The 52,423-nt window shown below is 43.8% G+C and carries 40 protein-coding genes, 1 other RNA gene and 1 pseudogene; 11 read left to right on the top strand and 31 right to left on the bottom strand.

Going from position 1 to position 52,423, the window contains the following annotated elements:
- Positions 1–128: 128 nt before the first annotated feature.
- From AAFP14_RS18295 to AAFP14_RS18240, 12 genes and pseudogenes are all read right to left on the bottom strand, one after another.
- Positions 129–335: pseudogene (locus AAFP14_RS18295) on the bottom strand (zinc ribbon domain-containing protein); the annotation flags it as partial.
- A gap of 380 nt (positions 336–715) precedes the next feature.
- The gene (locus AAFP14_RS18290) at positions 716–2,911 is read right to left on the bottom strand and encodes a sensor domain-containing diguanylate cyclase (RefSeq protein ID WP_341733657.1); all 2,196 of its coding nucleotides are present in this window, start codon (positions 2,909–2,911) and stop codon (positions 716–718) included.
- Positions 2,908–3,516, bottom strand: a complete 609-nt coding sequence (locus tag AAFP14_RS18285; RefSeq protein WP_341733656.1) for a chemotaxis protein CheC — start codon at positions 3,514–3,516, stop codon at positions 2,908–2,910. Before AAFP14_RS18285 ends, AAFP14_RS18290 begins: the two co-directional genes overlap by 4 nt.
- Positions 3,513–3,890: a response regulator gene (locus AAFP14_RS18280; protein ID WP_341733655.1), complete on the bottom strand. Its 378-nt coding sequence runs from the start codon at positions 3,888–3,890 to the stop codon at positions 3,513–3,515. The genes AAFP14_RS18285 and AAFP14_RS18280 overlap by 4 nt, the downstream gene beginning before the upstream one ends.
- A gap of 614 nt (positions 3,891–4,504) precedes the next feature.
- Complete coding sequence (locus tag AAFP14_RS18275; RefSeq protein WP_341733654.1) at positions 4,505–5,035, bottom strand: tetratricopeptide repeat protein; 531 nt, start codon at positions 5,033–5,035, stop codon at positions 4,505–4,507.
- A 271-nt stretch (positions 5,036–5,306) separates the two neighbouring features.
- On the bottom strand, positions 5,307–5,663 hold the full coding sequence (gene rplT, locus AAFP14_RS18270; protein ID WP_341733653.1) for a 50S ribosomal protein L20: 357 nt from the start codon (positions 5,661–5,663) through the stop codon (positions 5,307–5,309).
- 19 nt (positions 5,664–5,682) lie between these two features.
- Positions 5,683–5,880: a 50S ribosomal protein L35 gene (gene rpmI, locus AAFP14_RS18265; protein WP_340520190.1), complete on the bottom strand. Its 198-nt coding sequence runs from the start codon at positions 5,878–5,880 to the stop codon at positions 5,683–5,685.
- 217 nt (positions 5,881–6,097) lie between these two features.
- The gene (locus AAFP14_RS18260; RefSeq protein WP_341733652.1) at positions 6,098–6,880 is read right to left on the bottom strand and encodes a glutathione S-transferase family protein; all 783 of its coding nucleotides are present in this window, start codon (positions 6,878–6,880) and stop codon (positions 6,098–6,100) included.
- A 120-nt stretch (positions 6,881–7,000) separates the two neighbouring features.
- Positions 7,001–7,426 (bottom strand): acyl-CoA thioesterase, encoded by a 426-nt coding sequence (locus tag AAFP14_RS18255; protein WP_341733651.1) that lies wholly within the window; start codon positions 7,424–7,426, stop codon positions 7,001–7,003.
- A 141-nt stretch (positions 7,427–7,567) separates the two neighbouring features.
- A complete protein-coding gene (locus AAFP14_RS18250) occupies positions 7,568–8,155 on the bottom strand; it encodes a TetR/AcrR family transcriptional regulator (protein WP_341733650.1) in 588 nt (195 codons plus the stop codon).
- Positions 8,156–8,334: 179 nt separating this feature from the next.
- Positions 8,335–8,522, bottom strand: a non-coding RNA gene (gene ssrS / locus AAFP14_RS18245) — 6S RNA.
- Between the two features lie 51 nt (positions 8,523–8,573).
- Positions 8,574–9,746: a 5-(carboxyamino)imidazole ribonucleotide synthase gene (locus tag AAFP14_RS18240; RefSeq protein ID WP_341733649.1), complete on the bottom strand. Its 1,173-nt coding sequence runs from the start codon at positions 9,744–9,746 to the stop codon at positions 8,574–8,576.
- A 590-nt stretch (positions 9,747–10,336) separates the two neighbouring features.
- On the opposite strand from AAFP14_RS18240, the gene purD reads away from it, so the two are divergent.
- Both purD and AAFP14_RS18230 read left to right on the top strand, forming a co-directional pair.
- Positions 10,337–11,620 (top strand): phosphoribosylamine--glycine ligase, encoded by a 1,284-nt coding sequence (gene purD, locus AAFP14_RS18235; RefSeq protein WP_341733648.1) that lies wholly within the window; start codon positions 10,337–10,339, stop codon positions 11,618–11,620.
- 162 nt (positions 11,621–11,782) lie between these two features.
- On the top strand, positions 11,783–13,954 hold the full coding sequence (locus AAFP14_RS18230; protein ID WP_341733647.1) for an ATP-binding protein: 2,172 nt from the start codon (positions 11,783–11,785) through the stop codon (positions 13,952–13,954).
- 16 nt (positions 13,955–13,970) lie between these two features.
- On the opposite strand, the gene AAFP14_RS18225 is transcribed toward AAFP14_RS18230, so the two are convergent.
- Positions 13,971–15,116 (bottom strand): O-antigen ligase family protein, encoded by a 1,146-nt coding sequence (locus tag AAFP14_RS18225; protein ID WP_341733646.1) that lies wholly within the window; start codon positions 15,114–15,116, stop codon positions 13,971–13,973.
- 243 nt (positions 15,117–15,359) lie between these two features.
- Here AAFP14_RS18225 and AAFP14_RS18220 point away from each other — a divergent pair, with 243 nt between their 5' ends.
- Both AAFP14_RS18220 and AAFP14_RS18215 read left to right on the top strand, forming a co-directional pair.
- Positions 15,360–16,040, top strand: a complete 681-nt coding sequence (locus AAFP14_RS18220; protein WP_341733645.1) for a polysaccharide biosynthesis/export family protein — start codon at positions 15,360–15,362, stop codon at positions 16,038–16,040.
- A gap of 117 nt (positions 16,041–16,157) precedes the next feature.
- Positions 16,158–18,395: a GumC family protein gene (locus tag AAFP14_RS18215; protein WP_341733644.1), complete on the top strand. Its 2,238-nt coding sequence runs from the start codon at positions 16,158–16,160 to the stop codon at positions 18,393–18,395.
- A 503-nt stretch (positions 18,396–18,898) separates the two neighbouring features.
- Here the strand turns inward: AAFP14_RS18215 and AAFP14_RS18210 are convergent.
- From AAFP14_RS18210 to AAFP14_RS18190, 5 genes are all read right to left on the bottom strand, one after another.
- Positions 18,899–19,252, bottom strand: coding sequence for a DUF1257 domain-containing protein (locus AAFP14_RS18210; protein WP_341733643.1), 354 nt, complete (start codon positions 19,250–19,252; stop codon positions 18,899–18,901).
- 130 nt (positions 19,253–19,382) lie between these two features.
- A complete protein-coding gene (gene ycf46, locus AAFP14_RS18205; protein ID WP_341733661.1) occupies positions 19,383–20,903 on the bottom strand; it encodes a stress-responsive protein Ycf46 in 1,521 nt (506 codons plus the stop codon).
- Positions 20,904–21,009: 106 nt separating this feature from the next.
- Positions 21,010–21,360 carry a slr0373 family blue light stress response protein gene (locus AAFP14_RS18200; RefSeq protein WP_341733642.1) on the bottom strand — a complete coding sequence of 117 codons (351 nt, stop codon included), beginning with the start codon at positions 21,358–21,360 and terminating at the stop codon, positions 21,010–21,012.
- 169 nt (positions 21,361–21,529) lie between these two features.
- Complete coding sequence (locus AAFP14_RS18195; protein WP_341733641.1) at positions 21,530–22,204, bottom strand: response regulator transcription factor; 675 nt, start codon at positions 22,202–22,204, stop codon at positions 21,530–21,532.
- 359 nt (positions 22,205–22,563) lie between these two features.
- Positions 22,564–23,772, bottom strand: a complete 1,209-nt coding sequence (locus tag AAFP14_RS18190; RefSeq protein WP_341733640.1) for a sensor histidine kinase — start codon at positions 23,770–23,772, stop codon at positions 22,564–22,566.
- A 368-nt stretch (positions 23,773–24,140) separates the two neighbouring features.
- Here AAFP14_RS18190 and AAFP14_RS18185 point away from each other — a divergent pair, with 368 nt between their 5' ends.
- Entirely contained in the window at positions 24,141–25,487 is a 1,347-nt protein-coding gene (locus AAFP14_RS18185; protein WP_341733639.1) for a calcium-binding protein, read from the top strand.
- A gap of 175 nt (positions 25,488–25,662) precedes the next feature.
- Here AAFP14_RS18185 and AAFP14_RS18180 read toward each other — a convergent pair whose 3' ends face one another.
- Together AAFP14_RS18180 and AAFP14_RS18175 are read right to left on the bottom strand one after the other, a co-directional pair.
- Positions 25,663–26,562, bottom strand: coding sequence for a UTP--glucose-1-phosphate uridylyltransferase (locus tag AAFP14_RS18180; RefSeq protein ID WP_341733638.1), 900 nt, complete (start codon positions 26,560–26,562; stop codon positions 25,663–25,665).
- A 202-nt stretch (positions 26,563–26,764) separates the two neighbouring features.
- Positions 26,765–27,832 (bottom strand): mevalonate kinase family protein, encoded by a 1,068-nt coding sequence (locus tag AAFP14_RS18175; protein ID WP_341733637.1) that lies wholly within the window; start codon positions 27,830–27,832, stop codon positions 26,765–26,767.
- A 142-nt stretch (positions 27,833–27,974) separates the two neighbouring features.
- Here AAFP14_RS18175 and AAFP14_RS18170 point away from each other — a divergent pair, with 142 nt between their 5' ends.
- Positions 27,975–28,514 carry a Dps family protein gene (locus tag AAFP14_RS18170; RefSeq protein ID WP_341733636.1) on the top strand — a complete coding sequence of 180 codons (540 nt, stop codon included), beginning with the start codon at positions 27,975–27,977 and terminating at the stop codon, positions 28,512–28,514.
- 116 nt (positions 28,515–28,630) lie between these two features.
- Here the strand turns inward: AAFP14_RS18170 and AAFP14_RS18165 are convergent, their stop codons facing one another.
- Positions 28,631–29,734 (bottom strand): glycosyltransferase family 2 protein, encoded by a 1,104-nt coding sequence (locus AAFP14_RS18165; protein ID WP_341733635.1) that lies wholly within the window; start codon positions 29,732–29,734, stop codon positions 28,631–28,633.
- Between the two features lie 489 nt (positions 29,735–30,223).
- Between AAFP14_RS18165 and AAFP14_RS18160 the strand changes: the two genes are divergently transcribed.
- Together AAFP14_RS18160 and AAFP14_RS18155 are read left to right on the top strand one after the other, a co-directional pair.
- Positions 30,224–31,273, top strand: a complete 1,050-nt coding sequence (locus AAFP14_RS18160) for a glycosyltransferase family 2 protein (RefSeq protein ID WP_341733634.1) — start codon at positions 30,224–30,226, stop codon at positions 31,271–31,273.
- Positions 31,274–31,390: 117 nt separating this feature from the next.
- Positions 31,391–32,845 carry an NAD(P)/FAD-dependent oxidoreductase gene (locus AAFP14_RS18155; protein WP_341733633.1) on the top strand — a complete coding sequence of 485 codons (1,455 nt, stop codon included), beginning with the start codon at positions 31,391–31,393 and terminating at the stop codon, positions 32,843–32,845.
- 364 nt (positions 32,846–33,209) lie between these two features.
- On the opposite strand, the gene AAFP14_RS18150 is transcribed toward AAFP14_RS18155, so the two are convergent.
- A complete protein-coding gene (locus tag AAFP14_RS18150; RefSeq protein ID WP_341733632.1) occupies positions 33,210–33,704 on the bottom strand; it encodes a GAF domain-containing protein in 495 nt (164 codons plus the stop codon).
- Between the two features lie 692 nt (positions 33,705–34,396).
- Here AAFP14_RS18150 and AAFP14_RS18145 point away from each other — a divergent pair.
- Complete coding sequence (locus tag AAFP14_RS18145; protein WP_341733631.1) at positions 34,397–39,883, top strand: response regulator; 5,487 nt, start codon at positions 34,397–34,399, stop codon at positions 39,881–39,883.
- A gap of 67 nt (positions 39,884–39,950) precedes the next feature.
- Here AAFP14_RS18145 and AAFP14_RS18140 read toward each other — a convergent pair whose 3' ends face one another.
- Entirely contained in the window at positions 39,951–40,658 is a 708-nt protein-coding gene (locus AAFP14_RS18140) for an ABC transporter ATP-binding protein (RefSeq protein WP_340522994.1), read from the bottom strand.
- 313 nt (positions 40,659–40,971) lie between these two features.
- Between AAFP14_RS18140 and AAFP14_RS18135 the strand changes: the two genes are divergently transcribed.
- The gene (locus AAFP14_RS18135) at positions 40,972–41,835 is read left to right on the top strand and encodes a PEP-CTERM sorting domain-containing protein (RefSeq protein ID WP_341733630.1); all 864 of its coding nucleotides are present in this window, start codon (positions 40,972–40,974) and stop codon (positions 41,833–41,835) included.
- A gap of 124 nt (positions 41,836–41,959) precedes the next feature.
- Here the strand turns inward: AAFP14_RS18135 and AAFP14_RS18130 are convergent, their stop codons facing one another.
- The 5 genes from AAFP14_RS18130 to AAFP14_RS18110 form a co-directional block, all read right to left on the bottom strand.
- Positions 41,960–42,739 carry an ABC transporter ATP-binding protein gene (locus tag AAFP14_RS18130; RefSeq protein ID WP_341733629.1) on the bottom strand — a complete coding sequence of 260 codons (780 nt, stop codon included), beginning with the start codon at positions 42,737–42,739 and terminating at the stop codon, positions 41,960–41,962.
- 91 nt (positions 42,740–42,830) lie between these two features.
- Positions 42,831–43,391, bottom strand: a complete 561-nt coding sequence (locus AAFP14_RS18125) for a hypothetical protein (RefSeq protein ID WP_341733628.1) — start codon at positions 43,389–43,391, stop codon at positions 42,831–42,833.
- Entirely contained in the window at positions 43,388–44,176 is a 789-nt protein-coding gene (locus AAFP14_RS18120; RefSeq protein WP_341733627.1) for a hypothetical protein, read from the bottom strand. Before AAFP14_RS18120 ends, AAFP14_RS18125 begins: the two co-directional genes overlap by 4 nt.
- A gap of 205 nt (positions 44,177–44,381) precedes the next feature.
- Positions 44,382–45,221 (bottom strand): class I SAM-dependent methyltransferase, encoded by an 840-nt coding sequence (locus AAFP14_RS18115; RefSeq protein WP_341733626.1) that lies wholly within the window; start codon positions 45,219–45,221, stop codon positions 44,382–44,384.
- Between the two features lie 68 nt (positions 45,222–45,289).
- Complete coding sequence (locus AAFP14_RS18110) at positions 45,290–46,855, bottom strand: branched-chain amino acid ABC transporter permease (RefSeq protein ID WP_341733625.1); 1,566 nt, start codon at positions 46,853–46,855, stop codon at positions 45,290–45,292.
- 260 nt (positions 46,856–47,115) lie between these two features.
- On the opposite strand from AAFP14_RS18110, the gene AAFP14_RS18105 reads away from it, so the two are divergent.
- Positions 47,116–47,736 (top strand): Uma2 family endonuclease, encoded by a 621-nt coding sequence (locus AAFP14_RS18105; protein ID WP_341733660.1) that lies wholly within the window; start codon positions 47,116–47,118, stop codon positions 47,734–47,736.
- Between the two features lie 252 nt (positions 47,737–47,988).
- Here AAFP14_RS18105 and AAFP14_RS18100 read toward each other — a convergent pair whose 3' ends face one another.
- The 3 genes from AAFP14_RS18100 to AAFP14_RS18090 all read right to left on the bottom strand — a co-directional run bounded on the left by AAFP14_RS18100 (position 47,989) and on the right by AAFP14_RS18090 (position 52,245).
- The gene (locus tag AAFP14_RS18100) at positions 47,989–49,065 is read right to left on the bottom strand and encodes a branched-chain amino acid ABC transporter permease (protein ID WP_341733624.1); all 1,077 of its coding nucleotides are present in this window, start codon (positions 49,063–49,065) and stop codon (positions 47,989–47,991) included.
- 218 nt (positions 49,066–49,283) lie between these two features.
- Positions 49,284–50,645, bottom strand: a complete 1,362-nt coding sequence (locus tag AAFP14_RS18095) for a branched-chain amino acid ABC transporter substrate-binding protein (RefSeq protein WP_341733623.1) — start codon at positions 50,643–50,645, stop codon at positions 49,284–49,286.
- 526 nt (positions 50,646–51,171) lie between these two features.
- Complete coding sequence (locus tag AAFP14_RS18090; protein ID WP_341733622.1) at positions 51,172–52,245, bottom strand: radical SAM protein; 1,074 nt, start codon at positions 52,243–52,245, stop codon at positions 51,172–51,174.
- Positions 52,246–52,423: the final 178 nt, after the last annotated feature.

Genomic DNA, 52,423 nt, shown 5'->3' with positions numbered 1-52,423 from the left:
CTCGACGCAAAAAGTCTTCAAAATTAGTTGTTTAATCTCCTCTCTTTTGATTTTTTGAGCAATAACTTGCCTTCTGTTGAAAGGCAGCTACTTTTAGATGCGATCGTTTTTTAGTCTAAACTCCAGTTACAAATATGAGTTCTTGTGGATAGAGCTTTTTTCACAATTTCACCGCAGCTAGAGCATTCAGAGCTGGTATATGCTGGGTTGACAGCCACCGTAACTCTCTCAAATAGTTGACCAAAATATTCAAGCCAGACACGGAACTGATACCAAGAAGCGTCGTTAATCGACTTAGCTAGACATTGATTTTTTACCATATTTTTAATTTTCATGAATGGCTGCCGATCGCCATCTGGAATAATTTCGCGCCTCTTCAGAGTAAAAAAAATCATAAACTCGCACTGATTTATCCGCCTCATACTAAACAGTTAAGGACATTTAAGGGAATCTAATTCTGAACCATTTCCCCAAAGGAGTGTTTATTTAAGTAGGTTTATCCTAGCTCAAAGATTGAATTAAAATTGCAATCAAAAGGTCAATTGAAACTATTTAGAAATATTTGCGGTGAGCAGAGTTACGATTAAAAACATTAACATTCAATCTCCCCTTCTGCTTGAGATCTGAGATTTTTAAATTGAGAATTCTCCCCTTCGGATGGTTAGTGAGCCTGGGTGTTGCCATCCATCAGCAGCTAGACCACATTTCTGGCTTCTCAAGCGCTGGTGGGAGAAGGTAAATTATTATTGGATATAGAAAAATCTACAGGGATGATGGGAGTGGTTGTCCCGTTAGGCTTGCCAGAAGCAGGGTCTGGTTGGTAGAGTTGGATGCGATCGCGCCCAAGTCTTTTTGCTTGGTAGAGGGCTTGATCCGAGGCGGCAATCAAAATTTCCGCTCCCGCTTCCGATGCCGGAACCATACTTGCTACGCCCAAACTGACGGTGACGTACTGGCTCACCTGGGAACCAGCGTGAGGAAGCTTTAGGGCTGCGATTTTAATCCTGATGTGTTCGGCGACTTTGACAGCGCCTTGAATGTGGGTATTGGGCAAAATAACGGCAAATTCTTCGCCACCATAGCGAGCCACTAAATCGGCGGGGCGATCGACTGCATGGCTAATGGCACCAGCTACTTGTCGCAAACATTCGTCTCCCCCTGGATGACCATAGGTGTCGTTATAACTTTTAAAAGAATCAATATCACACAGAATTAGGGACAGCGGCGTCTGTTCCCGCGAGTGTCTGCGCCACTCCACTTCCAGATATTGATCGAATCGGCGGCGGTTTGCTAGCTGGGTGAGGGCGTCCAAAGTGGCTAAGCGTTCTAATTTTTGGTTGGCCTCTTGCAATTGCTGATAAAGTTCTGCTTGCTTGATGGCGATCGCCAACTGGGCCGCCAGAGAAGACAGTAACTCGACTTCCAACTGCATCCACTGTCGGGGGCTGCACTGGTGGGCCATCAGCAGCCCCCACAAATCATCCCCTTGCACCAGTGGTACGACTAGATAAGCTCTGACATCAAATTGTGCGAGCAAATCAATTTGATATTGTGGTAAATCGGCGGCGCAGATATCGGCGATTGGTCGGATCGCCCGATGTTGGTACGCTTCCAAATAAAACTCGTCAAAACAAAAATTTTCCAGGGTTTCCCCCAGCATCGGCTGGCAGTTAGGAGCTACAGATTCCACTGTCACCGCCCCCGTTGCCGGGGTGGCGCAGGCATTGCCGGTACAGGGATTAAACCGGACGATCATCACTCGATCGGCCTGCAAAAACTGGCGCACTTCGTTGACAGTCGTATGCAGCACTTCGTCCAAATCCAAAGACTGGCGAATGTGCTGAGTAATTGTTGCCATCAACAGTTCCCGTTCGTTCTGCTGTCGCAGCGCTGCTTCTGCCCGCTTGTACTCCGTGATATCTTGAGCAGTACCAAAAATTTGTTTGGGTTGGCCCTCGGTGGTGCGCGCAAAAACTTGGTCCCGACACCGAAACCAGCGCCATTGGCCCGATCGATGTTGAAGCCGATACTCCAATTCCAAAATGCTGCCATCCTGGGCTGAGGGAAATTGTTCTAGGTGCTCTTGCAGTGTCCGCAAATCCTCTGGGTAAACGAGACAGAAACAGAAAGCGGTTTCCATCTCTAAAATTTCTTGGGGAGTGTAGCCCAGCAATTTCAATGCCTGACCGTTGACGTAAACGTTGCGCTGTTCGGTCAGGTCATAGATATATAGTAAATAAGGTGCCACGTCAGCAATCTGCTGGATGAAGTGCTGGCTCGATCGCAATTCTTCCTCCACCCGCTGACGTACTTTCACTTCTTCCAAAGCCTGATCCCGCATCGCCCGATAACCTTGAATCCGATGAGTGAGCTCCGTGACGTCCTGAATCACCAACAGGGCGTAGAACGATTGGGAATTTGTTGGTGGCCATGTCAGTGAAGCCAGAGGGGACGGAGAGTTATCTAACAAAACATTGTTTCCAGTGGCTTGGAGTTCGATCGTACCTTCTGCTTCCCACTCAACATTTGGGACAACCAACTTTCCCATCTCCAATTCTGCGATGCCATCCTCTTGGGCCGGCACAGCCGTCACAGTAGTTTGCTGGATGCGCTGCTGGCCGTCTTGCCAAGTTGCCGGAATCAGGTGTTTGTGAATTTGAGAAGAAAAAATTGTTGGTGGGCCTCCTGCAAAGATTTGCTGAAAGCGAGTTGCGTACTTTAGCTGGTTTAAATGAGGAAAATGCGTCGTAATTTTTGTACCCAACATTTGACTCCGGGGAATTTTCGTCCACTCTTCCAAACAGGTATTCCAAAACAGAACCACAAAATCATCTCGCAGCAGGCAAGCACCGACTGGTACGCTGTCGAGAACCCCAAACTTTTGCTCAATAGTTTTGCTCTCCTGGCTCATAGACCCCCGGCAAGTTGATTGATAGCAGCCAACAAGGTATCAAAAGAACTGACATTGAAAATGAGGATAATATCTCCTTCAATGTGAAGCTTTTCAATAATGAAACGAGTCTGGGCCAATAAAACTACTGTATCAGCGGCCAAGCCGCCAGATACTAGCAAAGTGGCGATCGTCCCTTCGGTGTAATTGGGAATTGAGTAGTTCAAGCGCTGCTGAAGTACATTGCTGATAGCACCCATAACCCCGTTGATTACAATATTTCCCACTTCACTTAGCGTACCAATTTTCACCGAATCTAGGTCGTGAGTTCCGGCTTCTTCCCCTGTTAGCATCGTCACGAGGGTGGCGGCGCTGTTGGTAGGAAATACTAGCTGAGCAATACCTCCAAAAGAGCCTGTGAATTTTAGCTGCACGGCGGCGATTTGCTCGCCGTTGAGGTGTTGCTCTAACTGTACTTGTACATCGTTGGGAGTCAGGATTTGGAGGTAGGGGATTTGCAAGCGAATGGGGGAGTCAATCATGTCGTTCAAGATCCCTGCTGCTTGACCAATCCCGATGTTGACGAGTTCCTGCAAAGCATCGAGCTGTCGAGCGGTCAATTTCATGGGGCGCTCTCCTCGCTGGCACTGAGAGCTTTTTTGATCCACCCAACCAGTTCGTCGGAGTTGGGCATTTTGTGAATAACTGCCATGGCTCCTAGTTCCATGCACTCGGAGCGGGTGGTTGATTGAATATCTGCGGTAATTACGATCACAGGAACTTTAATTCCTTTCTCCCGCATAGCTTGCAAGACTTCCCTACCTTCCATGTCTGGCATGAGGAGATCCAAAAGCATACAGTTTGGGGTCTGAGTATCTAGCAGTTCCAGAGCTTCTGGGCCACTCGATGCTTCCCAAGTCTCGTATCCTTCTGCTCGCAGGATTTTGCAGATTACCCTGCGAGTCAACCACGAATCTTCGACAACGAGAATTGATGTCACTACGTTTTCCTCCTTCAATTGTTGATGACTAACCAGCTTGGCAGGTACTGCTTTTATTTTGACAGTATTTTATGCAGGGGCGTCGCGATCGCGAGGCCCCTGCATAGCTCAAAAACTCTCTCTACATTAGTAGACCAGGCAGGCTAACAGGAATAAATATATCCATCATATAGTGAGGGGTTCTCCACCCATCGAGCTATTGGGAAGCTTAGGCGTTGAGATTTGAGAACCGGATGACTGCCGGCTCTGTTCTTGATATTTATCCCTGTATTACGATCGCGGTTTAGACTAAAACCACATCTACAATTATCTTGCTTAATTTGACAATCTCCCGAATTCCCTAGGCTAAATTCGGGAGATTCTTAAGAATCCAAATACAAATTCTCTGGTTCCTATAGCAATGCTGAACCCATCCTCAGTAAAGTTTAACCACTTTCTAGCAAAGGACAGGGCAAACATTCCCAAATTGCGGTATTTACCTAATTGTGCTGTGCAAACCTTGTTTTATGACTCCCAGTTTTAGGTAGCGGCAATATTATCAAACAAATAACAAAAAACCCGGTTTCTTGATGAAGCCCGGTTTACACGATGTATGTTGCTGCTGAAAGCTTGGGTTAACTATAGCTGACCAACCGTTTGCGAAGAGCTTCTACTCGTCGTTTTGCCGTCGCATTTTCTGGCTCGTATTTTAGGACTTCTTCGTACATTTCTAAAGCTTGAGATTCTAATTTCTTACGCTCGTAGGAGTGACCCAAATTGTTGATCGATGTGACGTAGGCTGGCTGCAACTTAATGGCTTCTTTGTAATAACGGATTGCTATATCGTACTGTTCTTGACCGAAGTGTGCAAAACCGAGAGCGTTATAAATTATGGCTGCATTTTCTGCACCTTCTAAATCTTCCGATTTCAGGGCTTTTTGAAATAGCAATATCGCCTGGGAATAAAGACTTTTGTCTAGATAAATACTGCCCAATTGGTAGTATTCCTGGGCAGTTCCCTTCTCTTTCGTGAGCTTTGTCTCTAAGCGTTCCAGGGACATTTCCCGCTTGCGAGTTTTGAATATCTGGCTGACTATAAACCAGGAAGCACTACCTAGTATGAGTAGCAAGACTGACAAGTAAATAATGAGTAAATTGCTATCCATGCTTTTAAAATTTGGTTGGTATTTGGATTTTTTTATGTATTTGAATGCAATGAAAATCCTGGATATTTGCCTGATAACTTTTACTAAAACCTAGAAATGGCTGACCCTGTTACCCAGGAGCGCACTCTCAAAAAGCAACAAGCTAGAAGTAAGAACAAAGAAGGAAAAGCGGTCTCAATCTCCTAGATTTATCTAAGAAGTTTTCCTTCTCTGGCAGATAACTACATCCTTCTTAGTTCTTATTTCTTCCTTTAGAAAACTATTCAAGCTTTCACGATGCGGCTGACTTGGCCAGTTCCACGACTTTGCCAAATGTTGCGGGGTCAAGGATTGCCATTTGTGCCAACATTTTGCGATTGATTTCAATGTTTGCTTTCTTCATATTGCCGATGAGTTTGCTATAACTCATGCCGTGCAAGCGAGATGCTGCATTGATCCGAGCAATCCACAGGCGGCGGAAGTCGCGTTTGCGTTTTTTGCGATCGCGATAACCGTTACGCAGGGCCTGCATCACCCGTTGGTTAGCTGTGCGGAACTGTTTCGACTGTGCGCCTCGGAATCCCTTGGCTATTTTGAGAATTTTTTTGCGGCGCGCTCTAGCGACATTACCGCGTTTTACCCGTGTCATCTTTGATTACCGTTAAACTTTACAAGTATGGAAGCATTAACCGCACGTTATCGTCGTTGGTCTCGTCGATGACGACCAATTTAGACAAGCGGCTTTTGCGGGCTGAACTTTTGTGAGAGAGCAAGTGGCTTTTGTAAGCTTTGCGGCGCACAATTTTACCGCTGCCGGTTGCTCTAAAGCGCTTTGCGGCTGCTTTGCGAGTTTTGAGTTTTGGCATGGACTGGTGTTATTTGGACACAAGCTATAACCGTATCACGTTTGTGGTACTTTCTGCAAGCTGAATTTGTGGCGATATGTCAGGATGGGCGATCGGTAGGCTATTCTTGACAGATCCTGATTATCGCCATCGTTGTATCGATCGGCTGATTGAGATTATCTTTGATATTGATGACGACAAAGGTTCAATGAGATTTTTCATTCCATGAGACTGTTTATTACTGAACTTGGCGCTGCTGGCGATACAAGCGAAGGGCGTAAACTCCGGCGGCAGTTGACTGCAATTGTTTAATTACCGCTGCCATTTCGATCGGCAAATCTGCCATTTTTGATACCATAACCGGATGTTCCGGTGGTAGCAAAACCGGAGCTGCTAGCGCTGCAAAAGTTATGTCTGCTGCGGATATTGTATCGCCCACTAAATAGGTTTTGCCGCCTGCTAATCTTCGATCGACAATCTCAAAGATTTCTTGGATTCCTTGCAGCGCCTTGGCTGCGGTATCTACTGTTATGTTGTAGCGTTGCCGTACTGTGCTGCTAAGGAACGGAAAGATTATTTCAAACCCAAGACGCTCAAGTTGAGGCGTACCGCTGCACCAACCAGTTCGCATTGTTTCGCGATCGCCCGATCGATAAAAATATCCCCAATTGCGAGTATCTGCTCCCAGTCTAGCATCAAATAACTCTTCAAGTTCTTCGACTTCTCGGCGCAATTCAGGCTCTTTTGGGTACAAACCTTGGCTTTCTGGATTGAGAGTATCGAGGTAATGCAAAATATCTGTTGAATCAATAAAGTTCCCAGATTTGGCAACTAAAATGGGAACGCTGCTTCCTCCGTGTTTGCGGGTAGCCCAGAGGTGAAAAGCTGGTACGTGTCTTTCTTCTATGTAGGGGATTTTTAGTAAATCCAGGGCCCACCGCACTTTTTCGCAGTAGTGACTGATGGGGATGGTGATGAGGCGGACAACTTCGGTATTGGCAATGGTTGAATGATGATTCATTGAAGTCATTTAGTTGTGTAAATGTTGGCAGTTTTTGGGCTTTGGTATTATTTGTGATGCGGAAAATTAAAGGACTGAAGTGCTTAATGTAAACAGTATTTGGGGTGAAAATTTATCGATTTATTGCTGTGCAAAATATGCTTGAGAAAGAGGCATAGGAATCGGCACTGGTTTGCGAGTTGATAGTTCAATAAAACAACCAGATTGTTGGGCGATCGCAGCGACTTTACCAGCTACAATTATCTCAGCTTCCATCGCCCACTTTATTGATTTCATTTTACTCATCCAAATTTTACCAGTTGGTCGATCGAAAATATTAATCGGCTGCTTGTATTCAATTGCTGTTTTCACCAGCATCGGAGCTACACCGTTTTCCAGCATTTTTTGTACGGGAAAATAAGCAGCCGCAAGTGCGATGCGCAAGTCTTCCAACCAGCGGATATAAACAATATTGCTGACAATTCCCGCAAAGTCGATGTCGTAAGTTTGTACAGGAAAGCTTAATTCTATTTCCAAAGGTCTTTTCTGTTCGCTGGATGCTTGCATTTTGGGTACTCTCAGTCTATTTTTAATGATTGAAAAACTGCCTCGCTTGGGGAATAAAATTGGAGGCAGAGCCTAGTAACGAGTAGAAATTGCACTCTTAAGACCGAACGGTCTGTTGGAGACCAAAAAAATTATCCGGTTCTAAATTAGACTGTCGAGATATCCGTGCAAGTGAGTAACTACTCTGTTGACGTGAATTGCATCTCCGTAAAGTTTGCTCATCATCACGGCTCCTTCCAGCGTTGAAATCACAATAGTTGCGACTGCATCAGCTTCCACGTTTTCTCGCACCTCGCCTTTAGCAATTCCTTTGTTAATAATTTTGCAAATCAAAGCGCGCCAACCATCCATTGCTATTTGCACCCGCTGACGCAAAGCTGGATGTGCGTCATCGCTTTCGACTGCTGTATTTAACAGGGGACAACCGCCGGGAATTGGAGGATTTTCGGCAAATGTGCTAAATAAAGATATAACAGCTTTTAGCCGATCGACCGAATTGTGTTTTCCTTTCAAGGCTGTGAGATATTGTTTCCGCATACATTCAGCAGCAAAGTCAAAAGCTTGCAACGCTAACTCATCTTTGCTCTTGAAATGGTTGTAAATTCCTCCTTTTTGCAAGCCTGTAACGCGCATAATGTCAGACATAGAAGAACCGGAGTAGCCGTACTGGTTGAACAGTGCTGCGGCTTCCCTGAGAATTTTTTCTCTGGTTTCTTGAGCTTTTGACATTTTGGTTGTTCGCGCTAACCGACTTATCGGTCTTTTTTAGAGAATAGCAGAGCGCACTGTGAATTGCAAGGGGCGATCGGCAATTAATTTAAAGCCGACAACAAATAACAAATTTAACAAATTAAACAAAAAAAATAGGCTAGCCATATTTCACAGCGCCTATCTCAATCAATTTATAAGGGTTCCCCGCAACGCCGTCTTACCTCAGCTTTTGACCTGGTATTTTACCAGGTGGGCACCGTTGGCTCGGACTTAAAGTTTCTGGGTACAAGCCCAGTTTACTGCTGTCCAAACATCTTGATTCCCGAAAGTTAAGAGTTATAGATCAAAAAAACATTATTGGCAGTCACCAACGTCGCAGTAGAACCTGTATTTAATATATACCCACTAACTCGATTTTGGCAACTCTTCCATCGATCTAATTTGCATTCCAGATAGATTCAATGGTTTGAGCGATCGCCTCTGCTGGCGATCGCCCACGATCCAACGCTTCCTCATCCAGCAAAACAGTAACGTGACCCAGTTTGCGGCCCGGACGCGATACTTTCTTACCATACCAATGCACAAAAGCACCCTCGATTTGTGCCAGTTGTTTTCGTTTTTCTAAATAGTCGGACTCAGCCGATTCATAGCCGAGTAAATTTACCATCACAGCACCAGCAGAGATTAAATCGCAATTGCCTAAAGGCAGTTGACAAACTGCACGCAAATGTTGTTCAAATTGTGAAGTTTTGCAAGCATCGATGGTAAAGTGTCCCGAATTGTGCGTGCGCGGTGCAATTTCATTTACCAATAGTTGATTGTCGGCGGTTAAAAATAGTTCAATGCCGAATACGCCCACAGCTTGTAAACTATTGAGGAGAGTACGGGCGATCGCCTCAGCTTCGGCTTCAATCTCCAAACTAATCCGGGCAGGTGCGATCGCCAGACGACAAACCTGATTTTCCTGTTGAGTTTCCACGATCGGGTAAATTGCCATTTCACCGTTGGCAGAGCGAGCTGCAATTACAGCCAACTCGCGCTCGAAAGGCACAAACTCTTCCACCAACAAAGCCACACCTTTTAGCTTAACACAAATTGAGTCAAAACTTTCCCGATCTTTCACAACAAAAGTACCTTGACCATCATAACCGTGGCGGCGAACTTTGATAACAAACGGAAAGTCAATCGGCAAATCCTGGCCACAATCCCATTCCCAAAACCTCGGAGTTGGCAAACCCAAATCTTGCAAATAACAGCGCTGGACGTACTTATCCAACAAAGGAGCAAGGGACGACAAACTAGGCTGAAATAAAACACCTTTACCTTCTATAGTCTGCAAACCATCCAAATCCACAAACTCATTTTCAAAGGTAATAACATCAGAGCGAGTGGCCAATTCAGCAGTAGCATTCACATCATCAATTGCCGCCAAAATAGTATCAGCAGCAATCACAGTTGCCGGGTCATTAGCCTGGGGAGTTTGCACCACCAATTCAATACCCAGCCTCCTAGCAGCAGCCCCCATCATCCAAGCTAGTTGACCCCCGCCGACAACACCCACCCGTTGAATTTTAGAAGACGGATTAGCAGCGGTTTGACTTGATTTCATCTGAGTAATTTTCATTGTGTTAACCTAACTATTTTATACCAAAAAGTACCGCTATTAATATCCTGTAGGGGCGGGCGATGCCCTGAGCGTAGTCGAAGGGTTCACCAACAATATATAACAAGTACCAAAAATCGGAATAAACCCACCCCCACCCCGCGCGAGAGTCTGCGATCGATCTGGGTGCAAGATGTAAGTTGAAATCAGTCCAGGACTGATTGATTAATTACAGAATTAATCAACCAGCAACAAGTTAAATAAAAGTATTGATTTAAGGAATAACCGCAGAATGCTGGAGCTGCGAAAGCATCTAATTCAGTCCTGGAAGCACAGCATCTACATATAGCGTTTTGTAGGGGCAATCCCACCCCCGGTTGCCCCTATCCCTACGATTGTTACAAAAAGATCTAATCATGGCACTGGTTGGTCCATGGTCAAACAGCAGCCAATCCCGGACGATCGAGAAAAGTGCCACATCTAGCAATTCCCTAGCGCCAAGCATGGCATAATTGAGAGCACTGCAAAAAGCAGATAGATAAGTACCAACACTGCAAAGTGGCCATTCAGGCAAAAAAATTATAGGTGAGGATGCTGTGAAAGTTTTGGTTGTGGGGAACGGAGGTCGCGAACACGCGATCGCAAAAAAACTGCTCGAATCAACGCGGATTAAACAAGTCTTCTGCGTACCAGGCAACGGCGGCACAGCTACCACCAACGGCTGCCAAAATTTGTCACTCAACATCGACGACTTCCAAGGCATGGAACGCTTTGTGATGGTCAACAACATCGGCCTTGTCATCGTCGGGCCCGAATTGCCCCTATCACTAGGCATCGTTGACTACTTCCAACAGAAAAAACTCATGGTTTTCGGTCCTACCAAAGCCGGAGCCCAAATTGAATCGAGCAAATCCTGGGCGAAGGAATTAATGCTCGAAGCAGGAATCCCAACACCCAAAGCAGCCGTATTTACCAACCCAGAAGCAGCCAAAGCATACGTTGTTGAACAAGGAACCCCGATCGTCATCAAAGCAGACGGACTGGCATCAGGCAAAGGAGTCACCGTTGCCACCACTGTCAAAATGGCTCACACCGCCATCAACACCATTTTTCGCGGCGAATTTGGCACCGACAACATCCGAGTCGTAGTCGAAGAATACATAACAGGTCAAGAAGTATCGATTCTCGCCCTCACCGACGGCATTACAGTAGAACCCCTGGTCCCCGCCCAAGACCACAAAGCCATCGGGGAAGGTGACAAGGGAGCCAACACCGGGGGCATGGGAGCCTACGCACCAGCACCGATTGTCACCCCAGAGCTCATGGACAGGATTCAAACAGAAATTTTGGAACCCACCCTCACAGCTTTGCAAAAACGCAAAATCGACTATCGGGGCGTACTCTACGCAGGTTTAATGATTACACCCGAAGGAGAACCAAAAGTCTTAGAATTCAACTGCCGCTTTGGAGATCCCGAAACCCAAGCCGTGTTGTCTCTACTGGAAACCCCCCTGGAAGACTTGCTGCTAGCCTGTTGCCAACAGCGTTTAGGAGATTTTTCGGACATTCGCTGGAAGTCCGGGGCTTCGGTTTGCGTCGTTTTAGCCTCTGGGGGTTATCCTGGAAATTTCCAAAAAGGCAAAACTATTACAGGGATTGAGGAAGCCGAAGCCAAAGGTGCAGAAGTCTTTCATGCTGGCACTCAGTTGAAGCAGCAGCAGTTAGTCAGCGACGGTGGTCGGGTTTTGGGTGTCACTGCTGTGGGAGAAACTTTGGAACAAGCTATTGCTAAAGCTTACGAGGCGGTAGATTGTATTCAGTTTGAAGGAGTCTACTGTCGGCGCGACATCGGCCGTCGAGCTTTGGCAGACAAAAATTAGGAATTTCGACATCGGCCACTTGCGGGAAGTCAAGCAATCTCAAAGTAGAAGTGTCACAATAAATTTGGGTTCTTTTCAGTGGCGGCAGTGTACTCATTCAGTGTACAAAAGCTGAGGGAAAGCCACTTTATTTAATTCTACTTTAAAATTTTAACTGGTAAAATGTTGGCCATACTAAACAAAATCGGAGAAATTATTGCTCGCTGGTGGTCGGAGTTTACCCTCCAGACTCGCCTGATGGCCGGTGCTACCCTCGTAGTTTCCTTAATTATGAGTGGCCTGACATTCTGGGCTGTCAATACTATCCAACAAGATGCCAGACTTAATGATACCCGCTACGGTCGTGACCTGGGTCTGCTCTTATCCGCTAATGTGGCTCCCCTGATTGCGAAAAACGACCGCTCGGAGGTTGCCCGTTTTTCCCGTCAATTTTATAGCAGTACCTCTAGCGTCCGCTATATGCTCTACGCTGACGAAGCAGGGGATATTTTTCTGGGGATACCTTTCTCGGAATCGGAGGTGCAAACTTCCTTGACTTTGCGACGTCAGATTAAACTTCCTAATAGTTTTATCGCTGATATTGAGGCCAGAAATTTAACTTCTGTACCTTTGGTGCGACAACACTTGACTCCTGATGGAGAAGTTACTGATGTATTTGTTCCTCTAATTCATGAAGATAAATATTTGGGAGTTTTGGCGATCGGGATTAATCCCAATCCCGCTGCTGTCATTTCTTCCAATTTGACCAGAGATGTCACTTTAGCAGTATTTGTGACTATTTGGGTCATGGTAATTTTGGGAGCTGTATTTAATGCGCTGACGATTACTCAACCAATTAAACAATTAGTTTTGGGAGTCAAAAACATTGCTAGTGGCAACTTTAAGCAGCGAGTAGACTTACCTTTGGGTGGAGAATTGGGCGAGTTGATTGGTAGTTTTAATGAGATGGCTCAGAAACTGGAAAGTTATGAAGAACAAAATATTGAAGAACTAACAGCGGAAAAAGCTAAGCTAGAAACTTTGGTTTCAACGATTGCTGATGGTGCGCTTTTATTAGATGCCAATTTGCAGGTTATTTTAGTTAATCCGACGGGAAGGCGGATTTTTGGATGGGAAGGCAAAAATGCGATCGGAGTTAATGTCCTGCACATTTTGCCTGCGGAAGTGCAGCAGGAATTGGCGAGACCCCTTCACCAAATAGCTGGGGGCGATCGCGAAGGTGGCGAATTTCGGATCTCGATGAGGGAACCCATAAACCGCACCATTCGGATTGTCTTAACTACTGTAATTCTCCACAAAGCACCAGGCACAGAATCTCTCTGCAAAAGCTGTATCCGCGACGATGAAAATACCTGTAATGAAGCGGAACGGCCGGAGGTTGTGGAATGTACTTTCTACGAACAAACCTTGAAATATCAAGGTTCGGGGCAGTACCGGGAGAGTCTTAAAGGTATTGCGATGACCGTGCAGGACATCACGCGGGAAGTGGAACTAAATGAAGCTAAAAGTAATTTTATTAGCAATGTTTCTCACGAATTAAGAACGCCTTTGTTTAATATCAAATCTTTTATTGAAACTCTCTACGAATACGGAGAAGACCTTCAAGAAAGTGAGCGGCGGGAGTTTCTGGAAATTGCGAATCGAGAAACCGATCGACTAACTCGGTTAGTTAACGATGTGCTAGACTTATCGCGGCTGGAATCCTGTCGAGTTTATCAATTGGACGCAGTGGATTTGTCTCAAGCTGTGGAACAAACCCTACGCACTTATCAACTGAATGCAAAGGATAAAGGTATTGAACTGGAACAAGATGTTGACCCGAATTTGCCCTCGGCTTTAGGTCATTACGATTTGCTGCTACAAGTATTGGCAAATTTAGTGGGAAATGCTTTGAAATTTACTTCGGCTGGTGGTAGGGTTGCTATTCGAGCTTACCTGCTAGACGCTGAGACCCAAAAGCACAAAGATACTGCTTCTACACACCACAACCTATCATCGGAATCACACAATTTTCCGGCGGTGCGCATCGAAATTTCTGATACTGGGATTGGCATAGATCCCGAAGACCAACAGGCAATTTTCGAGCGGTTTTTTAGGGTAGAAAACAGGGTTCACACTTTAGAAGGAACTGGTTTAGGTCTTTCTATTGTGAGAAATATTATTGACAAGCACCATACTAAAATTAATTTAGTTAGCGAAGTTAATGTGGGTACGACTTTCTGGTTTGATTTGGCAGTTTATCAGCCGAAAAAAACCTTAGAAATTGAAAACTCTTGGCCGGTGGAAGCAAAGGTGGAGACTGAAACAATTTCGAGTCATGTTAATACTAACTGAAAAAATGGTGGCATCATCAGTGTTGATTATCCTTAGCTGTCGTATTTAAGCTCAATTTAACGGATAAAACTACATACCAGCACCAATAAGTACCAATTGCAAATAATCCCCCCTCTGTCAAATTAGTCATTAACATAAATGTTAATAAATACAAAGATAAAGCTGACTCTGGGAAACTTTCTTTAATCAGGTACTTTATTCCTCTAAATATATTATTAACAAATGAAAAGGTAAACAACAACAATCCGCTCCAACCCAGTTCGCAAAGTATATCAATAAAACCATTGTGAGAGTGGGGTGGTACAAAACCAGATTTAACGTCTACAATTCCGTAAGCTGGGTCTTCTAAGCCCCGCCAAGATTGCCAAAATCCTCCTGCTCCATAACCAAATATGGGACTATTTTGATTAACTCGATCGATAATTAAAGGCCAAAAGTTTGTCCGACCCGTTAAAGTCATATCTTTTTTCAAACCATCCACAACAATAGCCTCTAAATTATTTAACACCACAATACCAATACATATACTGCCCACCAAAAACAAGAGAAAGCAGAGAAAAGCCCATTTTACAGGTAATCTTTTTAAGACCGACAAATAAATCCAAAAACAGATTAATATCACGGTTAAAACCCTACTAGCACCGCTGCAACCTTTTAGCAATCCTACTAAAGCTATGAGAGTTATAAATAATGATAAATATCTATATTTTGGTTTTTTAAAAGCATATAATATCCATAAAGAAGCAGTATTAGCCATGTGAAAAGAAAACGGATTTTTATGGCTTAAAATTCCCGTCCAACAACCGTCTGAGGATGGATTGGTTTTCACTACTCCCCACAAAGCTACCAAACAAGTTAGCCATCTTAATAATCCATAAATTTCTGACCAACTATAGACTTTACCTACATACATTGAAACCAATGTTATTGCCCACATACAACCAATTAAACGACAAGCAAATTCCGGGGTTTGCGACCACAGCGGAGATAAAGTCATCAGTAACAAAAACAAACAGAAAAAAGGGTCTCCTAAAATCCATTGGATAACTATATTAACTATTTTTTTGGTGGTCTTGCTTAATCTGGGAAATAATAACAGAACCATGCCAGAATAAATAGCTATTTGACCGATAATAGTTGGAGCAGTTGTTTTTAAGTTCAAGAAAACGACGGGATGGAGTTTCTGAAAGAACGTGGGCGAGACTCCAGAGCTGCTAGTGATAGTAAAAAAAGTAGCCCGATACAAATCTTTTCTAAAGCGACGGCAAACTTGTGATGGCGAGCGACTAATATATAAATAGTCACAAAGGCGATCGCCACCAAGCAAAAAAGCATCAACGTAAAGAGTGGAACCCTTAAAATATCTTTCATGGTTTTACCTACTCCGTCAAATTTGTTAATACCTATGAAATGGCTAAACCTTCCGGCTTTACACGAGCTGCTGTTAATGCTTGTGTTTGCTTTTTCTTTCCCTCAAACCAACTTCGCTCAGTCCCCATCCCCCATCATAAGCACTAATACTGACTATTATCTAGGTGGTGGAGACAATATAAAAATTGATGTCTATGATGTACCCCAGCTTAGTGCGGAGTATCAAATTCCCGCTGGAGGAGCTATTCAAATGCCAATTATTGGTAGTATTTCCCTTCAAGGATTAACTTTAGAACAAGCAGCCCAAGTTATCACTAGAGCTTATAGCCGGATCGTCAAAAAACCTTTAGTTACCATCAGTTTACAAGCAGCTCGCCCGCTTAATATTTGGTTGTCTGGCGAAATAAGTCGTCCCGGCTCCTACTTATTACCTCTGGCTAACGGAGGTGGAACTAGACCATCAGTTCAGTTTCCCACGATCGCTCAAGCTTTAGAAAAAGCTGGGGGTATTCGAGCTAGCGCCGATATCCGCCGAGTAATTGTCCGACGGCGGCTCAAGGTCAATCAACAGATAACTATCACTTATAATCTGTGGGATAATTTACAAACTGGTCAAACAACCCAAGATATGACGTTGCGAGATGGAGATCAAATATTGGTTCCCGCTCTAGACAAAATTAACTTAGCAAACGATCTAGGACTGCTGTCTGGGTAGATAACATTAATACTGTTCTGGGACCAGCTAATAATGTTATTGGTGCAATTTTAGTTCCCACTAGATTGATAGAGTTTTTCAAAATTTTAGGAAATTAAAATTTAACTTATACTTTTTATGGACAAAAGATTTTTTTCTAGCTTAAAAAATGACATTAACCGTCAAGATTTGTTTGTCTCCTCCCCTAATTACTTAGCTAGTAGCTCAGAAGAGGATGACCAAGTGCTTGATATGAATTGGGTAATAGCTGTACTCAAGCGTCGTGTTTTGGTGATGGTTCTAGTATCTACAGCCCTAGCTACTTTGAGCGGTAGTTTTATTATCTGGAATGCGAAAAAAATCATTTCTGAATACCAAGGAAAATTTACCGTTTTAGTAGAACCGATTACGTCTGACGATCGGCTAGCAAAGCTCTTTGTCCAAGCTCAAGATAATAATTTGGGTATCGCAGAATTGAGCAAAGTCAAATCCTCTTCTCAAGAAAATTACTCCGTGGACTATGAAAGTTTAACGCGAGTTTTAAAAAGCCCTGAAGTGTTATCACCATTGTTTCAAAGATTGCAAACAAAATATCCCAGGTTTGACAATAAAAATCTTTTTAACAACTTGGATATCCAGCGGATTACTTATGTACAAGATGGCAAAGAGGTAGGTACTAAATTATTGGAAGTTACTTACCGAGATCGCAATTCAAGTCGTATCAAATATGTGCTAGAAGAAACTTTAAAATATTACATGGAATATATGCGCCAAGAGCGCTTGAAAATTAGCAGTAAAGGTGTTGATTTTATCGATAAACAAATTCCACAGTTGGAACAAAAAGTAGAGCGGTTACAAAAAGAATTACAAGCGTTAAGACTTAAGTATAATTTTAATCAACCAGATGTAAGTAGCCGCTTGCTATCTGATAGGATAAATAACCTAGCTAATCTTCGCATCGAAGTGGAAGCCCAATTAGCACAAAGTATGAGTCAATATGAAATCTACCAACAGCGCTCTGTAAAGGGTGATAATCGTTGGATTGTTGAGATTAGTCCTAAATCTTATGAAAGTTTAATGGGAAAAGTAAATGAAATAGAGTCGCAATTAGCTTTAAGCTCTACTCAATTTTATGAAAGTAGCCTTCCCATTCAATCTTTGCGGGAAAAGCAGCAAAGTTTGCGCGATTTAATGCAAAGTGAAGCCAAATCTGCTCTGTTTCAGATGAAAGCACAAATACAACAGTTGAAAGCTCGCGAAAGGGTGTTAGTTAACAGCCAAAAATCACTGCAAGCTCAAATAAATGAAATTCCTCAAGCTCAACGTCGCTATGAAGAGATAGAATTAGAATTAGAAATAGCTAAAAATAATCTCAAACTGTTTTTAGGCAAACAAAAAACTTTACAACTAGATGCAGGTCAAGTTGATAGCTCTTGGAAAGTTATAGCTAAACCAGAATTAGTCAGAAACGACAATGGTGCTCTATATACAGTAAAAGAAAAGCCAACCCGTCGCCACTTAGCGATCGCGATCGTTATTAGTAGTTTACTAGGTATTGCAGTAGGTTTTCTAGTAGAAGTTTTAAATACAGTTTTCCATACTCCCGAAGAAATTAGATCGGCAACTAAATCTCCTCTTTTGGGAGTAATTCCGATCGCCAAAGCAATGAAAATTAACTTGCGTAGAGGGAAAAGTGTTCCGGCTAAATTCACTAGCGTAAGTTCAACTCTTACAAGTCCCAATTCAAGACGAATAATAGCGTCTAATTACAAAGATTTTCCTTTAATAGAGGCATTTCACTACTTATATACAAATATTCACTTATTGAGTGCTGAAAATCCTATAACTTCTTTAACAATAACTTCGACGGTTAAAGGTGAGGGTAAGTCCACTGTAGCAGTTTATTTAGCTAAAACTTGTTCGGCTGTTGGTAAGCGAGTATTATTAGTGGATGCGAATATGCGTTATCCTCAACTGCACGGATACCTTGGCTTATCAAATATTAAAGGCTTAAGTAATACTTTGACTTCTGACTTAAGCTTAAATGAAGTCCTTCAGCGATTGCCCGACGATGAAAATCTTTTTGTCCTCACTGCTGGTAGTATTCCCCCAGATCCAATTAAATTACTTTCTTCCAAAAAAATGCACTATTTAATGGAACAATTTCTAGCCTTATTTGATTTGGTTATTTACGATACGCCACCTTTAGTTGGTTTAGCTGACGGTCATTTATTAGCTTCTCAAACTGATGGTACTGTGCTGATAATAAAAATAGAAAAAACCGATCGCGAGACGGTAAGCAAAGCATTAAATCAACTAAATGTAGTTGCTCTTAAAGTATTGGGAGTAGTAGCTAATGGAGTTAAAGGACTATAAAACCCACATTCCGCACCCCCAACTGGCACATAGGCGAATTGAGGGGGTAAAAATGAATCATCCGAAACAAAGATGAGTATAAATACTCAACTATCTCGGTCACTCAGCATTACCCAGTAGTCCATTCTGGAAAATTGACGTGAGGGAATGAGTCCTATCTGATATAAGTTAAAATTGCGATCGTCACAAACCAAGTTTATTACCTCACTGTTACCCGATTGCCTGACCAGAATGCGTTAATTGCGATCGCTCTTCTGTAACCAATCATCACCAAAAATAGTGTAAACTGGCGATCGCGATCGACGGTCAAATCAGGATAAAGCCGCCCATGCAGAAAACATCCCAGATTAAAGTAGAAAATCTAGGTCGCGAGCGGTATTTTGGCAGCGTCGATCTCCAAGAGATGCTGGTCCTAAATCGTTGTATCCCCACACTAATTTTATTACTAAAAAACGGGTTAACCCTATGAGGTTAACCCGCTAGCTTAGAAACGCGCAGATCAATTAGTTTTGAACTACCAGCTTAACGTTGGCGTTTTGCAAACCACGTTGCTTGACTGCTGCCAAGGTTTTGTTCACTGCGTACTTTTGGTTGATCGAGTTGATCAACTCGGTTTGATTGTGCTTTTTGGCAACGCCCCACAAGTCTGCAATCAAGTCGAAAGAACCGTCGCTATTGCGAGACCAACCCAAGTCATATTCGCCTTCGAGAGTTGCTACGATATCGGAGCGAACACGTTGGCCGTTATAGCCGCGAACATCAGCTTCTGACTTGACTGTGATACCCAAGTCGCGTAGGGAAGCTTTCAGGATTTCGGCATCGGTAATTTTGGTACGCAGAGTGCTAAAGTGAGACATTGGATTTCCTCCTAATAGAACTGAGAGAGAAACAACAACGGTCTGGACTTAACGGTGCCGCTGGGCGGCTCTTGAATCGAACTGCTAGCTGTGGCTAGCCTTTGCTCCTGTTTGGACCAGGAGAAAGCTTTTAGAATTCCATGCGCTGGTATTCAGCGACGGAAGACGCAGCGGGCCGTGCGCGCTGTCTCGCCCAATCTCGGAGGGCGCTGACCTGTTCGGTCATGGTTTTAGACAGTGGCAATGTGGATTTAATGGCCGCGATGATATCTAACTGCGTAAACTCTCTATCTTGAGCGAAGGCTTCGTACATGGCTGCTACTAGCCCTTGCTCAATCTCGGCGCCTGAAAAGCCATCGGAAACGTTGGACAGTTGCTCTAAATCGAAGCGAGAGATGTCCATGCGCCGCTTTGACAGGTGAATTTTGAATATATCTTGGCGTTCTTCTTTCGTTGGCAGGTCAACAAAGAACAGCTCGTCGAATCGCCCTTTCCTCAAGAATTCCCCCGGTAACCGCTCGATGCGGTTGGCTGTTGCCATGACGAAAACTGGGGAAGTTTTTTCTTGCATCCAAGTGAGGAAGGAACCGAAAATTCGGCTGGATGTGCCTCCGTCTGAGTCGGCCGAACCAGTGCCTCCTGCAAAGGCTTTGTCTAGTTCGTCAATGAAGAGGATGGCTGGAGAGATGGATTCTGCGGTTTTTAGGGCGTTACGGAGGTTAGCTTCCGATCGACCTACCATCGATCCGTCGTAGACTCTACCCATATCAAGACGCAGCAGAGGTAGTCCCCAGAGGCGGGATGTAGTCTTGGCAATCAGCGATTTTCCGCATCCTGGTACACCAAGAATCAGCATTCCTTTGGGTTGGGGCAAACCGTATTCTCTCGCTCTCTCGGTGAAAGCGTTGGAACGCTGCTTGAGCCACCGTTTGAGTTCTTCTAAGCCGCCGACTGCATCCAGGGTTTCGTCTTCTTCGATGAACTCTAGAATACCGTTGCGCCGAATTAGCTGCTTTTTCTCCGAAAGAACTATGTCTACTTCCTCTTCTGTCAAGCGCCCTTTGCAAACTTGGGCTTTGCGATAAACTTTTTCGGCTTCATCCTTGGTTAATCCCAAGGCTGCTTTCAACAGTTTTTCTCGCCCTTCTGTGGTAATGCGTCGCGATTTCGTTTGTTCCAACTGGCTAGACAATACTTGGTTTAGTTCCGCCATGTCTGGCAGGGCGAAGTCTAAGACTACCACTTCTTTTTCTAGCTCGATCGGAATTTGCTGCAAAGGAGACATCAGTATAATTGTCTTTTGTGTTCCTTTGAAGTTGGCGATCGCATCACGCAACAACCTAGTTACCGCCGCATCATCTTTAAAAGGATGGAGATCCTTGAATATGTAGATACTGGGGTTGCTGTTGGGTTCTCGCTGCCGGATCACCCATTCCAGGGCTGCCTGTGGCGAGAGCGTGTTTTGCTGGGCGTTTGTCCTGGGTTCACCGTACTTTAGCATACCCTGGGTTACAGTCCAGACAAAGACTTGCCGTTGTGGTTTGCCTTGAGCTATTGTCCAAATTGCTTGCTCACACCGCTCTTCCTCGGATGTCACGAGGTAGATCAGAGGATATTGAGCTTGGATTAGAATACTGATCTCTTCTTGCATATTCCTCGACCCACTAGAGACGGTGCTATCTTTGCTAAATTTCAATGCTGCCATTAGCTGAAAACTGACTATTTCAGTTCTAGCTGCTTGCGGAAGCAAGGCATTCTTAGCAGGGAACTAATTCTTCCTCTCCCGGTAGGGCTGTGCTGGCGCTGACGCCGGACACCTGCTTTACTGGAAGCTCCTGCTCAGCCAATACGCTTGGCTGACTTGTTAACGATGCCAGTTCTCCATCTCGCATTACTACTGAACCCGTGCATTCTGGACAAGTGTATACCCGATGGGTTTGTCCGTAGGAGGCTTCTACTTCGTCAACCAGTTCGGAGTTTCCTAGGTAAAAGACAATTGCCCTTTCTGCAATTGATGACATCGGTTCAGATTCTACTGCGGCTTTGATTTTGAGCTGGCGATGCAGTTCAGGTGGAAGATACAGTGTAACTTTTTGCTTTTCTTGCATAGGACTGTGAATTGACTTACCCGGGTATGTATATCAGAATAGCGACTCCTTTCTTGGCTGTCAAGACTCTATACAGTTTTAACGTCATCTTGTAATATTTCGTTACAATTCGACCGATCGACAACGGTAAATTAAGGACTGTAGCTGATGGGGCCGCGCGCAAGTGCAGCTATGTTCCAGAAGGATGGGCTAGTGATTCAGGTTTGATGATCGCAGAATTGGCGTAAATTGCCAACTGCGATCGATTTCGCAAATTCAACCGATTCAGCAGATGAGTGACATGGGTTTTCACGGTTCCCTCTGAAATAAACAACTGCTGGGCAATATCCCGGTTGGTTAAGCCTGTACCAATTAACTGCAACACCTCTTGTTCGCGAGGGGTTAATTGTGCCAGTGCAGGGAGTACCGAGGGTTGAGGGGTGGGTGCTGCACAGAATCCTGTGATTAGCTTGTCCATTAAACCAGGAGCCAGTTGAGTGTAACCCGATTGCACCAAGCGAATCGCCTGTGCCAACTCTTCCGATGGCATATCTTTCAATAAATAGCCTTTGGCACCTGCCCGCATGGCATCAACAATATATAGATCGTCATCAAAGGTAGTTAAAACCAAGACACTCGTGTTGGAAAATGACTGACAGATCAGGCGAGTTGCTTCTCTACCATCCATCACGGGCATTTTTAAATCCATTAATACAACATCGGGTTGGAGAGCTTCGACTTGCTCTAGGGCAGCTTTACCATTGTGGGCAATTCCAATCACTTCTAAATCTGATTCTAGGCTTAACATAGCCTTGAGTCCTTGGCAGATAAGCTGCTGATCGTCAACTAACAAAAGACGAATCATGGGAATATTCCTAAATCTCTCATCCCATGATAGTTCTTAATTACACAGACAAAGAAAAAACGCGGAAAGGGTTACATGAGTTTTACATTTTGTTACTTGACATCCTCCTCGCCGTAGAGGGGCGAGGATTCCTATTCAATGGTATCGTGCGTTCCCTCGGTTATTTGTGTTATTCCCGGACCACTCGAAGAATATTGATATTGAACCGCGAAGACGCGAAGGACACGAAGGAAGAGTTAAGAAGAAGTACATGATCGAATACCGGGAAGGGAGTAAATAGCGAAAATTGTTTGTGGCGACGCACCCTACTTTTACGACTCACTTTTTTTAGCGCCCAGAAGTGAGAATAGAGGGATTATTTATTTACACCTATTTAAGGGTACGCTAACATCAATTTTACATCCCGCTTCGGGTGATGTTTCCAGATGAAACTCTCCGTTGAGAGAAGCAATTCGCTCTTGCATCCCTCGCAATCCAAACCCGCCAGTACCGCTTTCCAATTGGAATCCCCGCCCGTTATCCTCAATACTCAAATGCACTCGATCGCGCGTTGTTTGCAATTGCAGGCGCACCTCGCTAGCTTCGGCATATTTGCAAATATTGGTCAACGCTTCTTGCACGATCCGATACAGCGTTTTGGTAACTTGAGGTGGTAATACAACTTCCACAGAAATGCTGCGGGTAACAGTAACGCCCGTACTCTGGCGAAAGTCTTCCATCAGCGAGACAATCCCCTGTTCCAAGGGTTCTTCTGCCTCTGCGTCTGCCCTCAGCGCATTTACCGATTGTCGAACTTCTTTCATCGCCACCTTACCGAGTCGCTGGGCTTGTTCCAAAAACGGTTGTGCCTCTATTGGGTCATGTTGCCAAAGTTTCATGGCGGTTTGCAGTTGAATGTTGAGCGAAGTCAAGGCGTGACCCAGCGAATCGTGAATCTCTCTAGCAATGCGATTCCGTTCCTGAACCGCTGCTAAATCTTCTATTTGCAGGGCATATTCCCGTAGCTGCGCGTGGGCTTGGGATAGTTGTTCCTGGGTTCTGCGTTCTGCTAGTAAGGTACTGACCAACTGCGACACGAAAAATAGCCCCAACGCAAACATCAACAATTCTGCCGTCTGGTGCATCCAAATTTGCTGTTGCTCGACATTAGGCAACATCAGGGGTGTCACCCTCTGAAGATACTGAACTTGATGAACCAGATACATCATGAGCGAAAGACCTGCCACAATCCATCGACCGGGCGCTTCAAATAAAAAACAACTGCGAATCAACACGATCAAATACAGTGTCGGTAGGATATGCAGATATCCCAAGGTAGTTCCGTAGAAGATCAGACCCATTTCGATCGCCGTATAGAGATAGCGAAACGAAATTTTGCCAGCAGGCAAAATCCATCCCATCAAGCCCAGGGATATCAGGATCAGAATGTGCTGTACGGGAAGACTTTGACGCTGCCACGCTTCGATCGCAGCCATCACTCCACAACTACCTAACATGATCCATTCGGTGTACAGCAAAAAGCGAAATGGTTGGGGTTGGGTTTTTAGTAGGGATGCGATCGCACTCATGGCAGGGGTCTCCAGTCTTGGTGTCTCTCAGTATTCCCAAAAAATAGTGCAAGTCAGACTGAATGTCTATAAAAATCAGCAATTTTCTAACTTTCGTTGATGCTACCCCTGGGAACTATGACTAAAGTTATAGCCGATCGGGAGAGGCAGCGCGAACATCGCACTCGGCAGTGATGGGCGATCGCGACTTTTGACAGATGAGGGGGCGATCGAGAATATCCATTTCGTTGATATCAAAATGCTTTCAGATCGAGACGTTTTTCAGATGTGTTGAGCTGAGTTGATTTCCTAAGATTGTGACATAGCAAACCAAAGCAAAAAGTTTTGATTTGCCTCACTAATTCACTTAATATCTACGAGCAACGAACATGGCTTTAATTACTGGAACCAACGGCAACGACAATCTGAACGGTACTACTGCTAGCGATACCCTGCGAGGATTGGACGGAAACGATAATCTGTTTGGTGGTTTTTTTGGTGACGATCTTCTGGATGGTGGCAACGGAAACGATACAGCAAGCTATCTGGGATTTGGTAATAATATCAATGCTTCTTTAGAGACGAACAAAGCAACTTTTTTCGGAGGTAGCGGAACTTTCATCGGTATTGAAAACTTAATTGGCGGTAACAATCAAGATGTCTTAACTGGCAACGGTTTTGACAATCTGATCGATGGTAGCTTCGGCAATGACGACATATCGGGCCGGGCAGGGAACGATCGCCTAATTGGTGGAGACGGATTCGATACTTTAAGGGGAGAATTAGGCAACGATAACCTGCGAGGTGGCAACGATACGGATTTGCTAGACGGTGGCGATGGGGCAGATTTCCTCGCTGGCGACAAGGGTAACGATACGATGATCGGCGGCAGTGGCGATGACAACTTTCAATGGGTGGATGGCGACGGCAGCGATCTGATTCAAGGCGGCAGCGGTAGCGATAATTTGTTATTTAACGGTTCGATCGGGCAAGGGGATAATATTAACCTCACCCAATCGGGATCGAATATTGTATTGCAGCGCACCAATCTCGTCCCCGTAACCTTAACAACCACAGGCATAGAAAGCTTCAATGCAATTAATGGTCTAGGTGGCGATGATGTTTTGACTGTCAGCAATCTAGGCGTGGCAAGCGGTGTCGGATTTATCCAATTCACGGGGGGAGAAGGCAACGATCGCCTGAATACGAATAATGTATCGCCAAACATCGATTCTAGTGGTGGTAACGGCAATGATGTTTTGAACGGCGGTAACGGCAACGACTCGCTATCGGGCGATCGAGGAAATGACGTTATTGTTGGGGGTAACGGGAACGATTTAATTAAAGGTGCCGAGAGTGGCAATCTGGGACGGGGTGAGATCGATGTGCTCATCGGCGGCGCAGGTCGAGATACTTTTGTGCTGGACAATTTCTATAATGATGGCAACATCATTGCAGATGGCGATGCGCTCAACTTTTTCAATGGCATTGATGGCACGGGAGATTTTGCTCGCATCATAGACTTCAGAATCGGTGACGATCTGATTCAACTGTCCGGGCCTCGCAATAGCTATGAGCTCAAACCCATCACCAATTCCCTGCGAGGAGGGAGTGTCGCTCAAGATATGGGAGTTTTCAAGAAAGGATTTTTACAGCCCCTTGAGTTGATTGCGATCGTTCAAGATGCACCCAGTGGGCTAAATATCAACGATACAACGCAATTCAGATTCAGCTAGTTTTCAGGCGATCGGGTGAATCAAATACGGTGTTGTGTGGCGCAAAAAACACGCAACACCGTTCTAATTTTGTCAATCTGTTTCATATCCAATTCGCAGCTAAAGGATATAGCAGTTAACCGTTATGATACTGGAATCAAGGGGAATAAGGCAATTTTAGATTTTAGGTTTGTAGCTAGAATATTAGAAAATCTATCAGCGTTTGCCGGTAAACCTCCGGCAATCCCGTGTCAAAACATCGCCCTTGCACCACATAACCAGCCATACCCTCAGACTGCCGCAATTTATCCAAACACGATGTCAACTGAAATTCGCCTTTTTCTCGAAAATTACCATCAATATGTTCTGCTAAATAATCAAATATTTTAGGCTCAAGAACGTACATCCCAAAAAATGATAAAAATAGACCGTCTGCCATTCCTTCTACGCGCAGATGTTGTCGCGCATACTCGATATCCGGCTTTTCAGAAAGTTGCGTCACCGATAAAATAGCATCTTGTTGCTGCCAAACTCCGGCCGCACAACCGTAGTGATGAATTACATCGGATGGTGTTACTCTCAAACCGATCGCACTTTGCTGCACTTGCGAGTAAATATCCAAGAGTTGGCGAGCACAAGAGCTTTCAGTTGCTGACGCATAAATGTGGTCGCCCAAAAGCAGCAGAAATGGCTCGTTGTTCGTCCATTCCCGCGCACAGAATACTGCGTGTCCGAATCCTTCCTGAATCTCTTGAGTTAGAACAGTAATTTTCTGACCTAAATCTTGTAAATATTTACTATAATCCCGATTGGGCTGAGATAATTTTTGAAAAAGTTCGGGAGACGGGGGAGCTTTAAAGAAATCTTCAAAAAAAGTTCTATCTTCCTTTTGGACAACTATTCCGACTTCTTCGATTCCCGCACTCAAAGCTTCTTCCACAATTGCCAAAATTATCGGTTTAGCGCGGCCGTCTCGATCGACTATTGGAAATAGTTCTTTTTTCACAGCCTTAGTTGCCGGAAACATCCGAGTGCCGAAACCGGCTGCTGGAATCACTGCTTTTCTGACTGTAGACTTACACCAATTTTCACTCATACTGGCAACTTTTTCTAGCTCTTTTTGTTCTCTTCTCAGTGCCCTCTGCGGGGAGCATCCCAATTTTGCAGGGGTTCTCGCATTCCGGCAGATAATTTATGAGTTTTAAGCAGAGACTTACTACCGTAATGATTCGCCCCTACGGATCTATTTGCAAAAATAGGATTATCCCCCTCTGCACCTCTGCGGTTTCTCGATCGAATTATATCTCAGATTGCGATTTAGTCTGAGAAGGAATAGTCATTTTCAGACATTCCATTTGGGGGAAATCCCGTTGAATAATATCGATAACTTGCTGTTGACTTTCATCATCTTTTACGATAAACTGAGCAGTGCCATCTCCTTGAGAACCGACTCCCTTGCCACCCAAAATATAAGGCTGAATCGGTTGATAGTTAAGGAGTTCGTGCAAAGCCGGAGCCGTTAACTGCGATCGACAAGCCGGTATTAAATGCCTATCAAATTCCCTCTGGGCAACTTTCATCAACTTGCCGATTTTGACCGCATCTCCCTCCTGCAAAGCTGACGCTACCTCTTGTGTAATTTTAGCACTAATTTCTCCGAGATATTTCTGCACATTTTCTTGGACTTCATTCATTGCAAACGGATAAGCCTGATTTAGGCTAGACAATATTTCTTGAGTGTTTTTGCTTGCGCCCAAATCTACTATTACAAAAAACAAATCTTTGGGTAGTTTTAACTCAACAACATCCATGTGCGTGCCGTCAAAAATCATCATAATCGATCGATTTCCGTAAGCGCAACCCTGATCCATGCGGCCGCAGCGCGAAGGTGTTGCAGTTTCGCCTAAATAAGCCATTTCCATTTCGTCGCGCACGTTCATTTTTAGATCGTACAAACGATTAAAAGCGCGGGCGACTAACACGCAAATTGCAGCACTGGAGGACAAACCTTTTTTAATTGGCAAATCTGTTAAATAATTGTCTATTTCTAGTCCTCCGACGCGGTAGTGTGTGAGAAATTGACCAGCAACACCGGCCACATAACTGAAAAAGCTGCCTGTTTCGGCTTCTGCAAGCAAAGCAGTTTTATCCATCGGGAATGCAGCTTCACTTTTGGTGCCGTTGTTCAAAGAAGCGCGAAAAATTAAATGTGTGGGATGTGGCTGAACTTCAGCATAAATTCCTCGATCGATACAGGCAATCAGAGTGTAGCCTTTTTCTATAGCGGGATTGATCTGGCGATAACCAGCCGCCCAATCGCTGTGTTCGCCAAACAGGCAAAGCCGACCCGGAACAAAAAGTTGCATCTATCCAAAGGTATCTATATTGGGATTACTTTAACCTGAAATGTTGTAATTTTACCAAATTCGATCGTCCTCTGGAGTGATGTATTGACGGTGGTAATTTGTTCTAATAGATGAAAACCTAGAGTTGAAGGAAGAAGTTGCCATGCGCAAGTTAAATATAGGTCTATCCGAAGAGCAACGTGCAGGCGTTATCGAATTGTTGAATCACGACCTGTCCGATGCTTATCTGCTGCTAATCAAAACTAAGAAGTACCACTGGGATGTAGTTGGCCCACAGTTTAGATCGCTCCATCAATTGTGGGAAGAACACTACCAAGCATTAACTGAGAATATCGATGCTTTGGCAGAACGGGTGCGTGCTTTAGGTGGGTATCCGATTGGTACTGCTGAGGGTTTTCTCAAATATGCTTCGATTAAAGAACACATCGGCGATTTACCTTTAGCTACCGAAATGGTATCGCGTTTAGTGGATGACCACGAGTTGGTAATTCGCAATCTCCGCAAACACGTCGAACAGTGCGCTGAAGAGTTTCATGATGATGGAACGGCAGACTTTTTGACTGGTTTGATGGAACAGCATGAACAAATGGCTTGGATGTTGCGGTCCTTTATTGAAGGGGAATCTATTTCGCCCGATGGTAAGCAGCCAAAAGCTCAAACTCCTACAGCTTCTCACGCTTAAAAATTTAGAAGTAAAATTCAGGAATCAGGAAAATATATTTTCCTTTGTTTAACCTGATTCTATAGATGGCATCAAAGACCAGGTTTTTTTATAAAATCTGGTGTTTTGATGTTTGTTTATTTGCCTAGTCTATTTACTAAGATGTTGAATCTGATTCTTTCGTATACCTGAGATGGGAGCATTTTATGAATCATGGTTCGGCGGTTGACAGTGGCAATTTTTGTGCCTTCACTTGAGGGCAATTGTTGTTTAATCTCTAACCCAGATTGAGTAAATGGTGTAACTATAATTCTTAAGATACTTTCCATAGACAAAATATAGAAATTGTGACGCAAAAGAGTCATAAATAAATCTTCTTTAAGGGCTTGATATAGCCAAAATAATGTACTCAAGTGATTACCGTTACGGTTGCTTTTTACTGCTAAGTTGTACATATAAAAACTGCTGTTTGACCAGCGATAAATTTTGGCAGGGATTTCAGGATGCTGCTCCCGCACATCTGCCATAATTAGAGAGTGAGATTTTGCCATTGCTGCATAGTTACAAGACATACTGCTGGAAATTTGTCGGTAGCCAACTAAAAATTCTGGTACTACTTTAAATTGATAATGTTCGGCGATGCGGAGAAAAAGTTCCAAGTCTTCGCAGCCTTGGGCATTTTTGGCTTTCAATTGGCTATTGTAACCGCCGACTTTCTCGAAACAAATCCGGCGGATCAGACATGAACTCGCATTACCCATAAAATATTTATAAACTAAAGCTGTGTAAACTTCTCCTTCTACCATAGAGTTGTAAAATCCACCTGTGAGTAAGTCTTGTTCGTTGATATCAAGGGACCAGGAATAGACCACTCCTACGGATGGCTCTGATTTCATTAAGCAGTCTAATTGTTTTTCTAGGTTTTGAGGATACCAAATATCGTCGGCATCGATGGGAGCAATATATTCGCCTCTAGATTTTTCAATGGCGAGGTTGCGCGCGGTGGCTACGCCTGCATTTGATTGTTCCAATAAGATAACTCGCTTATCTTTTTGAGCAAAAGATGTGATTATGTCTGCGGTGGTGTCTGTAGAACCATCGTTAACAACTAATATTTCTAGGTTTTGATAAGTTTGAGATGATACAGATAAGAGTGTTTTGGCAATAAAATTTTCAGCGTTGTAAGCAGGTATGATGACGGAAATTAAAGGCAAATCTAAATCGTTGTGGGAAATGTTCATATATGGTCTAAACTGGTTTTGGTAAAATTGTGGATCGAAAAGGCTGAGCTAATGGTATGTTAGGAAAGGACTACAGGTCGATCGTACAGTGTCGAAAAGCATCTCAAGTATATGTGCTTCTTTATACCTCGAAAGGAGTTCGCCATCGCAATTTGGTGTCTGTCAACACAGTCACAGAAGAGGGTGGAGCGTGCTTGTCATCAGCTTTACACAAATCCATGGTATTTTTAAAGATTTTGTAAAGCTGTTGCTTTTATACTACCAGTGTGCGCCAAATCCGGCGTAAAATACGGGTAGAAATTGGGGAAAAAGCAGCGACAGACCCCAGAAAAAAATGCCGTTGAATAGAAACAAAGATCGGGTTGTTGAGTAAAAAGTAGAGCTAGTACCTAGCTAGCGATTAAATAGACAAGCTGCCTTTATCCTGTGTAAAGTAGCATCTGTAAAATTAACCGAAGTTTTTGCTAGGAAAATTAAAGAAATTAAGTGATGAGTTATACTTCTGAACCAACTGTATCCGTGATTATCCCAGTCCACAACGGGGGCGCTTACTTCCGCACCTGTTTGTCAAAACTGGATCGAGCTGTACCGAGACCGATGGAGATTATTGTAGTAGCAGATGGGGACAGCGATGGTTCCTGGCGTTTGGCAAAGGAATTTGGTGCTAAATTAATCAGAATTCCAGAATCCGGCGGACCTGCGCGGGCAAGGAATTTGGGTGCTCAGGCTGCGAAGGGAGATATTCTGTTTTTCGTGGATGCTGATGTGGCTGTTTGTCCAGAAGCTATAGGCTACGCGATTTCCCTGTTCAAAAATAACCCTTATTTAGCTGCGGCAATTGGTTCTTACGACGATGCTCCTGGAGATCCAGGTTTTTTGTCGCAATATAGAAATCTGATGCACCACTACGTCCACCAAACAGGTAATGAAGAAGCTTCGACTTTTTGGGGTGCTTGTGGATTGATCCGCCGGGAAATTTTTTTGCAGATGGGTGGCTTTAATGAAAGTTATCGCCGACCTTCGATCGAAGATATTGAACTAGGCTACCGTTTGAAACAAGCAGGTTACAAAATTAGGTTATGTAAAACATTACAGGTGAAACACTTAAAACGGTGGGAACCTATTTCGTTACTCAGAGCTGATTTTTTCTACCGAGCATTGCCTTGGACAGAGTTGATTTGGCGCGATCGCAAATTGAACAATGACCTCAACTTGCAAGTTTCCAGCCGCGTCAGCATAGTTTTAACTTATGCCATGCTACTCTCATTTTTGGGTACTTGGTGGTCCCTGGGTGCTTTGATATTGGCTAGCTTGCTGGCTGTACCGCTGGTAGTAATTAATGCTCCGCTTTACGCCTTTTTTTGGCGGAAACATGGTATGATATTCGCGATCAAAACAATTCCTTGGCACTGGCTTTACTACTTTTACAGCGGACTAGGCTTTGCGGTTGGCACTGCCCGCCATGTGTTGTCCCAAAAAAAGCCCTTGACTGTCAAGCTTAGCTTGTCAGTATCTGCTCAACCGCTCAAGACCAACTGAAGAAGCTAAATGTTTCAATCGATCGAGCAGGTCTCAGGGTATTCACGGGTGCATCTACTAAGTTCACAAGTTATAACAGCATTACATAGTCATATAAAAAACTAGAGGTAGGCAAGTGTGAAACATTATCCTGTTGCGATCGTCGGTGCCGGACCTGCCGGTTTGACCGCAGCCTACGAGCTAGTCAAGCAAGGTATCATCCCTGTGGTATTAGAGAAAGGTGATAAAGTTGGGGGAATAGCTCGCACTGAAACCTACAAAGGCTATCGTTTCGACATTGGTGGCCACCGCTTTTATACTAAAGTTGCTGCCGTGCAGCAGTTGTGGCAAGAGGTACTCGGAAATGATTTTATCAAAGTGCCACGATTGTCGAGAATTTATTATCGAGGTCGTTTTTTTGATTATCCGATAAGTGCCTTCAATACTCTATTTAATTTGGGCATATTTGAAAGTATGCTCATTTTGTTGAGCTATCTGAAAGTGAGAATTCAGCCACTTCCTGAAGAAAAAACTTTTGAACAGTGGGTGATAAATCGTTTTGGAGAACGACTATACAAAACATTCTTCAAAACTTACACTGAAAAAGTTTGGGGCATTCCGTGTTCGGAAATTCAAGCAGATTGGGCTGCACAGCGAATTAAAGGATTGTCCTTGAAGACAGCAATTATTAATGCTTTGTTTGGTAGCAATGATACTAAAACTTTAATTAAAGAGTTTGATTATCCGGCTTTGGGGCCGGGGATGATGTGGGAAAAGTTCGCGGAAGCTGTGGAAAGTAAAGAGGGCAAAGTTTACCTGGATACTAATGTCATTAGCTGGCAGCGTGAAGGAAATAAAATTAAAAGTATTACTGCTGAACATAATGGCGAATTAGTGCAATTTTCGGCGGATAATTTTGTGACGAGTATGCCGATATCGGCGCTAGTAGCAAGAATGGAGCCGCCCCCGCCACCAGAGGTTTTGCACGCGGCGCGATCGCTCAAATATCGAGATTTTTTGATTGTATCGCTGATTGTCGATCGCAAAAATTTGTTTCCCGACAACTGGATTTATATTCACTCTCCCGAAGTTAAGGTGGGACGAATTCAAAATTTCAAGAATTGGAGTGCTGCTTTAGTTCCAGACGCTAACAAAAGTTGTTTGGGAATGGAATATTTCTGTAGCGTAGGTGACGAGATTTGGGAAATGTCGGACGCGGAACTTGTGGAATTAGCAAGTCGCGAGTTGGTTGGTTTGGGTTTAGCAAAATCTGCGGATGTTGAGGATGGAGTTGTGATACGGCAACTCAAAGCTTATCCAGTTTATGATGGCGAATATCGGGGACACTTGCAGGTTCTGGAAGGTTTTTTGAAGGGAATTGAGAATTTGCAGACGATCGGGCGTAATGGTATGCACCGATACAACAATCAAGACCATTCTATGCTAACGGGGATATTGGCGGTGAGAAATATTCTGGGGGAAAAGCACGATTTGTGGGATGTGAATACTGAACGCTCGTACTATGAAGATTTTTCAGTCGATCGATCTAAGGAAAAAAAGGATTCGGATTTGATTTCGCAGTCTAATTACTAGAAACGCAAATATAGGAGTATATTGGAGTCAGTCAATATATTAGTTTCATTCCATCTGTCTATCCCAGAACATTCAACTTTAACCCTCAGTACGATGCTGGAATGTGGAAAGAGGATGATGGTTTTTCCATGGTTCTCAAGATATTGGTAGGCGATTCATGGAATCCGATGTACTCCAACTACTGGTTACTCTAGTTGAGATTTGGCAATGGTGGCAATGAGGCGATCGCGCATCTTTTGTGTATGGGCGATCGCTCAACTATCATCACCCAAACATAATCTAAACTTGTGCTCGCTATCAAACAGCGGATCGCGATTCAGCAGCCCATGCAGATTGAAGAATTAGGCGGTGATGGATGTGATGTTTAACTATTTTGAATTGTGGGAGACAGGGCTATATTTTGTGCTTGTGTCTGCATGAATTCAATATCCGATCGCGACCAAGTGCGTGGCCCGCTGCACTGATGAGCAATTAACAGTCCCCAAAGCCCCTTCGCCGTTAAAATTGGCACTGCTAAATTAGCGCGCACCTTCATACTACGCAGAAAATCTCGGTGACATTCGTGAATTGGTTCTAGTTCAATATCTGTAATTGCTCTGACTCTACCCCCTTGGTACAAAGCAGCATATTCGCCGTTAAAACATTCGTCAGGCCCGGTGGAACCTAAAATTGACAGTTCGATCGCACTTAACATCTCGCAGGTAACTTGACCATGCCACTGTCTGTAAAAATAGTAGAGTACGGCGCGATCGCTTTGTAAGACTTCTCGAATTTCGTATAGGGATTTTTCAACTAATACATCGCGCTTGAGACGAACTCTCAAGCTATCAACAATTTTTTGCAGGCGATCGACAGACATGGTATCAATGGTGTAGATAGGTACAATTACAGGATAGCGTACCTTAATTTTGCTGCAATCGCGCTCGGCTTTATAGCTATGGGGATTGGGTCATAAATTTTAGTGTAAATTGCCTAAATAACCTTTTCTTAAGCTTGTTTAACTAGATTCATCTGCGAATCAAATTCGCAGATATATGAACTAAATTACTATAATAAAGCCTGAGATACTGGGGGTTTAAAATAGTAATATTACTTCTGTTATTACTTGGCTCTATGCTACTTAGTGATGCTTATTATTTTAAGGTACAAATACTTAAATCAGTCCGGTGGCGATCGCCAAACCAGGTCTGGTAAATTCTGAGTGTTGAGGTGTCAGACCTCCCACAGAACTCTAGGGAGTTCCCTTCCCTAGGTGAGAGCAATTACGGTATAGTCCAGAAAAAGGTGAGAGAGTTAACCAGTAAAGCACAGTCCTCTAGTATAATCTTTGATAGAGTCAAAAGGAAGATTAAAGTTAAGACAATTGGTAGTGTGGCTTATAATCAAAAAAATCGGAGATTTTGGGTCTAGTGTTACTGCATAAGTTTATGATGCCAAAATCCTGACAATTACCCCGACTACCAGAGCCGTCAGCATCTATTGGCGACGGCCAAATATCTGAACCTTTACGATGTCGCGGTTTTCTAACCAATATCACTCCTATGCCCCCTGATGTTTATTCCCTCCCTCAATCAGGTAATTAACCGCAATCCCCTCATTGTAACGCCTCAGACACCCATAGAAGAGGCGATCGAACTGATGAGTCGCACAGGGGCGAGTTACGTGCTAGTGCTAGAACAGCACGGGAATTTTCAACGAGAAACTTGGACGGACCCGAAAGCAGCACCAGCAAGGAAAAATTTAGGTTTTTACGATACCGTACCGCGTCCGGTACACTCAGACTTAAATGGGCGGAGTCTCAACAACTCAAAACCAACCTATCCGGCTGATGGGCCGGTGCTGGGTATCCTCACAGAAAGAGATATTGTACAGCTAAATTCGATCGGGGCTTCTTTAAAAGGATTTGCGATCGAACAAATTATGATCAGAACGGTAACTGTAGCCAGAGAATCGCAAATTACCGACATTTTCGCTTTGGGAAGTTTGCTGGAAAAAAACCAAATAGGCCACTTGCCCATCGTCAGCGAAGTTGACGAACTTGTTGGTATTATTAGCACTCAAAGCTTGCTACAAATGTTACAGGATGCTGGGAACTCGAAAAAAAAACCAGTGAGTAGCGTTTCGTCACCTCAAACTGTATTGACACCCCCTCCGCCAGCGCCAACTTTGCATCCGAAATTAGAGTTGCCAGCTAACTCAATTAAACTTTATCAAATCCCTCGCATCGCTGCCTCCCGGATTATTCATGCTCCGGCTAGTGCTTCAGTTCGTTACTTGGCGCAACTGATGTTCAGAAACAATGTTAACTATGTATTGATCACCGAAACCGCTGAACAAAATGGGACGGGGACGACTCAAAATTCAAAATTTACCAACAACAAGCTGCTTGGGGTGGTCAGTACCCGCGATATTGTGCTGTTGCAAGCACTGGGAATAGACTCTAACCAAACTAAAGCGGGAACGGTTTGCAGCAGCCCGCCAGCCCTGGTACGGCCTTACCAAACTCTGGAAACAGCCATTGGTCTTTTGCAAAAAACCTACTGCCAACTGCCTTTATTAGTTGTCAACGAAAATAGTCACCCGATCGGTATTGTTAATCCTAAAACCATCCTATTGCAAGCCCTGGATTCAAAATCTCTGCATTCGGGTTTAATCGCTTTGCAGCGCCAGCTAGAATCTACCAGCACCCAATATAAAAAACTATCTGCACAAATAAAAATGGCGGCGGTGCATCGCCAAGAAATTGAACAAATCTCTCAAAAAAGTTCCGACCTAGCAAATCTGGCGCTTCAAATTAACAATCAAGGGATTTGGAATTGGAATATTGAAACTGATGAGTGTTTTTATTCCGATCGCTGGAAAGAAATGCTGGGTTACTCTGAAAGTGAAATCGACCACCGCAGTTCCGAATGGTGGAGCCGAATTTACCCCGAAGATCTAGATTTAGTCAAAGCAGTTGTAGAAGATCACCTAGCAGGAAAAACAGCGGAGTTTGTAACAGAATACCGGATGCAATCCAAAGACGGTAGCATTATTTGGGTGCTCAACCGGGGTCAAGTTTTGCGAAATGCTGAGGGAAAACCACTGCGGATGGTGGGAACTCATACAGATATTACTCAAAAGAAGGAGTTAGAGGTAAAACTCCGCGAAAGCGAGCAGCAGCAATCAGAAATATTTGACTCTCTGAAAGCAACTGTAATTTTTCAGATGGATGTGCGAGGGGTTTGGACCTTTCTGAGCCGTGCTTGGACTGACATGACTGGTTATTCAGTAGCAGAAAGTTTACAAACTCATTTTTTAGATTGGATACACATCAATGAGCGACAGCAGTGTGCCAAATTATTCGATTCTTTGGTGGCGCGCAAGTCAGAATTTCATCGGCGAGAAGTGCAATTTTTGAAAAGGTATCCTATCGGTTTTGATGAGTTAGACAATAAAAGTTGTTCCGGCTTTATTTCAGTGGAAATATTTGCCCAGGCGAGACTGAATTCCGAAGGTGAAATTGTTGGCATTTTGGGGACTTTGCATGATGTCAGCCGCCGTGTCGAAGGGGTTGAGGAACTGCGGGAAAGTGAAAGAGCAATTCGATCGCTCTACGAGGTAATGGTGAGCTCTCAAGGCTCCTTTGATGAGCGCACGGCGCGGCTGCTGGCAATGGGTTGCAGTCAGTTTGGCATGGATATTGGGCTGTTGGGAAGGGTTTTGGGCGATCGCTACGAAGTGATGGCGGCTTATTTACCAGAAGATTTTCCCTTCGGATTTGCTAAAGGAGACGGTTTTGCTTTAAGTAGAACTTTTGAACGAGAGGTATTGCGATCGCCAGAACCCATTTCCATCGAATCCGCGGGTACTACTCAGTGGCGACACCACCCGGCATACACAGTGCGTCGGCTGGAGGCATTTATGGGTACGCGGGTAATGGTAGGCGGCCGAGTTTTTGGCACCTTGAGCTTTACATCCCGCACCGCTAAACCTCCTGTCAAACCCCTCAATTTAGAAATTTTAAAGTTGATGGGGAATTACATCGGCTCGGAAATTGCCCGCGAGGAACGAGAGCTAACTTTGCAGCGGCAATACCAGCGGGTTTTGTTGCTCAAACAAATCACTCAAAAAGTGCGATCGACCTTAGATACCCAAGAAATTGTCCAAACAACCGCCACCCAAATCGGCCGCGTATTTGGTGTCAATCGCTGTACAATTCACACCTATCTAGTCGAACCCTATCCCCACCTTCCTTGCGTCGCAGAATACTTAGAACCAGCCTACGAATCAGCTTTAGATTTAGAACTCTCTGTAACTTACAACCCCTATACCGAAAAACTACTTTCGGAAGATGTAGCCCTAGCATCTCCCGATGTGTTTGCCGATCCTTTGCTGGAATCCTCAGTACCCATGTGTCGCCGCATCGGACTGAAGTCGATGTTAGCAGTTCGCACTTCCTATCAAAACAAACCCAACGGAATTATTACTTTGCACCAGTGCGATGCAACTCGTCAATGGAATCCAGACGAAATAGAACTTTTAGAAGATGTTGCCGCTCAAGTCGGCATTACTTTAGCTCAAGCAAAGCTTTTAGAAACAGAAGTTGAGCGACAGCAGCAACTAGCAGAGCAAAATGAAGCTTTAGATCAAGCCCGACAAGCAGCGGAAGTTGCTAACCAAGCCAAGAGCGAATTTTTAGCTACCATGAGTCACGAAATCCGCACTCCCATGAATGCAGTAATTGGCATGACTGGTTTGCTGCTAGACATGGCACTGACTCCTGAACAGCGGGATTTTGTCGAAACGATTCGCAGTAGTGGCGATGCTTTACTGACTATTATTAACGACATCCTCGATTTTTCCAAAATAGAATCGGGTAAATTAGATTTAGAAAAACATCCTTTTGAATTACAAAACTGTATAGAAGAATCTCTAGAATTGCTCGCCCCGAAAGCTTCGGAAAAAGGCTTAGAATTAGCTTACTTGATCGACTCTTCAGTTCCTAAAAAGATTTTAGGCGATGTCACGAGACTGCGCCAAATCTTAGTGAATTTGTTAGGTAATGCCGTTAAATTTACCGAATCAGGAGAAATAGTAGTACGTTGTACCGCTAGAGAAATTCATCCCTGTGCTGCGGGAAATTCGCCCTTAGATGAAAAGAGTTTAGAACAAGAACAGTTCGTAATTAACCCGGAAGACTTAACAGTTAATAAACAATACGAAATTCAATTCGCTGTCCAAGATACGGGAATAGGCATTCCACCAGACCGGATGGATCGGCTGTTTAAAGCTTTTTCACAAGTCGATGCTTCAACTACTCGACAATACGGCGGCACGGGTTTGGGACTGGCAATCAGTCAGCGGCTCAGCGATATGATGTCTGGTAAAATGTGGGTTTTTAGTCAGGTATCTAGGCCAAATAGTAATTTCCAAACATCACTGCCTGAGTTGAGAAAAAGTGTGGTGGGACAAGCGCCTGCGGAATTTGTAGAGCCGTCGATATCGGGAACGGGTTCCATTTTTTATTTTACGCTGATGGCGGAAGCGATCGAAGGTAGTGCGGAGGAAAAACAGCCGGATTTTGTGATAGGGAAACGTCTGTTAATTGTGGAAAATCATGAAATTAATCGGCAAGTTTTGATTGCCCAGGCTGAGTCTTGGGGCATGATACCCGTGACGGCAACTTCTGCCGCTGAGGCGTTGGAAATAATTCAACTGAATTCCGAGATAGATTTGGCTATTTTGGCAATGAATTTATCAGATATGGATGGTGTTGCCTTGGCTGTGGAAATTCGGAAACTTGAAATGCGCAATTTTTTGGCCGACAGTGAAGGCCTAGATAGGAATGGGATAAATATTCAAAGTAATCAGAAAACTCCACTGCCTTTGGTGCTATTTACTTATTTGAGTAAGGCGGAAGTTTGGAAAAAACTTGAAACTACAGAAGTGCATTTTGCTGCTTTTTTAACTAAGCCTCTGAAACAGTCTCAGTTTTATAATGTTTTGGTGCAAGTTTTTGGCTATGTTACTGCCAGAAATGGCCGGGGGGATGTTTCAAGTGTGGCAACTTTGACTTCAAGATTGCAGTATTTTGAAAATTCCCAGACACAACAGCGCGTGCAGCCAACTCCTTTGGTGTTGAGACAGGGAGCGATTTCCTCCCCGGATGGATCGAAGATAGATCAGATTCGGATTTTGTTGGCAGAGGACAATGTGGTAAATCAAAAAGTAGCAACACATTTGCTCGATAGGATAGGATATCGGGCTGATATTGCTGGTAATGGGTTGCAGGTTTTGGAGATTCTGAAGCGAAAATCTTACGATGTTGTGCTGATGGATGTGCAGATGCCGGAAATGGATGGATTGGAAGCGACGCGCCATATCTGTCGGGAATTCCCGGCTCACCAAAAGCCGAGAATTATTGCTATGACTGCTAATGCGATGCAGGGCGATCGCGAAAAATGTATAGCAGCGGGGATGGATGATTATATTACTAAACCTGTCCGTCGGGAAGAGTTGGCGATCGCCTTGAGTAAATGTCAACCTCTCAATCGGGATGGAGTGACTGCGGTTAATGAGTCCAAAAATGGCAGTGTCCCTCGCAAATTAGAAAGTGGCTATGGGACTGGTTCTTCTCTTGTTAGAACAGAAAATGTTTCGCCGATAGATTTTCAGATTTTACAAAATCTCAGCGAGCTTGATGATGATGACGATCCCAATTTTTTGGCAGATTTAATTAATATCTATTTGTTAGATGCACCGCGACACTTAGAAGCAATGAAAGAGGCTATTTCTAGTAACGATGCTGACAGTTTGAAGCTGGCTTCTCACACGCTAAAGTCTAGTAGTGCTAATTTGGGAGCGGTGTCTTTTTCGGAAGTTTGCAAGGAGTTGGAGTCGATTAGCCGTGCAGCAGTAGAGTCGGGAGGAAGCCAGACTTTTGATGTTGGAATAGCCCGCGATTGGCTGTTTGAAGCGGAAGTGGAGTGGGAAAAGGTGCGCGTGGCTTTTGAACGGGAGTTGGAGAGGCGGAAATTGCGATCGCCCATTGGGTAATTGGTTATTTGTGATTGGTTATTTGTTAAAGAACCAATCACAAAGAACCAATCACAAATATCACTATTTAACTTTCACCTAAATATGCTTTGCGGACAGTTTCATTGGACTGCAAATCGCTAGCAGTACCGGCGACTACAACTTGACCTGTTTGGATAACATAACCGCGATGAGCTACACTTAAAGCCATACGGGCATTTTGTTCTACGAGTAAAATAGTTGTACCTTGAGCATTAATATCGCGGACGATCGCAAAAATTTGACTAACTAACATCGGTGCGAGTCCCATACTCGGCTCATCCAATAATAACAGACGGGGGCGGGACATCAAAGCGCGACCGATCGCCAACATTTGCTGTTCACCACCGCTAAGAGTACCGCCTTTTTGACTAATTCTTTCTCGCAAACGGGGAAATAAATTTAATGCTTTTTCCATGTCTGATTTAATACCGAGAGTATCATTACGGAGATAAGCACCCATTTCTAGGTTTTCTTGTACTGTCATGCGCGGGAAAATTAGCCGTCCTTCTGGACTTTGAGAAATGCCCAAACGGACAATTGCTTCTGTAGACAGCGATTCCAAAGGCTTCCCTTCAAATAACACAGTACCTTGGCGTGGGCGCAACAGCCCTTGAATCGTGCGGAGAGTTGTAGTTTTCCCAGCCCCATTGCTACCGATTAATGTCACAACTTCTCCCTGAGAGACTGTTAGCGATACTCCTTTGAGGGCGTGAATATTTCCGTAGTAGGTGTGAATGTCTTTGATTTCCAACATAATTACTCTTTCTCCTTTGTTATATTATCCAGACTAATTATAAATTTTTATTGCATTAATTTACAATTAACCTTTTTTATAGTAGACAGTATTTTTACTTAAATCAACACCCAGCAATAGCTTTGAATCCAGGTATTTTGATAAGTTGTAGCCACCTGCTTTACAGAACTTTTAATAAAACAAATGATTTCTTGACGGTAGCTTTACAAAAATATCTCATTCAAGACATAATATTAATACGTAAGTACAACCAACCAGTACAAAACAAAAGAATCACAGCACTAAAAAAAGTACAAATTTTAGGATATCCGCCATGAAATTAAATCACAGCACTGGAGCGATCGCATTTTTATTAGCAACGCCTTTAGTCAGCAGCTTGACTGTAGGTATCGCGCCCAGCAGTGCTGCTACAAGAGCAGGTTCTACCGCACAAATAAGCATTAAGAACTTCAGTCACAGACCGACAGAGACAGATACATCTACTGACACTAACACTTCGAGGATAGCTAACAACGGTGTTGTGATTAACCAAGCCAGCGCCGATCCAGCTTTTATATCTAACTGTCAGCAATTGCTGGCTACAAACCTCTCCAACAGTGAAGTCACAGGCACCGGCAGCAACTATACAGGTTCAGCCCAAAGTCAAGCAACAGTTATCGGCGACTTCTACATTAATGCCAAAGAAACTTTTTCCTTCGGTGCTATCACAGATTTAAATCTTTTTGCATCAGTTGACAACCGCCAATCTGAACGCGCTATTGCCAGGGGAAGTATATTTTTAGGGTTGATTGACACTGTTACCAACATTTTATTAGATTCTTTTCAGATGTCTGGTGATTTAAACTCTTCTCAGGGCTTTACTCGGAACCTGTACAGAAGCAGCGACAACTTCGATTTCGGTGCAATTAAATTAACTTTAAGACCACCTTACGCACCAGGAAACACTATAGAAGGCGTCCTGTTTACTTCTTTGTGGAGGTATTCACGGACCTTCGACAGCGCGACTAGCTTAAGATTAGTAGAAATTCAGAACAATTTTGCAGAAGTACAAGCAGAAGCACCAGCAGAAGCAGTTCCAGAACCTAGTACAATATTAGGTACGGCACTGTTTTTCGGATTCTTGGTCAGGGCGCTAAAACTCAAGAATAAATTATCTGAAATCCCCTCAAAAGTTTAGCAAAAATCCCACAACATAAGTCTGTAAAGTCCGCAGAGAACATTGCAAAATTTGTGGTAATAAGATTTTAGGATGGGCAGGCGAACCCGTCCTAATTATTTTGGCAATTCAACTCGTCGAACTATTACCCGTTAGCATCTTCTTCTTTTCCTAAATATGCCTCAATCACGCGAGGATTAGCGCGAACTTCTGCCGGAGTTCCCTCTGCAATTTTAGTGCCATATTCCATAACACTGACGCGATCGCTAATTCCCATCACCACTTTCATATCATGTTCAATTAGCAAAATACTCAAATCCAACTCATCCCGAATCCGGTAAATAAAGCGAGTTAAATCGGCTGTTTCGTTCGGATTCATCCCCGCAGTCGGTTCATCTAAAAGCAAAACTTTCGGGTCTGATGCCAAAGCCCTAGCAATTTCCAATCTACGCTGGTCGCCGTAGGAAAGGTTTTTTGCCAACTCCGGGGCTTTCGCAGCACCTAAGCCGACAAATTCCAGCATCGTCAAGGCTTTTTTCTTAGCTTCCCGTTCCTCCAAAGTCACAGTGGGAGGGCGGAGAATTGCACCCAATAAACCTGTTTTTAAGCGGCAGTGTCTACCTACTAGCACATTATCCAAAACAGTCATGTTGTTAAACAAACGGATATTTTGAAAGGTTCTAGCAATGCCAAAAGTTGTCAGGCGATCGGGCGGTAAGCCTGTAATATTTTTATTTTCCAGTACCAACTGACCGGCACTTGGTTTATAAATGCCCGTCAGCATATTAAAAAATGTGGTTTTACCTGCACCGTTGGGGCCGATCAAACTGGCGATCGACCCTTTTTCTAAAGTTAAGCTGACCTGATTTACGGCAGTCAAGCCACCGAATCGCATGGTAAGTTGCTGTGCTTCTAATAATGACATTTTGGTTCTATTTCCTGATTTTAGTTTGGTTGTTAGAGATTTGCTTTTTGAGTTTCAGGACAAAAAGGTGGAAAATTAAATGACTGTTCAGCTAAGGTTTAATATCTCTCCAGCGCCTAGCTTCAATCTGGTGCTGTTTCAGCAATCGGTTAAAGTCTTCGGTATCAGTTGTGGCAATAATTACATCTATTCCTATTCTCTTAATAATGACGGCTTGAGCAGCTATGATTAAGTCTGCATCGTAGGCAAAATAAGAATTATTGCGTGCAAAAGCCCATAGCTCAGCCGCTTCTTGCATGACGTTGCCTTCTTCGCAAGTAACTGGAAAATATGCAACTCCTTTTTTTGTGATTAGTGCATCTAGCCTTTGAATAGCTTTAAGAGCTTTTTGTTTCTCTTCAGGTTGAGATTTGCGATCGCGGATTCGTCTGATATGCTCGCGCCTTGCTTCATAGTTTACGATTTCGGATATAGCTATAGAATATTCTTTATTTATTAGCGTCTCTAACCATTCATTGCATTCAATTGCTTCTCGAATCGATTCTTTAACTTCGCTTTGAGTGTTTTGAGCCAACCTAGTTTTGCTTTGATCGACAAGGGGATGTATGAGTTTTCCGACGACACCCGTATCTAAAAAAATCAACTTAGTCATGAGTTAGGTTGCTTGTTTTCCGATAGCTTTTCAAGCTCGTTGATGTCCTCTTCACGCCAGCAACGCAGAGTTTTAAGAAGTTCTTCTTTCTCATCTGTTTTTAGTGCATGGTTGGCTTCTTCATAGAGTGATTTATACGAGAAAATTTTGCGATCGGACCGCTCGATTTCCCATAAAATTGCTTTGGCTGCATTTCTTATGCTTATGGCTCCGCTGGTGATTTCATCTGCTGGTCTTTTCTTTGCATAATCTTCAAATGTTTGATAGCTGATTACTGTCTGAGCTAGAGCTTTGACTAATTCGCGACCTCTTTGCGTAAAGAAGCTGAGATAATTTTCTGCAATCTCTAATAAATCGATGAGTCCTGTGTAAAATAATCCTAGTTGTTTTACTTCGTTGTCTTCAACAGATGCAGCAAGCGTATAAACTTTGGAAGATATCATTTTTCTAGATATTTTAGCCCAAAGTTGCACCTTTTCTATGCCATCAACAGCTTCCTTCGGGGCCAAGTCTTTGTACTTTGTCTTAAATGCTTCGACTCTAAGTTCAAGTTCTTCTAAGCTTTTAAATCTCTGTACACGATTGGTTTCTGATTCAATTTCAATATAGAGATAAAGGTTATAGATTGACAGCCAATCTGTAAGAGCCTCCTCTGGTGCCAGAGCATCTTGAGATTGGAATGCTTTTTCTAAGGATTGTTGTATCGCTGCAAATTGTTCTCCAACTCCCTTAATTTCTTCGGTGTCATTGCTTTGGTCAATGATTTGTTTTGTCGCTAAAGTCATAGCTTTAAATAATTGGAGCGATGCCACCTTGACCCTACGATATAGAGGATGGCTAATCCTGCTGACGTGACGGTCAAGCTTGTTAATTCCTATTTTAGCCTGCCTGAGACACATTGGCAAATACTTTTGCAGGCGTTAGGGCGCAGCAAAGTGCGATCGCCTTTACTCTGCTAAGGTGCGTCAGCAGAATATTGTTTGAGTTGAGTCAAATCTCAGGACTGACACAGCCTACTGCATTTTCTAAGGTACAAACAAAGTAGAAATTGAAAAGATTAGATGCTAACGAACCTTGAGGGCGATATTGTTGGTGCAACTCGGCAGTTGAGAAGTTATCAATAATATTGAGACTTAGTTCGTCAGCCAAAGTCTCAATATTTTCAAACCCAGTAATCCACGGTGTGTACATACTTTCGTATTTATCTATGTAATCATTGATATCTTGGTAGCCCGTGGTTCTCGCAATCACTTTTTCCGACATATAATCAAAGGACAATTTAAAATCCTTAACATTATCGCGAATTGTTTCTAATACAAAGATGACATTTTTTTTGGCAATTAAGGTAGTGTTACCTTCCCACAAAAAATATGTAGGTTGCTCAAAATCAAAATCACTCTGTCTTAGCAAAGTTATTAAACCATCGTGGACGTAATCACCCGGAATGTAGCGAACATTGGCCGTAATTTTATGAGCTTTGAGTGTGGATTCTTTTAATTCAAGTGTCGCGCGATCGTCTATTTCAAAATAAATCACTCCCGATCCATTGATTCTAGCAGCGCGAGTATCCAAACCAGAGCCTAAAATAACGATTTGCTTGCACCCTGCTAAAATTTGATTGGACAAAACATCATCAAAATATTTAGTCCGCAATTTAATCATTTCTTTAGCAGCCGGAGAGTTTTGAGCTATTTCGCTGGCAATTTTTCTGGTTTCTTCATTGAGCCAGATTTTTACTACATGGTCAGTATAAAGAGGAGTAGTCTCTGCATTTTCTTCGGCTCTAAATTCTGCCACAATAAAAGCAGTCCCAGTTAAATTATTACTCATCGCTGATGTTTCCCCCTTGTCTGATGTTTTGTTGAATAGCGATCGGCAATTAACCAGAATTGATATTACTATTGACTTCGGGCATCGGCTAAAGACTCATTACTCGCTTCAGCATCATCATGCAGTTCAGCTTGATGAATTTTATCGGGAATCAGCCCTTCTGGGCGGACAATCATCATGACAACTAGAGTTAAACCGAACAGAAATAAACGCATTTGAATCGGGTCTAAACTGGTAGCCAAAAAGTCTGCTAACTGGGGGATTGCAATCCTGGGTAGTACAAAAGTATTCAGAAAACCTTTCAGGACTTGGGCTAGTTGGGGTAGATAAAGGCGATCGGCTGACATGATAATAATACCGCCCAAAATCACACCAGTCATGTTGCCCAAGCCTCCTAAAATTACCATGCACAGAATGATTACCGAAACGGAAAAATCGAAGACGCTGGGAAAAATGGCGCTGATATAAGCTGCGTAAAATGCGCCTGCAAACCCCGAAAATGTCGCTCCCATTGCAAAAGCCGAAAGTTTGGTTTTGACGAGGTTAATGCCCATGGCACTAGCCGCTAATTCATCTTCGCGCATGGCATTCCATGCCCTTCCTAGGCGGGAATCTCGGAGTCGGGAAATCATAAAGTATGAGAAGACTACTAATAGTAAAATTAGGTAGTACCAGGGAAAGTAGTTGCCGGTGCTGAAAGTGCCGATGATGGGGAGAGATGGACGCCCGATCGGGTTTATTCCTGCTTCGCCACCGGTGAGGTTGAAAGGTCGATCGCACCCAACGAGACATAACACCAACTCTGGTTTCCCCAACAACGAAGCCACAATCTTCGAGACTGGTTCATCGATCCGAATCGCGGTTAAGTTTCTAAAGACAACCGGGATAATTTCGCCAAAGCCCAGGGTAACAATTGCCAAATAGTCGCCCTTGAGTCGCAGGGTGGGAATACCCAGGATTACCCCCGATATGCCAGCTACACCGGCGGCGATCGGCAAAACTATCCAAAAATTCCAAGCAATATTTACCTGTCCAGAAGATAGCAAAGCCGTCGTGTAAGCGCCGATCGCAAAAAACGCCGCATATCCCAAATCCAACAAACCCGCAAAACCCACAGTAATGTTTAAACCCAGCGCCAGCATAATAAAGATTTGAATCTGTACTACAGTAGCAATCCAGCCAGTTTTCGCCTGAAGATCGATGAACGGAAACAGAATTAAAATAAAAGCTAATGTCACCAAAGTAGCCTGCCGCTGGCGTTCCTTTGGTAAACCCTGCAACGCACCCATTAATGTAGCGGTCAAAATGGCGATCGCCAAACTGCAAATTCCATAAAGCAAAGTAGTCGGCAAATCCACCGCAAATTGACCAGAAAAAGGTCTAACTACGACCCCTTCTACCACGCTAGCAACTAATAGCCAAACTCCCAACCCCAAGCCCGCTAAACTGCCGATGGTCGCACCCATTTTCGGGTTATAAGCCTTCTGTTCTCGAGCAGCTATAAAGCCCGCAGCCGTACCCATCAGCCAGCCGATGACAGTTCCACTCCAACCGCCGAATAGGAGTACAGTCAAAGAGGCGATCGCCCCTAAAAGACCACTTGATTTAATTGCTTTGATTATTTTATTAGTCATTAGTCAGTAGTTATTAGTCATTAATTATTAGTCATTAGTCCTGCGCTCAATAGAAGCAGGCTAGGAGTTGCAGTATAGATAGGACTGACGCGGGCTGTGCCAACTTCTGCGTCAACCAATTCCCTAGACTGCTTGCTCTGGAAACTGGCAGACTAGCTACAGTTTAAAGTCTTTTGAGTTCGATTGTTGCAGCAAAAGCGACGAAACTTGAAATATACTGGGACTATTACCGCAACACACTTCAAACCGGCGATCGCGATCTGGTACAAGCTCCAGAAAAAACTATCACCTTAGACGAGTTTTTGCAACTGCCAGAAACCAAACCCGCTAGCGAGTACATCAACGGTGCTATTTTAGAAAAACCTAGACCAAAAGGAAAACACAGTACAATTCAGGGAGAACTGATCGCGACAGTTAATGCAGTGGGCAAACCTCAGCGGATTGCTTGGGCATTTCCAGAACTTCGTTGCACCTTTGGGGGACGTTCGATTGTTCCCGATGTCGCGATTTTTGTTTGGAATCGCATTCCCCTAGACGCTGACGGCGAAATTGCCAATACATTTAATGCTCACCCAGACTGGACGATCGAAATTTTGTCCCCAGGCCAAAGCCAAACCAAAGTCACCAACAATATTTTGCACTGTTTGAACGCCGGTTGCCAGATGGGTTGGTTACTCGATCCCGATGAGAAAAACATCTTAGCTTATCCAGCAAAGCAGCAGCCGATTTCCTTGCAAGAACCTACAGATATACTTCCGGTTCCCGAATTTATGCCGCCAATGCAGTTAACTTTAGGCGAAGTTTTTGGCTGGCTTAAACTAGGCTTTAGTACCGAACCGAAAATAGTGGAATCGAGTAATATCAAATCCGGTAGCATCTGAATTATTCATCTCTGTATTCTCTCCCTCTGTGTCCTCTGTGTTCTCTGCGGTTAAATCATTCCGATGCAACCAGAAACAATATAAATAATAGGCGATCGCGCATACTCCTTGGACGCACGTAGCCCAGAAACCGGGTTTTTTTACGAAAATACTTTCTTGCAGCCCGCAGATTCGGTAAAAAACCCGGTTTCTTTAGTCGGAGTGCGTAAGTCCTGCTTAAATGTCTCTTGCCATTATTTCAAAAGAGTACCTTCAAACCTTCTCCTGAACATTCTCACCCAACAAACCACCCGGCCGAAAAGCCAAAATCACCACCAAAACCCCAAACACCCAAGCATTAGTCCAGCGACTCGACAAATACTGATCGCTCAAAGACGAGAGCACCCCAATCAAAACCCCTCCTAACATCGCCCCCACAATATTACCAATCCCCCCCAAAACCGCCGCCGTAAAAGCCCTCAAACCCGCCGTAAACCCCATCGTAAACACAATAGTATTGTTATACAAACCAACCAAAATTCCCGCCGAACCAGCCAAAGCCCCACCAATCAAAAAAGTTAGAGCAATAATCTGATCCACATTAATCCCCATAATTTTAGCAGCATCGCGGCTTTGAGCCGTTGCCCGCATCGCCTTTCCCAGACGAGTGTACTGCACGAAAACATGAAGCAAAACCATCAATACCACAGCTACTATCAACACAATTAAATCTTTAGTAGTAAATACAATAGTCGTTTCAATTCCCATAGCTTTGAGAATATCAACTCGTGGCAACAAATCGGGAAAACTTTTCGGCGCAGCCGAATTAGAACCCATCACCGGAAAAAAAGCTTTCAATCCTCCCCAAAATAATCCCATGTTTTGGAAAATAAACGAAACGCCGATCGCTGAAATTAACGGAGCCAAACGAGGAGCATTTCGCAAAGGTCGATAAGCATACTTTTCCACCACAATATTCAGACCCGCACAAAACACCGAACATACAATTAAAGCGACTAACATCACCGGTATCGCAATACCCAAAGGTGCACCGTCTTGAACCCCAAAAGCCCCAAATACAGTTAGGGAAGCAAAAGCCCCCAACATATACAAATCGCCATGAGCAAAATTGATTAACTCAATAATCCCATAAACCATCGTGTAACCCAAAGCAATAATTGCAATCAGCGCCCCGTTGACCAAACCCACTAACAATTGTTGGATCAGCACTTCTGGGCTGCGGACTATTTCGCCAATAATCTTGGGTAAGTCAAATCCGGCGATCGGACCTAACAATAAAACTATATACGCTACACCTAAATATAAGAGAATACTTTTCCAGTTTTTCATAATTATTGGGAATTGGGAATGGGGAATGGGGAATGGGGAATTGGGAATGGGGAATGGGGAATTGGGAATGGGAAATTGGGAATTGGGAATTGGGAATTGGGAATTCGAGGAAAAAGGAAAAATGCAGAATTTTTTATTATCCTTCTTCCCTCTTCCTTCTTCCCTCTTCCCTCTTCCCTCTTCCTTCTTGTTCCCTCTTCCTTCTTCCTTCTGACTAATTATTCAGTCTTAAGCGGGCTGACAAACTCCCACTTCCCACCTTTAACAACATTTCCTGACATAGTAGTCAAGCTAGTGTCGCCATTAGCATCAAAACTCCAATTACCCAGGACACCGTTAAAATCTTTAGTTGCCAACACAGCATCGCGGATCGCAGCGCGGTCATTTTTGCAAACCTTATTAATTGCGCCGATAATCACCTTAGCAGATTCATAAGCATAAGCTGCATAAGCTTCCGGTTCAGCATTGAATTTTGCCTTGTAACCTTCGTACCACTTCGCGCCCTCACCAGTCAATTCTTTTGGAGGTAAGCCACCAAAGGTAGCATAAACACCTTCGGCATCTTTACCTCCAGCATCAATTAAAGCTTGCTCTTTAATGCCGTCTGGTCCCATGAATTTGACTGCTTCCTGTGTCATACCCACATTTCTGATGTCTTTAATTATTTGTCCGGCATTGCTTTGGGTCGTACCACCAAAATAAATCATTTCTGGATTCAAAGCTTTGATCTTATTCATTAAAGCTTTATAATCACTGGCTTTGATATCAATTCCCTCACGACCAAGCACCTCAATTCCCGCAGTTTTAGCACTTGCTTCAAAAACGTCAGCAATACCTTTGCCGTAGAGTTCTTGGTCATCCAGAATATAGACTTTTTTAACACCTAAAGATTTCGCCCAGTTGGCCGCCACAGCACCTTGGAGGTCATCAGCCGGGACAACCCGACTAAAATTGCGAGTACCTGCCGGGTAATAAACATTGGGTTCTTTGGGCTCACCTTTTCCTGGTTTTGTCAAGCCAGGATAGGTGTTTGCCGGACTCACCATCACTACATTAGCTTGGTTGAGTACGGGAATTGAAAGTTTGGCAGCCCCTGAGTTATAGTGACCGATCGCAGCAACTACCGAACCATCGGCTGCTACCTTATTAGCATTGGACGTAACTTGGCTTGGGTCCCATTTGCCCGCCGCAGCAGTGGCGTCATCGAGCACTTCGTATTCCATTTTGATTTTGCCGTCGCAGGCTTTGGAATCGGTTTCAGCCAGGGCTTGTTTAATCCCATTCACCATTGTTTGAGCTTGACCCAAGGCACTACCTGTCATCGGCAGCATAGAGACAATTTTGACAGTGTTCGGGTCGGCAGGACTGCTAACTGCAACGGGAGAGGCTGCGGGAGTGCTACCGGGAGTGCTATCGGAACTTGTAGCGGTGGGTGTTTGCGGGCTTTGACAACTCGCGCAGAGAGAGGCTATGGAAGCAGCCACGAGTAATGTCCGCAATCCTGTGGCGTTGAGATGCTGTGTTTGGTAAGTTTTTGTGGGTGTGGGACTTTTGCCCCCTAACTTCAGTGACAGGTTCATAGGTACGTTAGTTTGTTGCTTGGGTCTTAGCATATTTTCACTCTGTAAGTCTGTAAGTCAAGACTTAGCACAAATTTAAAAAATTTATGATGACTTACGCAGCATAGTTATCGGTAATATCTGGCATAGCGCCTAGGGTTCAGCAACAGCGGTTCCCCCCGTGCCGCATGAACGGAACTTTACCACAGCCTATGCCCCAACCCTAGATTTTTCCTTTTCTGTGCCTAAGTCATACTTGAGTTAAAACCCACAGCCTATTCTAAGTTCATCGAGTAAAGTATCTGCGACAGTCCTGGACGCATAAAACCCGGTTTATGAGCAAAAATCGTCGTTCTATCCGAGACATATTGACCCAGAAACCAGCTTTTTGACCCCCATACATCCAGGACTGTGTAATTGAAAAAAGTTGGCACTAACTAGGTCACTAAAATGCCGGAATATCAATGCACTAATACCCTATTTTCTAGGGTTTAGATAATGACATTCCGGCATTTTAGGGAGGCTTGGTCTCCTTTGTGGTTATGCTTTAATTTTTTAACAATTTTATACCCATTTTTACCTTGTCCAAAATCGTCTTTTGCGACACACAGGTAATCAGGCAAAGCTTACCGCAATTTAAAGTATCCCGGCGGACTTTCTGAGCTTTTTCGCCGTACCAAATAGCACGAGCACTTTCTTCTTTCACATTCCCAATTACTGGAAATTCGTCGCAAAGCTTGACATCGCCACGGGTATCAATCCAGTAATTCCGAAGTCCTACCCGACAAGGGCGAACTCCATCGGGGGCTTTTTCATCGCGGAAGTGAGGTAACATTAGACGCAATACTTCGTCACTATTCATAATTGGCGCACCTTTCTTCTTCATTTCAATTAGGCGCTCAATTACCTGCGAAAACTCCTCGTAATCCTCTTCTTCCACCCACAATTCCTCATAGGTTTCTTGTGTCCAATGATTTACTGGTTGGAAATTCACCGTTGTGGCTCCAATTTGTTGGGCCCAGTTTACTATCTCTTCCATGTAACGGAAATTGAGTCGGTTCAGCGTCGGTTTAACGTTGATGGGAAAAAGAACCCCTTGCTTCTCCTGTTCCTCCCGCAGATATCTAATCCCCTTAGAAAGCCTGTCAAACAATCCCGGCTGACCGCGCAGATAATCGTGCAGTTCAGCAGTAGGTCCATCAACGGATATATTGACATTAAAAGGACGAGCAGCGACTGTTTTGGCTGCGTTTTCCCTGGTCATACAATAGCCGTTGGTGGTGACTCCGGCGTGAATCCCATTTTTGTTGGCAAAAGTCAGCAAGTCGAGAAAACCTTTTTTAATGTAAGGTTCGCCACCGCTAAAGTTGATGGAAAATTCCCCCACAAATTCTTTGATACTTAAGAGAGCATTTTGCCATTCTTCGATGGTCATTTCATCTTTATATTCTTTGAGTCGCCAATACTCGCACTGACGGCATTTAACATTGCAGTGCTCGTTGACAATCCCGTAAAAAGTTACTGGGCTGGTTATGTCATATCCGGTGTTGATTCTGAGGGATTCGGCTACTGCACTCTTAGTGTGCTTGACTCCCAGTCTTGACATTGTTAAGGCATCCATATCTTCTGTCTCCTAAGTATTGTTGATATCTTTGACTAAGTAAAGTTCTCGTATTCAATTTCGTACTGATTACCCGTTGTTTCTAAGTACGTATGCACCATACTAAGGGCTAACTTTAGGTAATAAGAGATGTTTCTCAAACATTTATAATATTAAAATCTGTAACATATAAAAATAA

The sequence above is a fragment of the Microcoleus sp. EPA2 genome (assembly GCA_020882975.1).
In the GTDB taxonomy this organism is placed as follows: Bacteria; Cyanobacteriota; Cyanobacteriia; order Cyanobacteriales; family Microcoleaceae; genus Microcoleus.
This window is presented reverse-complemented; position numbering and strand designations above follow the sequence as displayed.

Coding starts and splice junctions, on each gene's coding strand:
- AAFP14_RS18255 (WP_341733651.1), bottom strand. CDS start 7,426: ATGCAAGCATCCAGCGAACAGAAAAGACCTTTGGAAATAGAATTAAGC.
- AAFP14_RS18260 (WP_341733652.1), bottom strand. CDS start 6,880: ATGAATCATCATTCAACCATTGCCAATACCGAAGTTGTCCGCCTCATC.
- AAFP14_RS18170 (WP_341733636.1), top strand. CDS start 27,975: ATGCGCAAGTTAAATATAGGTCTATCCGAAGAGCAACGTGCAGGCGTT.
- rplT (WP_341733653.1), bottom strand. CDS start 5,663: ATGACACGGGTAAAACGCGGTAATGTCGCTAGAGCGCGCCGCAAAAAA.
- AAFP14_RS18150 (WP_341733632.1), bottom strand. CDS start 33,704: ATGTCTGTCGATCGCCTGCAAAAAATTGTTGATAGCTTGAGAGTTCGT.
- AAFP14_RS18290 (WP_341733657.1), bottom strand. CDS start 2,911: ATGAGCCAGGAGAGCAAAACTATTGAGCAAAAGTTTGGGGTTCTCGAC.
- AAFP14_RS18115 (WP_341733626.1), bottom strand. CDS start 45,221: ATGAGTAATAATTTAACTGGGACTGCTTTTATTGTGGCAGAATTTAGA.
- AAFP14_RS18140 (WP_340522994.1), bottom strand. CDS start 40,658: ATGTTGGAAATCAAAGACATTCACACCTACTACGGAAATATTCACGCC.
- AAFP14_RS18185 (WP_341733639.1), top strand. CDS start 24,141: ATGGCTTTAATTACTGGAACCAACGGCAACGACAATCTGAACGGTACT.
- AAFP14_RS18145 (WP_341733631.1), top strand. CDS start 34,397: ATGTTTATTCCCTCCCTCAATCAGGTAATTAACCGCAATCCCCTCATT.
- AAFP14_RS18215 (WP_341733644.1), top strand. CDS start 16,158: ATGGACAAAAGATTTTTTTCTAGCTTAAAAAATGACATTAACCGTCAA.
- AAFP14_RS18250 (WP_341733650.1), bottom strand. CDS start 8,155: ATGTCAAAAGCTCAAGAAACCAGAGAAAAAATTCTCAGGGAAGCCGCA.
- AAFP14_RS18220 (WP_341733645.1), top strand. CDS start 15,360: ATGAAATGGCTAAACCTTCCGGCTTTACACGAGCTGCTGTTAATGCTT.
- AAFP14_RS18190 (WP_341733640.1), bottom strand. CDS start 23,772: ATGAGTGCGATCGCATCCCTACTAAAAACCCAACCCCAACCATTTCGC.
- rpmI (WP_340520190.1), bottom strand. CDS start 5,880: ATGCCAAAACTCAAAACTCGCAAAGCAGCCGCAAAGCGCTTTAGAGCA.
- AAFP14_RS18135 (WP_341733630.1), top strand. CDS start 40,972: ATGAAATTAAATCACAGCACTGGAGCGATCGCATTTTTATTAGCAACG.
- AAFP14_RS18275 (WP_341733654.1), bottom strand. CDS start 5,035: ATGGATAGCAATTTACTCATTATTTACTTGTCAGTCTTGCTACTCATA.
- AAFP14_RS18090 (WP_341733622.1), bottom strand. CDS start 52,245: ATGGATGCCTTAACAATGTCAAGACTGGGAGTCAAGCACACTAAGAGT.
- AAFP14_RS18160 (WP_341733634.1), top strand. CDS start 30,224: ATGAGTTATACTTCTGAACCAACTGTATCCGTGATTATCCCAGTCCAC.
- AAFP14_RS18175 (WP_341733637.1), bottom strand. CDS start 27,832: ATGCAACTTTTTGTTCCGGGTCGGCTTTGCCTGTTTGGCGAACACAGC.
- AAFP14_RS18240 (WP_341733649.1), bottom strand. CDS start 9,746: ATGAAATCAAGTCAAACCGCTGCTAATCCGTCTTCTAAAATTCAACGG.
- AAFP14_RS18180 (WP_341733638.1), bottom strand. CDS start 26,562: ATGAGTGAAAATTGGTGTAAGTCTACAGTCAGAAAAGCAGTGATTCCA.
- AAFP14_RS18195 (WP_341733641.1), bottom strand. CDS start 22,204: ATGATTCGTCTTTTGTTAGTTGACGATCAGCAGCTTATCTGCCAAGGA.
- AAFP14_RS18095 (WP_341733623.1), bottom strand. CDS start 50,645: ATGAACCTGTCACTGAAGTTAGGGGGCAAAAGTCCCACACCCACAAAA.
- AAFP14_RS18130 (WP_341733629.1), bottom strand. CDS start 42,739: ATGTCATTATTAGAAGCACAGCAACTTACCATGCGATTCGGTGGCTTG.
- AAFP14_RS18120 (WP_341733627.1), bottom strand. CDS start 44,176: ATGACTTTAGCGACAAAACAAATCATTGACCAAAGCAATGACACCGAA.
- AAFP14_RS18110 (WP_341733625.1), bottom strand. CDS start 46,855: ATGACTAATAAAATAATCAAAGCAATTAAATCAAGTGGTCTTTTAGGG.
- AAFP14_RS18285 (WP_341733656.1), bottom strand. CDS start 3,516: ATGAAATTGACCGCTCGACAGCTCGATGCTTTGCAGGAACTCGTCAAC.
- AAFP14_RS18230 (WP_341733647.1), top strand. CDS start 11,783: ATGTTGGCCATACTAAACAAAATCGGAGAAATTATTGCTCGCTGGTGG.
- AAFP14_RS18125 (WP_341733628.1), bottom strand. CDS start 43,391: ATGACTAAGTTGATTTTTTTAGATACGGGTGTCGTCGGAAAACTCATA.
- AAFP14_RS18100 (WP_341733624.1), bottom strand. CDS start 49,065: ATGAAAAACTGGAAAAGTATTCTCTTATATTTAGGTGTAGCGTATATA.
- AAFP14_RS18165 (WP_341733635.1), bottom strand. CDS start 29,734: ATGAACATTTCCCACAACGATTTAGATTTGCCTTTAATTTCCGTCATC.
- AAFP14_RS18200 (WP_341733642.1), bottom strand. CDS start 21,360: ATGCAAGAAAAGCAAAAAGTTACACTGTATCTTCCACCTGAACTGCAT.
- AAFP14_RS18210 (WP_341733643.1), bottom strand. CDS start 19,252: ATGTCTCACTTTAGCACTCTGCGTACCAAAATTACCGATGCCGAAATC.
- ycf46 (WP_341733661.1), bottom strand. CDS start 20,903: ATGCAAGAAGAGATCAGTATTCTAATCCAAGCTCAATATCCTCTGATC.